A 57,671-nucleotide genomic window follows, 5' to 3' on the forward strand; every position below is an offset into this window, starting at 1 on the left:
ATATATTTTCCCATTGTTTATCTCTCCCCGTGTAAATCCATCGTTTTTACGCTGTAAGTTTGTGATCCATTTTATGATTTTTATAAGTTCGACTCATACGGAAGGTAATCAAGAGTACAACCACGATGACCCCTAGCAAAATCCAAAAAGCCGGAGTCACACTCCCCTTAAAAACGGCCTGATAAAATGGCCCTGCGAAAGATCCCCCCAATAGCGGTCCTATAACGGGCACCCATGCATATTTCCAGTTGGACGCCCCCTTACCGGGAATCGGTAGTAAATAATGCATCAGACGCGGCCCAAAATCCCTCGCTGGATTGATGGCATAGCCCGTTGTGCCTCCAAGGGATAAACCGATACTGACAACTAAAAAACCAACAATCAGCGGTTTCAGACCATCTGTAAATGAATTGGCGCCAAACGACAGTAAAGCAAGAACAAAGATGAAAGTACCTATCATTTCACTAAGCACGTTGCCAAACGGATGATCAATAGCTGGTCCTGTCGCGAATACACTGAGTTTGGCTGCTGTGTCCTCCGTCTCTTTCCAGTGGGGCCAATAATGCAAAATAACGATCACTGCACCCGCCATGGCCCCAAGAAGCTGAGCAACAATATAGCCGGGAACATCTTGCCATGGAAAACTACCCTGAAATGCCAACGCCAGTGTAACTGCCGGATTCAAATGCGCTCCGCTGATTTGACCCACTGCATACACCGCAATAGCTACTGCGAGCCCCCAACCCATTCCGACCACAATCCAGCCGGAAGCGTGGGCAAATGACTTTTTCAGGGACACCCCTGCGCACACTCCGCCACCTAAGGCAATAAGAATCATTGTCCCTATGAATTCGGCTGCGTATGGCGACATACAACCTACCTCCTCAATAGATCATCCGATTTTGATCGCTTTCATCGCACAAAAAAAGAAAAGCCATCACAAACCAACCCTGTGCTGTACCATGGGATGTCTGCGTGGCTCTCTTGTCTCCGTCACGATTATTAACTTAAATTTGATACTATATAAGCATGTAAGCGATGTCAACTGCGGATTTACGTTTCTTCATAGCTTAAAATAATCGTTGACCATGTTAGATTCTCCGATTTATGATGTGAAAAAATGGTTTAATGTGAGGATTTCAGGATGAATACGACACTCCCAAACTCGATGAAGAAGGGAAGAATGTTATGCTGAAATTTCTGCAAAAAATCGGCAAGTCGTTAATGCTTCCAGTAGCCACTCTACCCGCTGCAGGGATCTTGCAAGGATTAGCTCTGATTAATTATGAAACGGATATACCACTTGGTCCCGGAGTTGGCGGATTTCTGAATCATTATATCACTCCTTTTCTGAACGAGGGGGCGGGGGCCATCTTCGGTAACCTTGCGCTCATTTTCTCCATTGGTGTTGCCATTGGTCTGGCAGGCGACGCAGTAGCCGCATTATCGGCAGTCATTGCCTATATGGTGCTGACCCGTATTTTGGCGGCAGTGCCGGGTATATTTGCATATATTCCAGACGACGTCAAGCTGGACATGGGCGTATTGGGGGGTATTTTTATCGGTGGATGGTCTGCTTTTCTGTTTAAAAAATATCACAATATTCAGCTCCCGGATTGGCTTGGCTTCTTCTCAGGCAAACGTTTTGTCCCCATGATCACCGCCTTCACGACCATGATTCTGGCCATTCTGCTCGGTATGATCTGGAGTCCGGTACAAGATGGGATTGCAGCCTTCGGCAACTGGATTGTTGGGTTTGGCGGAATCGGATCAATGGTATTCATGATTGCCAATCGGCTGCTGATCTTAGTCGGTTTGCATCATGTGTTGAACTCCATCGCATGGTTTCAAATTGGTGACTACACCAATGCTGCCGGTGAGGTCGTTCATGGTGACCTGACGCGTTTTTTTGCAGGCGATACATCGGCGGGGATATTCATGTCCGGCTTCTTCCCCATTATGATGTTCGCGCTGCCAGCAGCAGCCCTCGCATTCATCCATACCGCCAAACCGGAAAAACGTAAAGCCGTCGCTTCCATCTTCATCGGTTCCGCGCTGGCATCATTCCTGACCGGAATTACCGAGCCCCTCGAATTTTCGTTTATGTTCATTGCACCATTACTTTACGGCGTTCATGCTCTGCTGACAGGCCTAAGTGGCTTGGTCGTATACCTACTGGATGTCAAACTTGGCTTTTCTTTTTCAGCAGGACTCATTGACTATCTGGTCAATATGAAACTCTCCACCCACCCATTGCGAATGATCCCGGTCGGGCTTGTCTTCGCCCTCATCTATTACTTTCTGTTCCGATTTATCATTCTCAAATTCAACCTAAAAACTCCTGGGCGTGAAGATGATGTAGAAGACAGTCTCCTGTCTGACGTTAACGAAACTATATCCGATGGAAAGGCAAGCACCACATCCAACACTCAGTCCAGTCAGGCAGGCAGAATACTAACCTATCTCGGCGGTTCAGACAATATCCAAAGCATTGATGCCTGCATCACGCGGCTGCGTCTTGTCGTCAAAGACGACAAAGCGGTTAACGATCAAGCTCTCAAGCAGCTCGGAGCGTCGGGAATCATTAGGCTTGGTAACGGTACTCTACAGGTTATTTTCGGAACTCGGTCCGAAATTCTGAAAGATGAAATACAGCGGCTGATGTCATAGGCTGAATCCCTAACTTAAACACGTGCGTTCTTCATATAACAGACGCGCGTGCTTTTTTTTAGTAATAAACGTTTCAAATTTTTTGTTTTTGGTTAAGGCAATGCACATAAATGGGTAACAGCTTCATATGATGGAGCTAAACCATTTACAACTTGTTAGGCAGGTAGATTATCTCAGACAGCAAGGAGGGAAATGATGTGAAGACAGTACAATGGCTGGTATTATGTCTTGCTTTTCTCACGATGTTCAGTGCTTGTAGTGAACCCTCGTCCTCTGAAAGTCAATCATCTGAAACTAATTTGTCAAACAGAAAAAAGATAACGCTTACATTGTGGTACTGGAACCGTTCCATTGACGATGAACTACTCGCTCAGGCGGAAAAACAATTTCCCAACATTGAATTAAAAACTCAAAAAATAGGCGGTGACTTCAAAGCCAAACTGAAGACAACGCTCGCAGCTCGTTCCGGTGAACCAGACATCGTAGCTCTGAACGATTGGATGGTGGAGCTGTTCCCCAGTGCGGATCGTTTTTATGATTTAAGGGAACTCGGAGCAGACCGCTTGAAGGATCAATATTTGGAATGGAAATGGAATCAAGGGATCACTCCTGATGGTAAAATGATTGCATTTCCCATGGATACCGGGCCTACCGCCCTCTTCTACCGAAGTGATCTGTTTGAACAAGCAGGCTTGCCTAGTGATCCTGAAAAGGTTAGTGCCTCCATCCGCACATGGGATGATTACATGGCAGCCGGAGAACAACTTCAGCAGAAATTCGGAAGCCGTTCATTTTTGGCTGATAATATTGTAAACGTTTACAATCAGGTACTCGCTCAGCACACAAACCTCTACTTCAAGCCGGATGGCAGCTATATCGGCAATCAATCTCCTGATATCCGTCTGGGCTGGAAAACCGCTGTCGATTTCCACAAGAAGCATCTGCTCGCCAATGCGGATGGCTGGACTCCCGAATGGAACGCTTCGGTCAATAACGGCAAAATTGCCTCTTTTGTAGGGGCTATCTGGATGAAGCAAGTTCTCACAGAGGCCGCGCCGGATACAGCGGGCAAATGGAGAGTCGCCCGTGCTCCTGGAGGAGACGGCAACCTGGGTGGTTCTTTCATTTCTATCCTCAAATCCAGCAAACATCCCAAAGAAGCCTTTGAAGTCCTGACCTGGCTGCAAAACCCGGAACACCAGCTGGAAGCCTACCACAAAATCGGACTGTTCCCGTCCACTCCCGGCGTCTATGACGATCCTATCATGGAGACACCCGAGCCTTTCTTTGGTGGTCAGGCCACCGGACTCATCTTTGCTACCTCCGCACGTCATGTGAAAAGCAGCTATTTCGGCGAGCGCTATCCTGTCATCCACGGCATTGTGACCCGTCGCCTTGCTAATGTCGCCAAGCAGGATGCCAATCCCGATATATTATGGACGGAAACCATGGATCGAATCGAACGGGAATTACAGCGGTAAAAAAACAAAATTCAAAAAAGGCGTGTGGACAATATGCTGAGAGAAATCTGGAAGCACCGTGCCGTTTATGCTGCGATCTCGCCGTTTTATCTGCTGTTTGGCATCTTTGGACTGTTTCCGATTGGCTTTTCATTATACCTGGCGTTTCACAAATGGGACGGGATCGGAGACATGACCTACAACGGCTGGGGCAACTTTCGCTACCTTGTAACAGACAATGAATTTTGGCAGGCTGTAGGCAACACCTTTGTGATCTGGGTGTATGCAACGATTCCGATGCTATTCTTCGCACTGATTATTGCCTTTCTGCTTTATGCCCCTTTTGTGAAAATGCGCACCTTATGGCGAGTTGGATTCTTCCTGCCCAATGTGACGTCTATTGTGGCTGTTGCCATCATATTTGGTGCCTTATTTGCCAACAATTTTGGATTTCTTAACTACATTCTGCAACTCTTGGGACTACCCATGGTTCAATGGTTGAATGTGCCATGGGGTATCCAAATTGCCATTTCTTCTATGGTCGTATGGAGATGGATGGGCTATAACGCAATCATCTATTTGGCCGGACTCCAGAGTATTCCGCATGTGCTGTATGAGGCCGCCAAAATAGACGGGGCAACCGGAGCGCAAGCTTTTTTCCGCATCACTATCCCCATGCTGCGCCCAGTCATTCTGTTTACTGTCATTACGTCCACCATCGGCGGTATGCAGCTCTTCACCGAGCCACAGGTCCTGGTCGGTAATGACGGCGGTTCCGGGGCAAGTGGCATGACCATCGTTTTATACCTGTACCGCGAGTCGTTCATTAACAACTATTTTGGATATGGTGCAGCCGTCGGATGGGGCATGTTCCTCATCATTGCTCTATTCTCCATCATAAACTGGAAACTCGTTCAAGGTAAAAAATAACGATGGGAAGGAGCTTCACAACATGATGCAGACACGCGCAAAATCCTTTGTTTTATATGCCGGATTGTTGGTGGGAATCATCCTGTCGATGTTTCCATTTTACTGGCTGATCGTCATGGCAACTCGTACCACTTCAGACATTTACCGTTTTCCACCGCAATTGTGGTTTGGCAGCCACTTCTTGGATAACATAACGAGAGTATTACAGCAGATTAATTTTGTCGGAGCCTTTTTTAATACCCTTTTTGTAGCCAGTTCTGTTACCCTATTGGTTCTGTTTTTCGATTCACTGGCAGGTTTTGCATTCGCCAAGTTTGATTTTCCGGGCAAAAAAGTGCTATTTATCGTTCTGCTAGCTACGATGATGGTCCCTTCACAACTTTCGCTTGTCCCCTCCTTTGTCATGATGGCCTCCTTTGGATGGGTAGGTACGTTCAAAGCGCTTATCATCCCGGGGATGGTAAATGCCTTCGGCATTTTCTGGATTCGTCAATATGCGGAAGAATCCATTCCAAAGGAGCTGCTGGATGCGGGCCGGATGGACGGATGCAGCTTTTTTCGACTGTACTTGAATGTAGCACTGCCTATTCTACGTCCTGCGTTCGCTTTTCTCGGCGCGTTTACCTTTATAGGAGCCTGGAATGATTATTTATGGCCGCTAATCGTCTTAACGGATGAGCGTAAATTCACGCTCCAGATTGCACTGTCACAATTGAACGGAATTTACAATACGGATTATGCGATGGTCATTGCGGGCACCCTGCTGGCTGTACTTCCACTTATTATTTTGTTTCTTTTCATTAGCCGCCAGTTTATTTCCGATCTTGCCGCCGGAGCGGTCAAAGATTAGATTTACCTGAATACCCTTATTCATTTCATGTTTAATAGTTAATCGTCATTTCAAATAGCTTACATGATGAAGTCAGCTATTCGACAGACAATCAGGTTAAGCAAGTTACGATTGGACCATGAACTATGAACTGAGGGGAACTTTCCAGATGAACAAATTCACATATTATAACCCCACCAAATTAATTTTGGAGACCATCAAATTGAAGAACTGCAGCAGGGGCTAAAGATGACGGCGATGTGTCGGATGTTATCAACAAAAAGCACATGCCGACCCAGGCTTCTGCCATTCAGCAACATCCACACACTCGCCCCCACCGGTTCAGAAATGAACCCGGATTCTGTTATCACCAACTGAGAAACGAACGAAAAATACGTATGGGGCAGCGCGGTGACGCATCCGAGTGCATTCTGGACAAGTCTCGGTGCCCCTTCCACCCTGGTCGATTACAATATTAATGATGAGCAATCAGAAAAAATCGTAAACATTGCAGCCGGTGAAATGGAATATGGAGGCTTTGGTAAAAGTTGAATCAGGCATATATTATGGCTATTTTACGCGCATCACTTTAAAAATCAAAAAGGGAGTGTCCTCAAGCCTGTGATGGCTGAGGGCACTCCCTTTTGGAATTTATGAATTAATCGTTTGTCCTTTTTCTTCTACTTGGATAGCAGCCCCTACATTGGCACCTGCAAGAATGCCCTTTTTCTTATTAGGATACAGAGAATCCATATAGGTTCGGGTTTCTGCAACTACAATTCCTGATAAGCCGAGCAGTGCAATCAGGTTCGGGAAAGCCATCATTGCGTTAAAGATATCTGCCAGCAACCAAATGGCTTCCAACTTGATGAACGCACCTCCTGCTACAAGTGCGATGAACAGATAACGGTATGGTTTAATCCATTTGACACCCAGTAAATATTCAACACAACGTTCTCCGTAGTAATTCCAGCCCAGTATCGTTGTAAATGCAAATAAAATAAGGCTAATCGTCACGAGCTCTGCACCAGCCGGAAAGGCACTGGAAAACGCATGCTGGGTCATCAGACCTCCATCGTCATTTCCACTCCATATTCCCGTAACCAGCAACGTAAATCCCGTCAGATTACAAATAATCATCGTATCAATAAATACGCCTGTCATGGATATCAGCCCTTGTTCTGCAGGCCATTTCGTCTTAGCAGCAGCTGCTGCAATTGGCGCACTTCCCAAACCGGCTTCATTAGCAAAAATACCTCTGGCAACTCCGCTTCGCATCGCCAACATAATCGTCGCTCCGGCAAATCCACCCGTTGCAGATGTGGTCGAGAAGGCCCCTTGTAATACTAAAGCAATCGCATGAGGAAGCTCTCCTGCAAACTTAATGAGTACAATTAAGCAAACTACGATATAGAGCCCCGACATGAATGGAACAATCTTTGTGGATACCTTGGCAATACTTTTGAGTCCTCCAATCGTAACAACAGCAGTTAACACGGAAATAATGATCGCTGTAACTACCGTTGGCACTCCAAAGCTACTTTCCGTCGAAGAAACGATAGCCTTTACTTGCGGAAAAGTACCGATTCCAAATAGGGCTACAAGAACACCAGAAAAGGCAAACAACATCGCCAGCGGCTTGAAACGGCGGCCAAGTCCGTTTTCAATATAATACATCGGACCACCCGAAAATTGTCCGTTCCGGTCTTTAACACGGTATTTAACAGATAATAATCCTTCCGCATATTTGGTTGCCATCCCGAAAAAAGCTGCAACCAGCATCCAGAATAATGAACCGGGCCCACCCAGTTTGATTGCTGTTGCCACGCCGACGATACTTCCTGTACCTACAGTAGCTGCCAGTGCCGTACTCAATGCTCCGAAGCTGCTTACATCTCCGCTACCTTCGTCCGGCGCTTTACCAATTAGCTTGAGCGCCAAAGGCAATCGAATAACCTGGAGCAGCTTCAAACGGATCGTTAGCCACAACCCAGTGCCCATTACGAGAATAAGAAGCGGCGCTCCCCATATCCAGCTGTCAATCGTTTCCAATACATGTACCAAATTCATTTCAACCCGCTCCTCCAGCATATTAGAAAACAAAAAAGAGTCAAATCAGCTGATTCGACTCCTGGAGAGGTTAAAGGCACGAAAAAATACAACCATCTTGTGCAGGTTACTACCTCTAATAGCTCATAAAAAAGCCTAGGGTATTCCCTGTCACAGGTTATTCGCGTCTCTGTCCTTTTGCCTGAGAGTTTAAGCAGATGTTATCTGCGGTGCACCTTCGGCGCCCAATTAAGGGTCTCTCCAGAGTTCTGTCCGTTTACGGTCCCCGCTTGTTGCTGTAATCAGCCTAAGCACCTGAGAGTTTTGCCCCTTCGGTCGGAACTTTCGTTCCATCTCCCGCAAACATCAACCAGACATATGAAATTTTTATTCATTATACAGAAAACTTTCAGCTTATTACAAGTGAAAAGTTTGTGAAGCCCTCTGAAATATTATTATGTCTATCAAAAAAGCGGATATAGCAAATTTCATCCTTAGGATGTCTTCTGCTATATCCGCCCGAGATGATATGGAATTACAATTCTTCACCATTGGTTGCTATCACATTTTTATACCAGTTAAATGAGTCCTTTTTGGAGCGTTTGAGCGTTCCGTTACCGTCATCATCCAGATCAACGTAAATAAATCCGTAGCGCTTGGACATTTCGGATGTAGACATGCTCACAAGGTCGATAGGACCCCAGCTGGTGTAACCAATCAGATCAACACCGTCGGCAATCGCTTCCTTCATTGGGCAATATGCTGACGCAAGTAATCAATGCGATACGTGTCATACACAGAGGTCAATAACCACACCGCCACCGGTGAACGGGCTCATGGTCATTACATTGATTTCATTAAAGGTCATCCAGTATTTCACTTTATCCTTATAGCGTGTAAACACTGTTTCGGCATAATTTACGTAATGCTATGACTTCACGACCCAGCCAGCCATTATACTTCTGAGTCAGACCTAGCGGTGTCTCATAATGTGACAATAATACTTTAAAGCCCATTTCAGCGAACAATGCAACCTAACGATAACCGTTCTCCTTTGAAATGCATTGACAGATACCTTAAAATAGACGTAATGCCTTCATAAGCATCCTAATCGTTGTAACGCGTTTCATGTCAAGTATTTTTTCTTATGTGAGGAGAAGCACCATGTCGAATCTTGATCAAATTGCAAAACTGGCGGGCTTTTCCAAAGCTACGGTATCCAGAGTATTAAATCAGTCCCCCCATGTTAGTCACGAAACAAGAGCTAAAATTTTGAAAATCATGCAGGAATTAGATTATGTTCCTAATCGAAATGCCATTTCTCTATCCAAGGGTCAGACGCTTCAGATCGGTATCATTACTTCAACTATTAATGAAATTGTTCTCGCTTTTCTGGACAGCTTTGTGGAAGTAGCGGGCCAAAATGAATTTCAAACCATTATTTATACTTCGGGAGAAGACAAAAAGAAAGAGCTTCAAGCCTTTGAGGATTTAAAAAGAAAAAGAGTCGATGCGCTGGTCATCATTTCCTGCGTGAATGACACTGATTTTTTGAGCACCTATTGCAAATATGGCCCGATCGTGTCGTGGCAACGAATGGAGCATACCGATATTCGCTCCGTCGCTATGGATCAGTATGAAGGATATATGTTAGCGCTCAAACATTTGATACAAAAAGGCTATACTCGTATAGCCAATGCTTTTGGCCGTCCGAGCAGTATTAATACCCATAGTAGACAACGAGCCTACGAACAGATCATGAGTGAGCACAATCTGCCAGTGTTGCAACACTGGAATCACTCTTCTATTTATAATATCCGTGATGGCGAACAGGTCGTACGGGATTTGTTACAGCATCCGGACGAATTTCCAGAGGCTATTTTATGTGCTAACGATTATGTAGCAGTGGGCATTCTCTGCGAAGCACGCAGACAAAAACTGAACGTACCGGAAAATCTGGCAATTGTTGGATTCGATAACACGGATTTGGCGCATACGCTGGGGATTACAACGATTCAAAATCCTATCATGGCTCAAGCACAAAATGCCTTTTTCATGCTTTCCCCTCAGCTGATGGGACGCCAAATGAAGCTTCATTCGCTAGAGTACAGCCTCATTGAACGTACGACTACATAAGGTAACGATGTACTTGCAAATTAGGCAAAAGGGCCTTGATAAGAAATATTTTTTGTCGAAACAGAATAAAATATGTTGAAATCGCTTTTTTTTGTGCTACAATAGCACTATATCGAAGGATTGTGACCGGTGATGCGGGCAATGCCTGAGTTCAATTGAGTGCTATTGCTAACAATAGTATTGAATTGTGCTTAGGCATTTTTTATTGGTAAAGGATGGGAGGGGGAACTTCAATGATTATTGAGAAGGTGCTCAATAACAACGTCCTATTGACTAAAAACGATAAAGGCAAAGAGGTCATCGTGATGGGAAGAGGTATTTCCTTCAAAAAGGTGGCTGGCGATCAAGTCGATGATGATAAAATAGATAAGATTTTCATGTTAAATGAAAACGAGTTCACGGCCAAACTAACCGAGTTGCTGAACGATATTCCTGTATCTCATCTGGAGGTCGTGAATGAAATTGTAAAGCATGCAACGGAAGTATTGGATACGGAGTTAAGCGATAATATTTATTTAACGTTGACCGACCATATTCATTTTGCCATACAACGGCAAGAAAAAGGACTGGCACTCCAAAACGCGATGCTGTATGAAATTAAACGCTTTTACAAAAAAGAATTTGCAGTTGGGCTGGATGCTCTCCAAAAAATTGAAAATACGCTCGGAGTAAAATTAGGCGAAGATGAAGCGGGATTTATTGCATTGCATGTGGTGAATGCACGGATCGACGGTAACGAAATGAAATCCACACTAAAAATGACCGAGATTGTCCAACATATCTTGAACATTATTACGTATCATTACGGAATTGTGCTGGATGAGTCTTCTTTTAGCTATTCGAGATTTTTGACACATTTGCAATATTTTGCGATGCGAGTGATTCGCAAAGAAGTCATTCACAGTGGTGAAGAATTTTTGTACAACCAGGTGAAGCAGACGTATACCGAAGCTTTTGCTTGTGCTCAAAAGATCAATGAGTATCTGGAAAAAACATACGATCAATATTTAAGCAAGGATGAATACGTATATCTAACTATCCATATTCATCGCGTAACTGAACGTAATAACATATAAGACTAACAACTTCATACCTTCATCGTTCATGGATTGTGACTGGTAAGGCAGGCAAAACCTAAACTGATGGTGAAATCGACGTTCCTCTATAGGAGAGAGTGCGTAGTTTTCACCACGAGTTTAGGTTTTTCTTGTTTACAAGTTTTAAAAAAAGATGCACGCCGGCGTATCTTAGCAACAGCTGTAAACAGTAAATCCTATCAGTAGCAAGAATAACCCATAAGGAGTTCTGAACATGAGTGATAAAGAACTATCTAAAAAAATAGTGACCCTCGTTGGTGGCGAAGAGAATGTCAATTCGGTATTCCATTGCGCTACACGCTTGAGATTTAAATTAAATGATCGTACAAAAGCAGACAAAGCCGCACTGGAAGCAACCCCTGGTGTCATTACCGTAGTGGAAAGCAGCGGCCAGTTTCAAGTGGTTATCGGCAACAATGTAGGTCAAGTGTTTGAGCATATGATGGCAGAAACAAATTTACAGGATGCTGACAATCCAAATGCGAAAAAGGAAGAGTCTTCCGAAAAAACGAATTTCCTTGGAAAAGCGGTCGATATCATTTCCAGCATTTTTTCTCCTCTTTTGGGAGCTCTTGCAGGGGCGGGTTTGCTCAAAGGGATTCTGGCCTTAATTTTGTCGCTCCAATGGATTGATAATACAAGCGGTACGTATCTGATTCTGAACGCCGCTTCAGACAGTGTATTTTATTTCTTGCCTCTATTTCTGGCTATTACATCATCCCGTAAATTTAAGACAAATGCCTTTGTATCTGTCGCAGTTGCTGGAGCCCTTGTCTACCCGGATGTTATTGCAGCGGTGGACAATCCGGCAAAACTGGCTTTTCTCGGGATTCCAATCATTTTAATTAAATACAGTTCCAGCGTAATCCCAATTATTCTCGCGGTATGGGTACAGTCCTATGTGGAGCGCTGGTTCAATTCCTTTATCCATCAATCGGTTAAAAACATTATCGTACCTATGCTATCACTACTGGTCGTTGTTCCGTTGACGTTTTTGGCCTTTGGTCCAGTCGGTAACCTGATCAGTCAGGGCTTGGCGAACGGTTTTACATGGGTATACAATTTAAGCCCATTGATCGCCGGAGCTGTTGCCGGAGCATTCTGGCAAGTATTTGTTATTTTCGGCGTACACTGGGGCTTTGTTCCTATCATGCTGTCCAATATTCAAACATTGGGTTATGACACGATGCTTCCGATGCTTACAGCAGCTGTACTTTCTCAAGCCGGTGCAACACTGGGGGTATTCCTGAAATCCCGGAACACCCAGATGAAGGCTTTGGCTGGTTCCTCTACACTGGCAGCTGTATTTGGGATTACTGAACCAACGATTTATGGTGTAACTTTGAAATTGAAAAAGCCTTTCATTTATGCTTGCATTTCCGGTGGTATTGGGGGCGCTATTATCGCTTCTGGCGGAGCGACTGCAAAATCCTTCTCCCTGCCTAGTTTACTGGCGTTGCCAACTTATTTTGGAACTGGATTCTTGTGGGTAGTCATCGGTTTGCTCGTTGCCTTTGTACTCGCAGTTGTGTTGGTTATGATTTTGGGCTTTGAAGATCCAAAAGAAGAAACTGCAAAAACAGAAGCTGCACCCGTAAAGAAAGAAGTGGCAATCGAGAAAGAAATTCTCGTAAGCCCACTGCAAGGTAAAGTATTGCCTTTGGAACAATCTTCTGATGTTGCTTTTGCTTCAGGTGCTATGGGAAAAGGAATCCTCATTGATCCTACAGAGGGTGTGCTGACATCCCCTGTCAATGGAACGATTACGACAGTATTCCCGACCGGACATGCAATCGGTATTACTTCCAATGACGGAGCAGAAATTCTGATTCACGTGGGTGTGAATACAGTGAAGCTGAAAGGACAATTCTTTGACAAGCACGTCAAGGAAGGCGATGTGGTTAAGCAAGGACAACTGTTGCTTGAATTTGATATAGAGCAAATTAAGGCGGCAGGCTATACTACAGCTACACCAATTATCGTAACAAATTCCGCTCAATACCTGGATGTGTTGAACACAATGGAAACTGAAGTGAAGCGTGAGGATTACTTGTTGACTGTTGTGGTCTAACGTTTTAACTATCAGACCAAAGAAGCTTTCCCAACAATGGAAAGCTTCTTTTTTTATACATATTGAGACAAGTGTTACAGCTAGAAATGGAAATATCATTTACTGTAAGTGTAAGATTGTAAAAAAAGGAGGATTTCTGTGAAAAAAGGATATATCGCCGGGTTAAGTGTCATTGTATTACTTATCATTGGTATCGCTATTTCAGCTGTAGCTAAATTTCAAGACCTAGAGCAGGTTGTTCAACAAAAAGACAAAGAAATCCAAGCGAGCAAAAGCAATTACCCGGAAATATATGACCACTTGAATGCGGTTACATTTGAAAGTTTTAAGAGTTTAATTCAACAGGATCGAAGTGTACTTGTCTATGTCGGCAGACCCAGTTGTGGCGACTGCAACCGGTTTGAGCCTAACTTTAACAAGATGATTGACCAGTATAATCTAGGCTCTAAAATTACTTTTTTGAACGTTCACAAAATCCATAAGGACAAGTCCCAATGGAATAAATTCAAAGAGGATTACAACATAAAATACACCCCCACCATTGCAGAATTCAGAAACGGCAAACTGGTTGATAAAATAGAATGGACACCTAAAAGAGACCTCAGTACGGAGGCCGTAAAAGAGTGGCTGACTTCCAAGAAAATTATTTTATAAGTCTCTTTTCTATTCCTTTTATTACAAACACAAAGAACTGTTTATGCAAAAAAGGTATTCATTCGCGTAGCGCATGAATACCTTTTTTAAGAATGCAAAGGTCTTCCAAGCTCTAATAAAAAATAGTTCCTCCTACTCTTCACTGCGTTCTGATAAACGCTCATTCATATCTATCAGTCCCTATATTGTAGACACTTCATAGAGTATGGTCGTCAATCGAATCAGGAAATTCATATCGGATAATATCTGTTTCGGATACGATATGTCCGATTTGTGACTCAATGAATTCTAAATCTCCCTCTACTGCCCCTATAAAATGCTTTGTACCGGGTTCTACGACGATAACCTCACCTGGGCTGACTGTCTGTGTCACGCCATTGATAGAGACACTTCCAGTTCCAGAAACTATGGTCCAAACTTCTTTACGGTACTGGTGCTCATGATAGCTGATAAATCTTCCGTTCGATATGACCACGCGTTTGGTCACTGTCTGCAATCCACTTGCCGCCTGTTGATGGGATAATACAGTTTGCTTTCCCCAGAAGCGCTCCTCAAAACGCGGGCCGATTTCAATTTCCGCCACCATATCCTTAATTCCTGTTGACGACTGTCGATCCGTAACCAGCACGCCATCTGGACCGGCAACGACAATAATGTCCGGGACATTCCAGATGCTAACCGGAATCTCCAGTTCATTGATGATATGCGAGTCATGGGAAGCTTCTGAAATATATCCCGGGCCACTTAGCTTCGAACTTACTTCCCGCACCAACGAATCCCATGTACCCAAGTCTCTCCACTCTCCATGATATGGAAGCACGGAGAGCTTATGAGTATGCTCTACTACTGCAATATCGAAGCTAGTTTTAGGCAAGTCTGCATAATTTGTCGAAAGAGAATTGTAGTCGACTGGTAAACCCATTTGCTCCAGAATATCCAACAAAAAGCCCAGTCTAAAAGCAAACACCCCGCAATTCCATAAGGCCCCTTCGCGGATCAACGCTTCTGAACGGATCAGATCCGGCTTTTCTACAAATGAACTAACTCTGTAATATGGCTGGTCAAGTGAAGAAGAGGCTGAAGGCACAATATATCCGTATTTATCAGAAGGCTCCGTTGGAGCAGCCCCCATTAATGCGATATGGCTTCCTGATTGCTCTAATATTGAAGGAAGCCTGCGCAGATGTTCAAAAAATTCATCCCCCGCATACCCGTCCACAGGCATGACCCCTACGATCTCGTCGCGTGATGCACCTGCAACGTCATGCAAGTAGGCTGTAGCCAGGGAAATGGCCGGGAAGGTATCCCGCTGAGTAGGCTCCTCAATGACTACAGCACCTCCGCCAATTTGCCCCCGGATCAGCTCGGCCTGAGTTCCACTCGTCGAAAAATAGGCCTCATCTGCCAAATTCGCCTCATCTAATTGCCTCCATATTCGTTGCAGCATACTTTCGGGCCGTTCGTCGTGACGTAGTATGGAAAGAAACTGCTTGGGACGGTTCACATTGGATAAGGGCCATAGACGTTTACCCGAACCTCCAGATAATAAAATCATTCGCAAAGATGCAACCTTCTTCCTGTAAATTAATACTTTCTTACATTATAGGACTGTTCAATTTTCGCATTTCTGCCGAATACATAAGTATGTATTATCGTGGCAAATACATGATTATGCAATGCTATTGTATCTTTGTCTGTACAGGAGATGTCAGTCATGCCCATAAAAATACTCGTCATTGAAGATCAAAAAAGTTTGGCAGATATGATTGCTCTTCATCTTCGGGAGGAAGGCTATCATACCGAGCTTATTCATGACTCTAAACTTGCAATTCCTACACTTATGCGTTTTAAGCCGGATATTATTGTGACCGCTCTGATGTTTTCCGGTAAAGTCGAATGTGCGCTGATCAGCCAAATCCGTCAATTTACCACAGTCCCTATGCTGGTCATCTCTAATAACACCGTGCTGAATATAAGAATAAAGGCTCTGGATGACGGAGCAGATGACTTCTTATGCAAGCCGTTCAGTCTGATAGAGTTAAATGCCCGCATCAAAGCCCTGCTGCGCCGCTGCGGCCGCAACATGCTCACTGAATCGCAAACGGTAACTCAAAAGATTAAAAAGGTAAGGGTTTGGGTGAATGATTACCGTCATTGTCTGTTAGTCGATGACCAAGAAATAGAAGTTACTCAAATCGAATTTTCTATTATAAAAGAGATGTCCTGCTATCCAGGTAAAGTCTTTACCCGCAGTGAGCTGATGGATCGGATCAAAGGCGGAGATGGCGCTTATCTGGATCGCACTATCGACGTACATATTTCAAGCCTCCGCAAAAAAATAGAACGTGACCCTAAAAATCCTCAGCACATCCGTACTGTATGGGGCAGAGGCTACAAATATGAGATGTAGCTGTATCATGGCTACCCATTTCCCCACAGAGCAGCTTGCTTTTTATGGAAGTTTTCGCTTCTTCCACCGCCGATAAGGAAGAAAACAAGCTGCCCCACCCAGTATCCCTATGAGGAACAGCACCCAGCCGAAACGGTAGGCGGAAGCCAGAATAACGACGACCTTCCCGTTTCCGTTACCATCGGTAATGAATCCGGTAGTCACTCCATTGACGGACAGACGGGCTCGCTGATTTTCGCTACCCAGCCTGAACTCCCACAGTGGATTGGGTGATTCGGTCTCCCGGATCAGCACCTGTTGATGCGTTGGATTATATAGCGTAAAACTGCGTTCCATGGAATTTTCACGAGTAGCCTGGATGCTTTCCGAAGCATGGGGAGCCATAAAAAAGGTATCCATATCCGTTCCCTCAAACAACGTAAATTGATCCACAGTGATCATCGCTTGATAAGGGATGATGGAATATTGCTTCATTTGAAATAAGCCTGACTGCTTCTTGTGCGCATGCGCTAAAATCTGAAACTGCATCATGGCGGTTCCTGCCGGAGCCTTCACAATTTGATCATAATGATTCCATTGTTCCTTATCTCTTTCCTCCACCTCATCAATATAGGAGGTTTGGAGAACCTGGGACGCTTTATTCAAAAAAATGACCTTCATATGCCGACTTCCAATTTGTTCTGATCGCGCATCCAACTGCACGGCATACTCTTGCAGCGGCTCTGCCTTCATTTTCTTGGACGCATAAATATTCCAGTCACAGGAATAGCTAGGTGCGTAACGAATAGACAGTTCTTTGTCCTTGATTGACATATTCGTCTGACCAGGTCGAATATCCGCCACACATCCGACATCCGTCGTGCTCAATGATTCCTTCGTATCCTCCCCAGGCATCACCGTCACTTCCTGCCCGCCCATTCGATGAATATCTCCAAAACTACTTAATGACGGTACTTGGCTGTCCAGCACAAGGGTTAAGTGATACTTTCCCTTGGTTAGGAACAGATTTTTGAATTCCACTCGACCATAGTCATTCAGCAGACCGGGAATTTGTATGATTTTCTTGGCAAAACCATCCTGATTGGGCACCGTTTCAATAACCTGTGTTTCGGATAAAGAGGTAGCGGGTAACCGCTTATACGACTCCCCCGTATGAATCGTTCTGGTCAACACCTCTCCAGTCTCTTCATTCGTCCACTTCATCGTTAATGACCCCTGGTACCCGGCGGGGAGATTAGCCAAAATAGCTGTGGCATAGGTTCCCGTTTTGGCGACTTCCACATCCCTGCTTAACGTTCCCTTCTGATAGCTGATTCCCCGCCCCATACTAACTCTCGGTAAAGCACGTTCTGTCTGCACATTCCCTTCGGCGTTAAAATCGTTCTCTGCCTCCAAGGTGAAAAAGAGCTTGCCCCGCTTTAATGCCTGCTCCACGGGAAAAGATAGCTGATCTAGCTGATCCACAGGCACAATCGCAAATTGATTGACCGCATTAAAGCCTTGCAGGTTATTAACCGTGACCGGGGTATCTCCTTTGGGAAAGGCATGCACTCCCAGATCGACCCATTGGAATTGGTTCAAGCCATCATCCTGAGTTTTGATATTAACCACTTTGTCGGGCAGTGTGACTTGCAATTTCCCGCCTGCCTTATTCATAAACACTCTAGCATATACATGCGAGGTTTGAGGCTGATCCAGTTTTTTGTGCATCGTAAACGTGTTAGGCTTGCTGTATTGCCCCAAATCACGCAGCTGGATATCATGAATCCACCAGTAATTTTTTTGCTGTGGACGCTGTAAGGTTAACAAATCCATTCGCATCCAATAGCTGCCTGGCGGCGAAACGTATTCCCCGTAAAATTTCACACTGTCAAAATTATATCCCTCCGAGGGCGCCACAACATAGCTAACCCCCAGCTCACGCATTTGCTTATCGTAAAATCTCATTTTTACATGCATTTTGTTCGTCCCGCGGCCAGAAACAGTAATTTGGAACTGATACGGATTATTTTCCTTGGCTTCCAGCAAACCCGATCTAGCGACCTGCCATATATTACTCGGGTCTCCCTTCATAATTTCGCCGTGCAGAGTGGGCACATCATTCAATTCCTCACGGGGATTAGCCTGCACACTGAACAACTGCGGATTATCCGGCTTGAAGAAGGTTTCGGTCCGCAACATGGAATCAAAGTCCACGACCGTCTTCCCATCGATGCTGCTCATCTGATACGGGGCCACATCCAGCTTCTTACTGGCAAAGGTAACCGCAATCCCTGCATCCATTTCCATATCGAACGGAAAGTTCCGTATATTTTGGGAGGATAAATACCATAACCAATCGTTGGTCGAGGCAAAGGTTTTGGACCATTTTAAAAAGGCATTACCATCCTCAATGGCATCAAAAGGCCGTAAGTAATCCTCTGCTGGAAGCTGTGACAACAGCAAGTCATTAAAGGACGCCGCTTCCACATAATCCCCTTTGTTAATCGTCTGGATGGTTTTTAGCTCAGGCCTTAACGCACTGAACAGCACTCCAAAGCGGTTAAAATCAAAACCAGGCAGATGACTGTAGCTCTCCAGTCGGCTAAAACCGTAAGGTGTTACAATTTTACTCGCAAGGATGTTCATATAGGGCGGTGTCTGATCGAGATTGAATATGGAAAATAGCCCGTTTTGGTACGTACGTTTCAACCCGGTCTGACCTTCCAGCTGAGACAGGTGGAAATCCTGCCGCTTCTCCTGGCCCACATATTCATCATGGTAGACCAACTGGTTGACCCCAAAGGTAGAGAACAGCCAGCCTAACCGGGAGCTTAATCCGTTGTCCATAACATACTGCAGAAAATTCATATAGTATGTAATGCCGGGATCATTCCCCTCATGATGAAAGATCGTATTTTTAGGAGAAGAGTATACCTGAAAATCTCCGGTTGCCTTCTCGTTTGCGGTCTTCCCTTTATTCCATTTGGGCGTGGCTACTCCGTTATAGCTCTGAATCATATTGTCAGCAATCGGAAAGTATAATGCCTTGCTATCGTAACGATCCGGGTCAGTCAGCTTTTCAGCCATTTGACTATAAGCCTCCGGCACTTGTACCGGCTTGTAGTACCCCTCAATGAACTGAGTACGCAAGGGAGCAAAATATACCCCGAGGCACAAGACAACGATAACTACTGCTAGCTTTTTATATACACGCTGCAACGGGGATGATCCGAACCATTCCATAAATTGAATGACACCAAAGGTCAGCAACACCCCGAAATTAAGGGCAATCAGTCCAATAAATTTGTTAGGATCACGGAAAACCGAACCAATCACAGGGGTTTTCGTAACCAAAATGACAAACCACTTGGCGATGGATGGCAACGTCGTCCCGGTAGCTGCAACCAGAAACAGCAGCGTAAGTAGCGAGAAGATCAGAATAATCGGATTTTTATGTGAACGTGTCACCATCGCATACCCGATCAATAGCAACAAAAATCCCCCTCCTATATAAAACATGCTAGGCAGTGAGGACAAGGAAAACATGGGCCACCAATAGCTCAGTAAATAACCTACGTTATATAAACTGCTGTTGCGGCTGAACAGAGACAACGTATCCACAACGTTGATATTATGCTGAGACGCTTGAGCGTCCATCAACATGCTACCGACATATAGAGACAACCAATAAAAACTGAGCAGACCAAAAAAGACGCCAAAAATGATCCCTTTACGCAAAAAATTGCCGTATAACGGCTGCAAATAGCTGCGACCAGCCTTTCGGTGGGTCCAGGTTAGTTTGATCAGTAGCAACAAGGTGAACAATCCCAAGTAAATCATGCCGAAGAAAAAATAGTGAATTGCCGCAGCACTAACGGTGAATACCGCAGCCAACAGAAACAGGTCGATCCAGTTCCGCTGATACAACTTGTGGGGATGATAGTTTTTTATTTGTTGAATTTGAAATTTGGGGTCCACCGCACTAAAAAAGAATCGCAGCATTAACGGAAACAAACTATATCCACAGAGCAAATAAATATGCTGAATGCGGAAAATAACCCACGGATTCAGCGCATAAAACAACGAGCCAACCATGATGGCAAAAATACGGGTCTTCGTAAAGCTTGGTGAATAATACACGCTAACCAGACGCTTGGCAAAGGCATACATCGAAAATGCCGAAACAAATAACAAGCCTGTAATAAACGACTTGAGCAAGACCGGGCCGCTTTCGTCAAATAAGAGTGACAGTCCATAGAAGGGCAAGATGTACAGGATACGTGGAGCATTGAACAAGGTCGAGGTAGACCATCGCTCGTTCCATACTCCGGTTATTTCCTCCAGATACCGATGAGAGGTGGCTCCAAAAGCAATGTCGCTAAACACAATTTGCCCTGGTCCATAGATGGGTGCAAGATATGCAACAATCGCAATCAGCATCAACATCATTGCCGCCATATCGTAGCGGTAGCGAAATATCCATTTTTTCATGCTTGTCCCCCTCTCTTGAACTTCTCGTATATCTGTCGTTATCTTCGGCCTATCTTCTCAAACGAACGATTGCCTGCAAGCCCTGATCGGTATTACGCAGCTTTAAACGACCGCCTATGGTCTTCAGGTATGCATCCATATGATACAGGCTGAACGCATGCTCCTGCGAGTTTTGGGAATAGTCTGGCTGGAAATAGCTCCAACGCATTTTATCATCAATCCCGCCGCCCGTGTCTTCAATGTTAATAATAATTTCTCCTTCTTCCAGCCGTGAACTAACCTTAAGCACTTGAGATTGCCGCTTGGACCGCAGACCTGTTCGGCCCTTTTCCTGATTCTCAGGCTGCTCCCCACCTTGGCCCATGGCCTGCACTGCATTTTCCAGCAGCCCCTGTATCGTTTTGTACAGCATGGGTGCTTGTGCTGCAATTGATGGAACAGGCTCTTGCCGCAAGATCACTTGAATGTTCTTCATGTTCAATGAACGGTTCGCCCATTTCAGCGACTCAGACAATACTTCATTCATATCTGTAAAGCTAATTCCACTATTATCATGCATCTTCTCTTCCAGCTCATCGCGCAAGCTACGAACTCCTGTCAGTAACTCTCCCAGTGAGGATTCCTGTCTGAGACGACCCTGGATGAAATTTTCATTCAACTCACGAAAATACTCCAGTTCCTCATGAGAGGCTCCTTTTCCCTGACTCGAAGCCGCTTCAAAGCGGTTTGCTAGATCATGATAAAATCCCAGTAGCTTCAAATCATCACCGCCTGTGAGACGGCTAGTCTGCTCTTGCAGCTCTTGTAGCTGCTGCTCAATCGTCTGCATTAACGGCAAATAATAGGTGTCCTGCTGCTGTCGCATATCTTCATCTCGCCGTTGGTCACGCACCTGATTGTTCACGATGGCATCCTTTACAATCCGTTTGCGGAACTGTACGAGCATGGCCCACAGAATGAACAATATCAAAACCATGACCATCCATAACTGTTTACGAAAGGAGCTGATTCGCTGAGCTGTATCCTCACTGGCATCCTTAACCGATATGTAAAGGGCCTCTTCCCCAAGGCGGCTGAATCCTATTCCGTGTTTCTCTCCGCCATCTTCGATGATACCTGTATTGCCTTCCAGCAGCCTACGGGTTACGCCCGTGATGTCCGTTCGGTTAATATCCGAAGTACTTCGGGAAGCTACGACCTTAAATTGACCGTTATAAAATAAAGTCTCATGCTGGTTAATCGGTTTACTTTTAATAATCCCGCTGAGCATATCAGCGTCAACCGTGCGCACCATAAAACCGCTCATCTGTGCCCCTTGAATCCTGCATGCTATATACTGGGCAGGCTGATGATCCTCTGTCACAAAAGAGCTTACTGCACAACCATTTTGCAGCCATTTAATCTGCTGGACTACACTTTTCATCTCACGATTGTCTCGTCCGACCATCACATGATACTGCTCATCCAGCACATAAAAGGCCCCGCTTTCACGCTTAAAACCCTCAGGATACTGGCGTGTTCCCTGATTCAGCATATCTCTGCCCAGACTGGACGACAGCTCCTTCAGTTCAGCCTGCCATGCGGCATAACGCTCGGTTATGCTGCTAGAAAGTTCCTGTACCTCATACTGGAGCTGTTCGTTCTGAATCTCCGCCAAGTGAACACTGAATTGTCGCACGACAAACCATTGAAGCACAGCGGCCAGAAACACTGTCACACCCAGGACGATCAGGTACAGGATCAGCTTTTGCCAACCTGGTTTCAACAAAGCCCATTGTTTCATGCTTCCCTGTCCCCTCCATTTTGTTCAAGACGGCTCAAAATAGCCTGCATCAGGCATTCCAGCTCGTAGCTGACCAGCGGTAGCCGTGCGCACAGCAACCGGGGAGTGCGACGCTGGAGGGCAGCAAACCTCGCAGCGGTTTCCGTTGCCCCGTCCGTCAGTAGGATCAACTCGCATGTTTTTGCGATATATAAGCGATCCAGCTCTTCCTCGCCGTATTCTCGCAGATCAACAACGTAAATATCATGACGATCGTCCATATGCTGAAGTGCGCTGGAGACAGCCAGGGTCACCCCTGTATGCCGTGCAGCATGATACTGATGAAGGAGACGCATACCTTTTTCCCAGAGGGCATGTTCAGCCGAATCAAATCGTTCACAAAAAAGACGCAACGCCCGTTCTGTATTGACATCTTTCAAAAATGCCAAAACGCTGATATTATACATGTAGTTCCTCATTTCTTACTTCCTGATTGGAGTTGCGCAGTTCTTATGACACCCCAAAACATTCTATTTGTTGACGACAGCCCTATGGTTCTGTCCCTGCTCGAACGGACCTTGACGCAAGAAGCATTTAACTTACATACCGCTCACACGCCCAAAGAAGCCTTACAAGTGCTGGAACAGCACCCGATTGATGTGGTCGTTTCCGATCTGCTCATGCCTGGTCTGGATGGGATTACCTTCCTTCGCATGATTAAGAAGGATTATCCACATATCGTACGAATCATTTTGTCTGGTCACCTGCATACGCAGTCCATTTTATCGGCAATTAATCAAGTCGGTGTGTTCCGTTTTTGTACGAAACCGCTGGAGTTGGATGATGATACGCTAAAGAAAATACTGTATGAGGCGCTTGATCAGGCCAAACTCAACCGAAATAGCCTGCATGCAGAACAGAACGTAGCTTCCGACCTGTCAGCATTTATAGACAGCATTTTGAACGCTCCGTACCGACCCTATGTGCTACTGAATGAACAAGATATCGTAACCGCTGTACACATCGCACTCGCTGAGCTGTATCCTGTCGGCTGCTCACTACGTCATCCTGACGGGGAAGGTATTCAGTTAACCACGCATTCATTATATATACCGTATGAGGAGTCGGAATCTTCCGATCCCGACCTGTACACGCTGGATACGCTGACCCTTGGCCATTCATCGTTACGCCTTATCCGCCTTAGCGAGATCGCCTGAGTGACGGGTGCCGCCCTTTAACACGGCGGCTACCCCAATCACAGTCAGGCATACATACATCCACAACATCCCCATCGTCAGCAAGGGGTGACGGATATAGTTTTTCAAATTCCCCCATGTATACAGCACCGGACGGAAGAAGTACCAACGTTCCAGCGCCTTTCGCAATCCGCCCTCTTCAGATGACATCGTACGATCCATCACCGAAAAGTAGTAAGCTTTTTTACGTAATACATCGTGCAGATACACCTGTTTTTCATCATGGTATACCCGTGTAAATACCGCCCGGCGAATAACTCCGCCAGACTCTATATAACGCAAGGTTGGCTGTATTTCTTCAAAAGCAATCTGCTCCGCATTAAATCCGCCCGTCGATTCATAAGCGCTCATTCGCCAGAAGCGTGCCGCTTCAATGGAGCGTTTTCCCAAGGTCTCACCCGCGTTATTAATCACATTTCGCTCAAAAACTTTCACTTTGGAAAAAAAATTGTCCGCTTCCGAATACGCCTCCTCCGGAATGACCAAGGCGCCAATATCCTGATGATCGTCAAAAAAGTCGATGCTCTGCTGAATCAGATGTTCGGCTAAAATCATATCGGAATCCAATACAAATATGTATTCGGCCCCCAAGTGTTTTGCTTCCTCAACCGCCCTGACCCTGGCGACTCCCCGCTCCCCATGGGGAAGCTCCAGTACCGTTACGGGTACTGAACTCCCTGCCGACAGCATACGAATCGTCTCGACGGTCCGGTCATTGGAGCCATCATCAGCAATTACAATATGCAGATCCTTGTAATTTTGCCCCATACAGCTTCGCAAACAAGGCTCTATCGTCCGCTCATTGTTGTACGTGGAGAAGAGTATGACCACTTTGTCCACTCTGTTCTGCCTCCTCTACCCAATCTTCCATCAACTGCTCAAACGTAGCAGCCGTATGATCAAAATGGAATCTTAACGCATATTGATACGCCCGCTCACGGATGGCCATGTAATCTTCGCCGCCCTTCGCTGCTCTTTCCATTTGTTCAGATAATCCCCGGATGTCGCCGTGAAAGCATAGATACCCGCTTTTTCCGAAATCCGTTGCATCCACCAGCCCCGGTGAATTGCTGACAATGCTGGGCGTTCCAACGGCTGCGGCTTCGGTAATCGTCAATCCCCAGCCTTCACGCAAGGAAGGAAACACCAGCGCGTGGGCACGACTCATCAGCTCCAGCTTATGCTCTGCTGAAACAAATCCGTAAAAGGTAATATCGGCTTGCGATTGCCCCTGTTCATCCGGTTCTCCGTATGTTAATCCATATCGTTTCATAATCGGCAACAATTGTTCTGCCACATAGGTTTTATCGGTTTTTCCGGCAATCCATAACATAGCCTGAGGGAACTTTTCCTTGAGCTGCCCAAAGGCCTCAACAACCAGATCAATGCCTTTATATTTGACGAAGCGCCCAGCATACATGAAGGTCGGATTAGGCTCCTTCGTTAAAAATTGTTCGCGCGGCCAATGATCAAACTCAATGCCTTCCGGTAAAAGATGGACACGATCCGGGTGAAAGCCCAGCTTAAGTAGATCGTATCGAGTAGACGGAGATACCGTAAGCGTCCGATCCTTACGAGCCAGCTTAAGCATCAAGGGCTCCATATGAAACCCAATAACATTTAGCGGGAATTTGGCGTTCTCAAACCATATCTCCCTTGTTAGCTGATGTATGAAAAAAATCCGCTTGGATGCCTCCACCCAAAATCGGGTAAAGAATTGATGCGTATTCGCCTGGTTAATCACATAGTCGATCTTCCTTCGATGACGACGGTAATAGCGCATCGCATAATAAATAACACTGTATATGTTCCCTTTTCGAATATACGTAATACCGTCAATAACTTCATGCTCAGGCATCCCCTCAAATTGAGGTGAAAAATGAATGAACTGGAAGCGGCCTTGCTGTGAACGTTTAAGCATTTCGTGGGTGAAAATTTCTGCTCCCCCGCTTTTAGGTGAACGAATGTCACGCCAGGAAAGCAATAGAACTACGGTTTTACCGTCCTGTTCATGTATGGTATTCATGGGGTAAATCCCCCTTTATCTTTATTTTGAACAAATGCACATAGGCGTCTATTACAAAGTAGAGAGCCATAGCTCCGTAAACAATGAACTCAGATAGCAAAAAATCTACCGGGTCTGTGTGGGCTATATGAAAGGCTACTAATAAGGCCGCGGCTCCTGCCATCAGACTGAACATAAATTTGCGTCTGCCCACCAATACGTGCACATGTACAAAAAACAGCACGATGGAAAATAGCCAGTACACCCAGCCCCCCCATGGAATATAGGCCTCGGCCGATTGGTAAGAGGCTCCGAATAATATGGGAATAGAGGATGGGAACACAAAGGTCGTGCCCACATATACACAGATTGCAGCTACAGCCATTAATCCGGCATAGACGGCAATCAACTTGCCCAAAGCTTGGCGGTCATGCCCCTGTGCACCGATCTTTGGAATAAAGGCAGCAATGAGGCTATACGAAACGTAATAGACCAATTGGCTGTACTTCAGTGCAATGGCATAGCTGCTGGCCTGCTCGGGAAAGTAATGCTGTACATACAACATGTCGATGGAGATACAAAACAAAATAAATAAATTCGTCATAAGGCTATCGGTGAAATCCTGACTCAATGATTTCCATAGCCCAGAAGGGATATGTTCTCTACCGTATGTGAATAAGGACAAGCCACGAGCAGAAACGATCCAGCCGTGGAGCAGCGACAGTAACATTCCCCCACAGCTCGCTAACAGTAGGGCTTCCAGCTTTAACCCCAGTGCAGCCAGGACAAAAAACAGGCTCAGCTTCCCTAGTACCTCAATGTAATAGTTCACATTGAGCGCCAACATGCGTTCCCTGCCCTGTAAATCTCCGCGGCACGAACTCACAAGAATATGCAGTCCGATCAAGCCATACAGCATGAACAGCGGGTCGGATTCGACGCCTAATAACGAACGCAGTAACGGATGAAAGATGAGTAAAATGATCATGGCAAGCACGGTTAGCACCAAAGGTGCTTTGAGTAATAGAGAACCGAGCGGTAAGCTTCGTAGCGCAAGCTTTTGGTCTCCCTTAGAGACCAGTTTGGCAGTTAATAGCTGGATGGATAAACCCAAAACGGATAAAAGCGCAAAAAGCGCCAGCAGCGCATTCGCCTGGCCATAAGCTTGTCCGGTAAGATACCAACTCGCTGCAATGTGGAAGAAAAAATTAAATCCGTTAAGCAGCACATTAAAGAGAGGAAACATCAACGATCGCAATCGGTTGTTCACGTTGTTATCTCACCCGCCGATCCAGTCGCCAAATATCAATGATGGAGCGCAAAAAACGAATAGAATCCTTCCAGACATGGATGTGCGAGCCATCCCGGTCAATACATTTGACGGGTAATTGCAGCACACGAAGCTGGAGTCGCTTGGCAATAAACATCATTTCCAAATCCAACGCCAGTCCGAGCTGTTCCTTTAAATGCGGAAACATTCGCTTCACTGCAACCGAACTCATCACTTTAAGCCCAGTCTGGGAATCCACCACACCTGTGGGTAAAAAAGGACGGGAAATGACTCGCTTACCAAAGCTGACGACAGATCGCAATAAAGATCGATTCTCAGCGGTCATATCCTTGGTTCCGATCACGACATCATAATAGCCCTGCTGAACAACATTAATCATTCTGGCAATATCCTCAATAAAAAAGGAGTCATCTGCGTCCACAAATACGTAGTAATCCGCACCAATGGTCCGCATCCCTTCCAGATACGTCCCTGCCTTACGTGTATTGCGTCCCAATTCCCTTGTTTGAAGCAGCGGGCTAAGATTCTGATTAATCCGGTTTACGGACAAGTCCGTGGCTGCCTCCAGCGCTTTAATCAAGGCATTCGTACCATCGTAGCTGCCATCATCAATGAGATAAATCGAACCTTCAATAATATGGCTGCGGATAAAGACCTGCAATCGTTCAGCAAAGGTTTTGACATGAACAAAACGTTGCTCTTCGTTATATACAGACAAGATAAATGCAATATGTTGGCTTTTGGTCGAATACTCGGGATAGAGCAAGCTTTGTATTTCCGAAAGCATTTCTTCGTTGTCATTGGCTTGCCAAAATAGTAGCCGCAAACGACCTACTCCGATGATTTGCACCATATGCTGATCACTGAACGGAAATGTTACATCCGTCACCAGTAACAGTGGCATTTGCGGAAATTGGCTACGGATCTGATTGGCTTTCCGCACTGCCTGCCCCGGCTCCCTATAATCAATCAGGCAACAACATGCGTTCTCGTAGACTGAAGCTGCCTCCGTGTCCTCGCACTGTATATATTGGTAAAAACAAATCACATTGGGATAATCAATAGCCCTGTCGTTATCGCTAAAAATGGCTATAGGTCCCTGCACACAAACCTCTCCTTTTCCTCCGAATAGTTCTATTTTGTTGAAAAAGAATTAAGAATGTTTGCTTATAGGAGTTAAATTAATGTCCAAATACTTCATATTTCCTTAACAAAATAACTGACACTCCATGATATATATGGAGATAAGAGAAGAAAAACTAATTTTCATATTTGATAAAAACAGAGCATTTAGACCTGATTCATTAGAACCAAAATCATCAGGAATGGTTAGGGAATCTATATAGAAAGTTAGTTCTTTTATATCATTAGAAAGAAACAAATATGGTTATTTTGTCATAGATAAATGCAAGAATAAAACATATTTGCACGTCCATACTATGGACAACATGTCATCTTTCGTTATGAATAGTTATGAAAATGAAGAGAAGGAAGGTCTTTCTATGGAAGCATTTTATGTCAATCGCGATGGGTCATTATCTACTCCATTACGGGGAAAGGATGTGTTGGCAAATCCCCTTTTGAACAAAGGTGTCGCTTTTACAGAAGAAGAACGCAAGGAGCTGGGTTTGGAAGGAATCCTTCCTCCAACCGTCCTTTCATTGGAGAAACAGAGCGTACGGGCATATCAGCAGTTTCTAGCACAACCCACCATGCTGCGAAAAAATGCTTCTCTCAACGACCTTCACAACCGAAATGTCGTACTCTACTACCGGCTGCTAACCGATCATTTGAGTGAAATGCTGCCCGTAGTCTACACGCCGACTGTAGGAACCGCGATTCAAGAATATAGTCACGAGTACAACCGCCCTGGAGGCATATATTTGTCGATAGATAACCCGAACGGTATTGGACAAGCATTCCATAATTCTGGTTTGAGCGGCCATGATGTGGATCTGATCGTCGTGACAGATTCCGAAAGTATTTTAGGGATTGGTGACTGGGGCGTTGGGGGGATTAACATTGCTATCGGCAAGCTTGCAGTGTATACGGCTGCGGCAGGTATTCATCCCGGGCGGGTGCTGCCAATTGTACTGGATGTAGGTACAAATAATGAAAAGCTGCTGAATGATCCACTGTACATCGGAAACCGCCATAAACGGGTTCGCGGAGAAGCCTATAACCAGTTTATTGATACTTTTATCAGCAAAACGTTAGCGCAATTCCCAAAGGCGCTTTTACATTGGGAAGACGTGGGTAGCGTAAATGCACGCCATATTATAGGAAAATACGGTCAAAGTATACTCACCTTCAACGATGATATACAAGGTACAGGAGCGGTGACCTTGGCTGCGATTCTTTCGGCGGTGGGTGTCACCAAGACTCCGCTGCTTGAACAAAAAATACTTGTTTTCGGCCCAGGGGCAGCAGGAATCGGTAATGCTGATCAAATTCGGGGTGCTATGATCGAGGACGGCCTTTCCGCAGAACATTCCTTCAAGTCCTTTTGGGCCTTTGATTATCGCGGGCTGTTAATGGAAGATATGGAAGACGTATTGGAGTATCAGAAACCGTATGTGCGCAATAAGGATGAAGTCAGTTCATGGACCCGGTCGGGTGACGGCAAAATACCACTGCTGGAGGTCATCCGTCAGGTGAAGCCTACGATATTGATTGGAACTTCCGGTGTAGCAGGTGCCTTTTCTGAAGAGATCATCAAGGAGATGGCGAAACATGTAGAACGCCCGATCATTATGCCCATGTCCAATCCTACAAACCTTGCAGAAGCAGTACCCGAGGATTTGATCCGGTGGACCGATGGCAAAGCACTGATTGCAACCGGAAGTCCTTTTGAGCCCGTCACCTATAACGGTACGAAATTTGAGATTGGACAGGCGAACAATGCCTTTGTTTTTCCGGGACTGGGTCTGGGTGCGATTGTGGTTAAAGCCAAAAGGATTACCCCTGCGATGTTTACAGCGGCAGCAGTTGCTGTTGCCAATGGTGTAGATTCGAATACGCCTGGCGGTGCACTACTCCCTCATATCCGAAAATTACGCGAAGTTTCGTACGCTGTTGCGATTGCGGTTGCAAAAGCCGCGATACAGGATCAGGTAGCTCAGGCGCACATTTCAGATGTGGAACAAGCTGTACGAGATGCAATGTGGAAACCGGAATATGCCAAGGTCAAAGCTGTGGAAAATGTAATTCATCACCCTCACTAAGCCCAAAACACCTAACTAGAGGAAATTTCATATTTTGCACACTATGTTTGACATAGCGTATGAACGTATGTACAGTAATAGTCAAAAGAATAGAAGTCCACTAGGGGAGCCGCTATGGCTGAGACAAGAACGTATCTTGGACCCTTTGAACCTGATCTAGTTCGTACTAGCGTAGGAAAGTGGAGCCTTCGTATATAAGGTTTCAAACGTTTTTTTGCGTATTGGGCCTATTGTTGAAGCCGCTCCCATTTTTCCGGGGCGGCTTTTTAGCGTTGTTCCGGAATTATATTCTTACAGGACTTCTTGCTCTTCAATTTGATGGAGGTGGGGAAATTGAGTTTTACACAAGAACTCCGTCGGCAGGCGGACGGCATTTTTCAAGCGATTTTTGAGCACCCCTTTGTGAGAGGTATTGCTGAAGGAAGTTTGACAAGGGGACAGCTGATTCACTATGTAAAACAGGACTTTGAATATTTGAACGCCTACATGCGGATATACGGCATCGCAATCTCCAAATGCACCAATCGGGAGGATATGGCTGTATTTAATGAACAAATCTCTTTTATTCTCCACAGCGAGGTTCATCCGCATCAAAATTTCTGTGCTGTCGCAGGGGTGACCTATGAAGAGTTGCAGGGATATCCGCTCGCTCCGTCGGCTCATCACTATATCCGTCACATGCTGACGGTTGCGCATGAGGGTAGCCTGGGCGAGATCTTGGCTGTGCTGCTGCCATGTATGTGGACGTATGCTGAGATTGGTCGCAGGCTGCTGGATGAAGTAAAGCCGGATGAGTCTCATCCGTTCTATGAATGGATTGGCTTCTATGGAGACCAGCTTGATGATACAACACTCAAGTTCCGAGAACGTGTAGATGCTTGGGCGGAAGACGCAACGGCTGCTGAGCGGGAGCGGATGATTGAGCATTTTATACTGAGCTGCCAGCTGGAATATAAGTTCTGGGATATGGCTTATAAACAGGAAGAATGGCCGGTCCAAATGCAGGCAGCGATCTTGGAATAGTCAGCCTGGCGATTCGATGCGTGAAGTACGGTTAATGCCCTGTTGAACCACCAACTATAGAGAGGATAATCATTATGAGTACATGGGAAAAAAGTTATTCGGATCTCCTGACGAAGGTACAAAACAGCAAACCCCTCGTTCACAATATGACCAATGTGGTAGTCACCAACTTTACAGCCAACGGCCTGTATGCATTGGGCGCCTCCCCGGTGATGGCCTATGCACCTGAGGAAGTAGCAGATATGGCAAAAATAGCAGGCGCCGTCGTGTTAAACATCGGTACACTGAACCGCGAACTGGTGGATGCCATGATCATTGCTGGACAATCGGCGAATGCACACGGTGTTCCGGTGCTGCTAGATCCGGTCGGTGCGGGAGCAACGAGCTTTAGAACTGAATCGGCACTGCGAATCCTGAGTGAAGTCGAAATCTCATTGGTGCGGGGCAATGCAGCCGAAGTCGCACATCTTGTTGGAGAAGCGCGTGAGATTAAAGGCGTAGATGCCGGTGACAGTGCTGACAGCGACTATGTCGATCTGGCAATTCGGGCTGCTCGAACGCTCAATACAATGGTTGTCATTACTGGAAAAGAGGACGTCATCACCGATGGGGCCGAAGCACGAATGATTAGCGGCGGAGACGCGCTCCTCACGAAGGTAACCGGAGCAGGCTGTCTGCTGACCTCTGTGTTAGGTGCCTTTGCAGCTGTTGAACCCAACCTGCTGCTCGCAGGTACAGCAGGTTTGGCATTTTACGGTGCAGCAGCTTCTCGAGCCGCAACACGTACCGCAGAGCTGGGGCCCGGCAGCTTCCAGATTGCCTTTCTCGACGAGCTGGCCAAACTGCACACAGGTTCACTAGAAGGGCATGTCTCGATCCATGAAGCCGGAACAACAGCAGCAGGTGGTGCGCGATGACAGACGTTCGTGTACCCAGAGCGCTGACGATTGCTGGTTCGGACAGTGGCGGCGGGGCCGGAATTCAAGCTGATCTCAAAACCTTTCAAGAACTTGGCGTGTACGGCATGTCGGCTATTACGGCCATTACCGTACAGAATACCTTAGGGGTCCACGGCGTATATCCGCTACCAGAGGAAGCAACAGCGGAACAGATCGAAGCCGTAGGATTAGACCTTGGAGTGGATGCCCTGAAGACTGGCATGCTGTTTAATGCCGGCATCATCCGTCTTGTGAGCGAGCAGATCCGAAAGTTCGGCTGGAAAAAGGTCGTCGTCGATCCCGTGATGATTGCCAAGGGAGGCGCTGAACTGCTGCAGCTGGAAGCGGTGCAGGCTTTGAAGGACGACCTGCTCCCCTTGGCCCTGGTCGTTACACCGAATATCCCGGAGGCGGAAGCCCTGACAGGGATCAGTATCCATACGATGGAGGATCGCCGCGAGGCTGCGAGACATATTAGCAGTATGGGACCAAAATTCGTTGTGATTAAGGGTGGCCACGCTGACGAGAGCGAGATCAGCGGACAGATTGTTGACCTGCTTTTTGACGGAACCGCCTTTATAGAGCTGAGCGGCAAGCGAGTACGGACTGTCCATACACACGGAACAGGGTGCACTTTCTCGGCAGCGATTACCGCGGAATTAGGGAAAGGGATGTCTGTACCGGAGGCTATCTCGAATGGTAAAGCCTTCATCCAGGCGGCGATTGAGGATACGTTGTCTCTGGGACAGGGACACGGCCCAACCAATCATTGGGCCTACCGACGTCGTCAGGAGATGCTTTTATGAGCGGTAGAATATTGTCAGAGGTGGTGCGCCGCCATCTACAGATATACCTAGTGCTTGGAAGCGTGAATTGCCTCGCGGAACCAGGCTGGGTCGTGCAGGAGGCTCTGGCTGGCGGGGCAACTATGGTTCAGTTCCGGGAAAAGGGTCTCGGCGCGTTAACGGGCGTTCCTATGTTCGAACTTGCGCGCCAGCTACAGGAACTGTGCCGTCACGCTGGTGTCCCCTTCATCATCAATGACGATGTGGAGTTGGCTCTTGAACTCGACGCCGACGGTGTTCACATCGGTCAGGACGATGAATCCGCCGATTCCGTCCGCGAGCGTATCGGAAATCGAATTTTAGGCGTCTCCGCCCATACCATTGAGGAAGCACGTCGAGCCATCCTGCAAGGTGCTGATTATCTCGGCGTTGGGCCCATCTATCCCACCATCTCGAAAGATGATGCCCATGCCGTACAGGGACCGGCAATTTTATATGAGATGCGTAAAGCGGGAATTGATGTGCCGATTGTTGGGATCGGAGGTATTACAGTGGACCGTGTTGAGGAAGTCGCACGTGCAGGTGCAGATGGTGTAGCGGTGATTTCAGCCGTGACACAGACAGAGCAGGTTAGAGGTGCGGTCAAGGAATTAAAGAAAAATATGCTCTCATTTCTCAATGATCCGATCTACACGTTTGATATTGATTCAACAGATCATCCAGCTTTTTAGATTGTTCTATTACTTTGGGATGTGTTAAAAATCCATACTTTTTCTGGACCTGGTACAGTTTCTTCCTAGCTCTTTCGACACAAAGTAAAGTCACACTTTGATTCATCAGCATGATCCCTCCTATATGTCATATTTTATAACAAAAAGACGTTTTTTGGATTTTCAAATGATGCGCCTAACAAAAAAAGAACATTCCAAAAGTTTGCATAAACAGCGAAGCCTCAAAATCCACGTAAAAAAGCCTCCGTCTCCACTAATAAAGTGGGACCGAGGCTCTTTCCATAAAAAGATTCAATGAATATTAGAACATACAACCTAACCGTTTTAAGCACCTCCAATTTGTACTTGAGGCGTTATTCTTTGATTTTGGTTATGTGACTGAACAGGCATTGCTAAAATAAACAAGAAGCTAGCTGCGATGACCAGCAGAATCATTTTTTTCAACATTGTCTAACCACACCTTTTCTAATAGTTTGAAATACTCTTCCCTTGTTTCGGGAAGCGCATGTGCTTGGAAATGTGCAAAAAGTCCCGTACAGTTTATAAAATAAGTCTCATTATTTAGTATGTGGGCTTTTACCAATGCATATATTAAGTGTTTAAAGCCATCATTGAACATTCCCCGTCTTAAATAGTAATAAGCCAGTTCGTAACCAAACCATGCAAAATAATCCGGCATCACTTGTTGAGTGTACATATCAGTGGATTGTGATAGCAGAGCAAAAGAATTAATCTCCACTTCAAAACGTGAAAGGACATCATTGATATCTATTGCATATCGGTTAGCAGCTATCATAACGTTCAGCAACTTGGATAGCTTTTCATTCTCGGTAGTGATTGATGTGGATGCAATATATTCAACATAATGAGGAAGCACATTCGTATCTCCAGATAGGAGTTTATTTACATAAGTATTACCTTCTGCCCAATGCTTGAACAAGTTGACCCAGTGTTGAGTTTTCTGGTCTGTCTCGATCACCCAATCTAAATCTGCGTATGCATTTGTAAATTGTAATGCTTGCTGATAATCGCCTTGGGCTTCACAGACACTCGCACACAGTAAATCAGCATAGGTAATGTACACAAACATCGGGCGACTCAGCCTCTTTTCAGACTCCTCCCACTCTCGATTTTTCTGTTGATGCTTCAAAGAATATTGGATCTCCGCTTTGGCTCTCATTTTTCGAGCAGTTGCATCGAGCTTGTCCCATTCACGTAGAGAACGATACACATTCGCCAAATCTTTTAACGCATCAAGTTGATCTATTTCATTCAGACGTTCGACAAAGGGTTCAAATCGTGTAGCCGCCTTGAGATTTCGGATCTGATTGTTACCCACCTGAATGGTAAACAGACGATACTGACAGATAGCCAAACGTTCAGAATGCTGGTACTTCTCGCCTTCTGCAATCCCTTCGTAGAGCAACAATGCAGCATTGTGCTGACCTTGTGCGAATAATTTTTCTGCTGCATCAAATAACTTTGGGGAATATAGAAGGTTGTCCATAATATGTCCCACTACAAGCTGGATAGCATCCAACTTATCCAGTTCCGCACAGCGAAACAACAACGGCTCAATTCGCCTCCAATCCGGGGAACGCTCAATGATGTAGTTATCTATGTATAGTTCGTAAAAAAAACCTTCTGGTAGTCCCATAGCCCAAGTGATTCGATCAAGCTGATGTATAGCAACAGGACGATGCTTGGCAATCCAATTATTAAGTGTTCTTTGATGAACACCTGAATGTTCGGCAAATTGTGCCAGCGTCAAATGGTTTTCCCCTAAATAATCCTCTAACTTCGTCAAAATCGTAGGTGTATGTCCCAAGTCATAACCACCCTTCATACAAAAAATCCAAATTTTATACTTTCACCTCAAATTATTCACCAAGTTTTAACATGTGTCAACATTTTTCTTCCATTATTCCTACTATATAAACTTTAATATGGAAATTAATAACCACTAAGATGAGGTCCCTTTTGGAATCAGGTGGTCGCTCGCTCTACTAATTTGAATTCCAGATGATGTATCATTTCATCCAGCCCTTCGAGGGCATTTCGAATCATAATGAACGCGTTCTCAGCTTGCTTGTCTATCGGGTAATGAATCGTAGTTAAATCAAGCAAATGCGAGATTTCGGTGTTGTCAAAGCCTACTACTGCAAAATCACTCGGTACAGAAACACCTAGCCTACGCGCTTCAGTCAAAAGACCTGCTGCCAAATAATCGGTAGAACAGGCAAAGGCGTCCGGCCTGTCAGTTTGTGCTCGTTCTGCCCACCAATGAGCTATTTGTTCACCAGCTGCTATTGAATTTAAATCATAAAAATGCGGGAAGGCCTCAGCGTCCAAATCATATTTTTCGCAAAAGTCATGATAAGCTCGAATGCGTTCTTTTGTATTCAACCCCCGCATGCTGCCGTACACATTCACAATTTTCCGATATCCTCGGGCGTACAAATGTTCCAATGCCAGCGTATAGCCCTGATACTGATCCATAAATACAGACGGGATTGCCTCAATGTTTACACGCTGCCAGGTCACAATCGGGCCATATTTTGTATAATGCTCAATCACACTCCACTCATTGACGCGAATCATACAGACCAAAGCGTCCAGTTGCTTTCTCCGCAACATTTCCAGCGCTTCAAGTTCTCGCCCCTTCTCCCCATTCGTAATAAATAGCGCTATATTAAAGCCATGCTCCTGGGCATACATTGTAAATCCACGCACAAATAAACCCAATGAATCATTAAAAGAAAGTGAAATAATCCCTATGAGCTTGGTCATGCCCTTTTTTAAAGATACCGCATTTAAATTAGGAACATAATCCAGCCGATCTATGACCTCCTGCACACGCTGCCTTGTGGGTTCACTCACGTACGGATGGTTGTTAATGACACGGGACACCGTAGCCGAGGATACCCCCGCCAGCTTTGCAATTTCATGAATATTCGCCATTTTTCTCACCTCGTTCTTTCTATTTTAGCATGTTCGTGTTTAGCATGTTCGTAGTGTCCGCCCTATAATTGTCACCTTCCCAAAATAAGTTTTTTAAAAGCGCTTGACCTGTAATGCATTACAGGGATTACAGTGAATTTGTGCTTAAGAAAGCGGTTTACAAAACATACTTAGGAGGCACTAACTATGAAAAAAGGCATAAAGATTGCAACCATTGGCGGAGGCTCCAGCTATACACCAGAACTAGTAGAAGGCTTCATCAAACGTTATGCAGAGCTTCCCATTCGGGAATTGTGGCTGGTAGATATTGAGGCAGGACGTGAAAAACTGGAGATCGTAGGTGCTATGGCCAAACGGATGGTGAAGGCCGCAGGCATTGATTGTGAGGTACATTTGACGCTGGATCGTCGGGAAGCGTTGAAGGACGCCGATTTTGTAACGACCCAATTTCGGGTAGGCTTGCTGGAAGCCCGGATTAAGGATGAAAGTATTCCGTTAAAACATGGCATGATCGGTCAGGAGACCAATGGTGCCGGAGGAATGTTCAAGGCGTTTCGCACCATACCCGTTATCCTCAGTATCGTCGAAGATATGAAAGAACTGTGTCCGAATGCATGGTTAATTAATTTTACCAACCCTGCAGGTATGGTCACCGAAGCCGTGCTTCGTTATGGTCAGTGGGATAAAGTCATCGGATTATGTAATGTTCCAATCGGCGCGATCAAGAGTGCATCGGCTGTGCTGGACAAACCGGAAGAAGAGCTGTTCTTTAAATTTGCAGGGATTAACCACCTTCATTGGCACAAGATTTATGACAAAACAGGGGCCGAATTAACAGAGCAAGTTATTGAAGGACTATACGCTCCGGGTGCAAAGCCAGAGAAAGTCGTTGAAAATATTAAGAACATGCGCTTCCTGTATGATCAAGTTCGTCAATTGAAAATGCTGCCTTGTCCTTACCATCGGTATTACTATATGACGGATAACATGCTCAAGGAAGAATTAGAGGAAGCCAAAAACGAAGGAACTCGGGGCCAAGTGGTCAAACGTCTGGAAGAAAGTCTGTTCGAACTGTATAAAGATCCGAATCTGGATTACAAACCAGAGGAATTATCCAAACGCGGTGGTGCGCATTACAGCGATGCAGCCTGTGAGATCATTAATTCCATTTATAACAACAAAGGCACATTGATGGTGGTTAGTACACGTAACAATGGTGCGATTGATGATGTTCCTTATGACAGCGCCATCGAGGTGACCAGTGTTATTCGCGCCCATGGTGCCGAACCTGTCAACTTTGGCAAATTCCCACCTGCACAGCGGGGCTTGCTGCAAGTAATGAAGGCAATGGAAGAGCTGACGATTGAAGCGGCGGTCACTGGTGACTATGCAACAGCACTGCAAGCCTTCACCCTGAATCCGCTCGTACCAAGCGGGGACATTGCTCAAACCGTACTGGATGAATTGCTGGAAGCACACAAAGAGCATCTGCCGCAGTTCTTTGCTCATAAAGAGAAGGCGACGGTATAAAAAGGTAGGTCGCTATCATCCTGCTGGAACACAAAAAAGCTTCCTACATGTAGGAAGCTTTTTGCTATACGTCCCAGGAGTACTTGCTGGGACATTGGTGTTATTGGTTTGTACTTGGCTTGACAATCCGTCATTAAGCTTATTGATAAATTTGTTAGACTTTTTTAAAGTATGATCTCCGTTGAAAAAGCAATAACCGCTTTCCCCGTAATTTGAACTAATACGGGTTTTCCCTGTTCCTTTTTCACATGAACATGCATTGTTCCCTCTCTTTTGATTGCCTCACCTTGTAAAATATCAAAATCAAAAGACTGCTCATTCTCATTTTGCAAAATGTTATAGTGTACCAAATAGGCTCCAAGCGGTCCGTTTGCATTTCCTGTCACCGGGTCTTCAGCTATTCCAATTGCAGGAGCAAACATTCTTCCGTGAACCGATATATCCTCTTGTGGATTTAATGTAAAAACATAATATCCATTACATCCAATATGCTTGCTGATTTCTGTAAGCTTCTGCAAATCAGGTTTTAAACTATGTAGTATTTCATTGGAGTAAATCGGAATCATTACCTTAGAATGACCTGTTGAAGATATTGCAACTGGATATTCCATGCAAATATCTTTACAAGAAATACCTAACGCATTTGCAATCTGACTTCTTATTTCATCATTTAAAGGCTCTGATACAGAAGGTTCTCCCTGTGTCATTACAATAGAATAGTCATCTTCATACTTTATAACATCAACAGGCAATATACCTGCTTTTGTTTTTTGAATAATTCTTCCAGTTTCAGATTTTCTCTCAATTGCATAAATATAATGCGCTGCTACTGTTGCATGACCACAAATTGGAACCTCTGTTGTTGGAGTAAAAAATCTTACTTCAACATCATAATTTGAAGAATCTGTTTCAAAAATAAATGCAGTTTCCGAATTATTTAATTCTCTTGCAATTCTCTGCATCTGCTCATCTGTAAGTCCATTTGCATTTGGAACAACCCCAGCAGGGTTACCATGAAATCTATTTTTTGTAAATGAGTCTACTTGATATATTCTATATTTTTTCATAATTTCGCCTCTATAAATACTAGTTTGTCTGTCTGTTAAATCTGATATTAACATACTTTTTAGGCAGTTTCACTTAAATTACAAGATATAATATGGCACTTTAATGAAAGCGAACTGATCCTTATTATAGAATCGCGCTCTTTTATGGAAGATTGTTATTAAACTAAAGCCGCAGTTAGCTGAAATGGTCTTCTCAATCCTTATCTAAAAATGGCAAAAATATTTTATGATTATAGATACTTTTAGATTCTGCCACGCCTGTTGAGTAACTCAATTCATAAAACAAGAGGTGTCTGCCATCAAGCCTTATTGATCTATTTCGACCCCCTGAAGGGGTTGCCCATTTTCTGCTCGTAAAGCGACATGAAGTTTAATAGCTGCACGCTCTCCGTGATATGGAACCCAATGGATCGATAGCTACCCCATTGTTCCAACGCAGCCATGCACCAGTATTGGAGTAAATGGTACACCGTAAACTTGCGGGCTTTGTCTTCATAACCTATTAACTTCACACCCCTTTGAACTTCTTCAGGAGTCAGCATGGATTGAAGATAGATGTAATCGTGATAGAATTTCTCATAAGATCGTCCTCTTTCGGATTCGTTTGGATGGTAATAACGATTCTGAAGAAAAGACGATCCTTTTTCTTCCATTTCGTGGTTATTCAACAGGCGTGCTACAATATAGGGGTATTAGTTTATATAGCGTGTAAAAATCGTGTGTATAATTTGTGTAAACAGGTGTATTAATCACACCTTTTTCTAACGTTTTCTATCGTAAACCCCCATAAAATAAAAAACGCCCCAAACCCTTATATATCAAGGATTTGAAGCATTTTAAATTTCGTCCAAACTTTACATATCTGAACTCTTCGACGTCCCAGGAGGGATTCGAACCCCCGACCGACGGCTTAGCTTACCACTATAGTTTTCACTACTTATACTAGGCATACCAAGCGTTTGAGACGTATTCAATTCGTACTAGGGGTTCGGTCAAATTACGTTCTAAGACCGAAAGTATCTTTAATCAATACAATAACTCTATTTGATATTTTAATCAATACTTATCATTTCGTTTTCAAAATCCACTTTCCATACGTGTATCAGGTTCAATCATTCTTAATACCCAAAACACCAATATATCGAAAAATACCACCTGTGTATCCGTTATATAAACAACAACTATAACTTTTCTTGAAGAATAGATTTTAATAATTCAATTGCTGGTTCATCTGTTGGATCGTTTGTACCTAGTTCACCTTTGAAGGCTTTTGAGAGAACAGCAGACTTGATTTCATCGACATTTATATTCAATAATTCTTTAACTTGAATTTCCTTATTAAAGAATTCATCTAATAATTCTACAATTTTCAATTGTTCTTTTAAAGGAGGTAACGGTAATAGAAATTCACTAATCATAGTAGCACTTAAATTCTCTTGATTTCCACCCTTAGCAATACTCCTAAATCTATTATACCCCTCCATAAAATAGTAATATAAGTATTCAGGTGTTATATAAGGAGAAGGTAATAATGCACAAACAGCTTGATTACATGTTGCTTCAATATCTAAAATAGCTGCTCGACCTCTGGTTAAACCTTGTCCATACATCGCCACTAATACCGATTTTTTGGGCAACCATTTAGCTGAACTTTTTTCTACACCTAATTGAGTGATATGTTCTTCTGCTTCTGAAATTCTATTCCATTTAATTTCACCTGTTTTTATCCATGGTACTTTACCATCTACATAATATTCTTTAAATGCCTTTTTTGGTGTACCACCAGAAGTTATTTTTAAAACATCACCTAACTTAACCCATTTCCATGTAGAAGGTATAGAATGTCTAATATCAGACTCAAGAATGTCAGGATTAATTTTCGCTTTAAAAGTAGCTTCTGATTTCAATTTTTTATATAGAATATGTGCATCTTCTACAACTTCATTTTTTCTAAATGAAGTTGTCAATTCACCTTTTAATGCTGCTTCTAAAACCCCTGCACGTCTAAGTCCAAAAGTTTCTTTCGCTTCATCAATCAGTTGTTTAGCTTCATCAATTTTATCAAATAAAATTGAAATTTTATTTGCTATTTTTTCTTGCTCATTTTTACTTGGTAGCGGAACTTTTAATGCACCTAATATTTTGGAATTTGCACCTGGCTGTGCAATACCTTTTTTAGAAAGCATAATCTGATTCCAATACACGTGGGTTTTCATATAATTTTCTATAAAAGATGCATTAGCCAATTTATTCAACCTAATCCGAATTAAATATGAAGCAAAAACAGCATTTTCCACTTCTTCTATCCTATAACTTTTCCCTGTCGTTGCTCCTGTCCTAGCTACTAAAATGTCATTTTTATCCAACCTATATTTTGCAAATTCATTTTCTTTAATAGCACAATAGGGAACTTTGCTCCAATCAACTTGATTATCTTGAATGTCTGTAATCCTTACAAATTTTGGTCCTATTTTTTCTAATGATGCACTTTCGGTATAACCATATTGAATAGATTCTGCCAAAGTATTTAGCTCTACCCAAACCCAGCCCTCAGGAAGAGCATAAGGTTGTTCATCCTCTGTTACTAAAGTTTCTTCCAATAATTCATCTAAAGTCTTTTTCTTCTTACTCACGACCTTTCACCTCTATCGCTTTCAGTTCAGTTACGACTTCATTTAATAAATTCATCGCTTGTTGCAACTTATCAATAGCTTCTTCTGCTGATTCAATTGGGTCTGGTAAGTTGTCATAAGCTGATAACGATTCATCTGCAATTAAACCAATATCTAAGTTATCACCTTTAGCTGCAATCGCTTCACGTGTAAATAGATTCCATCTTTCATCTTGCACTTTTGTACGTTCTTCAGACATATAAGCTTCGATGAAACCATCAAAATGCTTTTCTGTTAAAGGTGTACGTTTACCGAATGTTGGCATATTTGTACGTAAATCATATACCCAAACTTCTTTTGTATTGCCTTCATCTTTTGTTCCACGTTCGAAGAATAGGACATTTGTTTTTACACCTTGCGCATAAAAAATCCCTGTTGGTAATCGAAGAATTGTGTGAAGATTACATTTGTTCATCAAGTCTTGACGAATTTTAGCACCTACACCATCTTCAAATAATACGTTATCAGGTAATACAACAGCTGCACGTCCTGTACCATCTGTTACAAGCGAATTATAAATAAGCTGTAAGAAGTTTAACTGCTTATTAGATGTTTCAAATGTTAAGTCATCACGTGTAGCACGTTCTCCACCTTTTTTTGTACCGAATGGTGGATTTGTTAATACGACGTTAAAGTTCTTCATCCATTTACCATTTGTAGATAAAGTATCTCCTTGCTCTAAACGCCCTTCCATATCATGAAGTAATGCGTTCATTAAGGCTAAACGGTGGGTATCTTTTACAAGTTCCATTCCTGTGAAAGCCTCTTTCTTTTGGAACTCAGCCTCTTCTGGTGAAAGATCAAAATAATCATCAGTTTTTTCTTTTAAGTAACGGTCTGCTGCGATCATGAAACCAAATGTACCAGCTGCTGGGTCATTGCATCGCTCACCTACTTTAGGATCAATCAGTTTTACCATTACATCAATTAATACACGTGGTGTGAAGTATTGTCCTGCACCTGATTTTTTCTCACTCGCATTTTTTTCAAGTAAGCCCTCGTATAAATCGCCTAAACCTTCTTCTTTTGCGTTGTACCAATCTAACTCATTAATTGATTTCAGCAATTTCTCGAGGTTTTTTGGCTCATCAATACTTGTTGATGCACCGCTGTAAATTTGACGTAAACGTTCATTTTTAACTTCACTTTTTCCAAGCTCTAATAGTAACTCTTGATAAAACTCTTTTAATTCAATTCCTTCTTTCGAAAGTAAATCATCCCAACGGTAACCTTCTGGGATAACCTCTTCCATTTCTTGCTCTTTCATCATTTTTAAAAATAAGATATATGTTAGTTCAGTTACATATTGCTGATATGTAATCCCATCATCACGTAATACATTTGCTAAGCCCCAAAGTTTTGAGACGATTTCTGTGTTATTCATGTTCTTCCTCCATGTTTCCTTTAATCTTTGTACATTATAACCTTTTTAGGTTAATCGCTCTATTAGAACTATCAAAAAAGGAGTTCCAACGTAAGAACTCCTTCACATATTATTCAATAATTGTCTTTTCTGTAAAAATAATCTATAATTTGCCACAGCTTTTTAACTAGCATATAAACTCTCATTAATTAACTTCACAATTTGATCGACTTCTTCACCTAGTTCTTTCTTCAAACGATTATATCCGCCCTGACTTTTAAATGGCTCTTCTGAAAAAGCATCTTGTGGATTCGGTGAAAGAACAGGCATTTCAATGAGTTGCTTCTCAATTCGTTCTAGCCATTTACGCTGTCTCGGTGTCCAATCATGCATAGAATATACTTTTTTCATTGCATTTTTCACACGTGATTCAGTAGACACTAAAGCTTCACCTAATGCTGCTTGACGAATGAAACTAATAATATCAGCTGCAATTTCTTCATTCTTCGCTTGTTTCCATGCTGTTTGTAAATGATCTTGCTTAAAGTGCTTTGTTGCTAAAATAACTTCAATTTCACGTAAGTCTTTACGAGTTAAGTCTTTCGGTCGTGTACACACAATTTGAAGTGCAGGGATTTCATTCATATTTTCTCGAATGAACTGTACAAAACCATCTAAATAATCGGTTGGTCGCTCGTTACCTTCCCCGTACCCACGTTTTACATCCGTCACTTCATCTTCATGATTTGCAATGACTTGTAGCTCTTTCTTCGTTTTATATGTCGCTACATAATCAAACAATACGCTATGATTCTGTGCTTGCTCAGGTGTGTAGGTTTGTAATTCTTTCGCCCATTCATCTACTGTTACACCTTTTGAAAGTTGCTCAAATTGTCGTTTTGCCTCATTATTGAATGTTTGTTTCTTACGTTGCACCTTTGCCACTAATTGATCTAAAAAGTGCTGTGCCTCATCTTGCGTCTCTGCTTGTATAAAGGATTCATGCAGCTCTGCTATTGTTACCTTTTGCTGCTTCACAACAGGCTTCATATCTGTATATTGCTGTAACTGATTATAGATTCCCACCGCATCAAAAATACGGAAATGAGATTTCTCAATCTCTGGACATAAACGAGTAGCACGCCCTAACATTTGATCGTATAGAATACGTGACTTTATACGGCGTAAGAAAACAATGTTTGTAATCTTCGGTACATCAATACCTGTCGTTAGTAAATCGACTGTTACGACAATATTTGGTAAGCGTTCATTTTTGAAACGTTTAATCATTTCATTGGGATGATAAATAGAACCTGTAATTTTCACAATTGCATCATCTGATACATCATCACCGTTTTCCGCAAATGCTTCTTTAAGTAAACGAACGATTAAATCAGCGTGTTGATCTGTTGCTGCAAAAATTAATGTTTTTTCTTCGCTTTCTGGATCAATATAATCAATTAATTTCGTTAAAACTGCTCGGTTAAAGCCTTCTGTAATCACTCGTTTATTAAAATGCTCTACTTCAAATTTCAGTTCATCTTCTAGCCGCTCTAAAATGATTTCGCCTTCTTCTGGATCATAAACCTCTACTTCTTCGCCTTTCTCAAACGAAATACCATGCTGTTGTAATTCCGTTTCAAATAAATAAGGTGGCTCATGGTCGACTAAATAGCCATCTAAAACCGCTTCTGTATAAGAATATTTATAAATAGGTGAACCAAAAATTTCTGTCGTATGAAGTGCTGGCGTAGCTGTCAGACCAAGCACTGCCGCATCGAAATAATCAATAACTCTGCGGTATTGGCTTACATAATCATTTTGATCTCGGAATAGTAGCTCATCATCTGTCATTTCTCGGTCACTTGTATAACCTCGGTGTGCTTCATCGACAATAATAAAATCATATTGCCCAACAGAAGGTAATTGCTCTTGATCGCTATAGAATAAGCGTCTTACTATGCCTTGAACTGTTGCAATTTGCACCTTTGTTTCCACATCTGGTGTCATATCTTCAAGTGATTTCACATCATAAATCGATGAAAACGGTAAACCATTTTCCATCTTAGAATCTTTTAAAGCATCTGCCGTTTGTTGACCTAGTGAATTACGATCGACTAAAAATAATATTCGACGACATTTCTTCGCTTTAATTAAACGATACATAAGAGCGATTGCTGTACGTGTTTTCCCTGTACCTGTTGCCATTGCAACAAGCATTTTTCTAGCTCCTTGCATTAATGCTTCTTCTGCTGCTAATACCGCTTTTTGTTGGTAGTCACGTAAACCAAACTTCGTAACATCCTCGTTTTTTAAGCTTTCATTTGCTTGTCTATCATCCACGTCTAATAGCATCTTTAAATCTGATGGTGAGTGCCAACCTTCTAAAGCATGAGATCGCTTCGTTTGATTACGTGCATCCCAAAACCAAATACCCGATTGATCTTCAAGCTGTCTTAAATACGGTCTACCATTAGAAGCAAAAATAAACGGCACTTTATATTCTCCATTTTGTGGCAATAATTCAATACCTTCTATTGCTTGTACTTCACGTGCATATACTTTTGCTTGGCTTTCAAGTGCTGATGGAATATCACGATGCTTTGCTTTTGCTTCGACAATACCGACCAATTGCAGCCCAATGAATAAAGCATAATCCGCATATTTCGAACCAACTTTCCATTCTGCTATCGCCATATTTTTATTTTTTTCGGGCATCGTTTTATGTTTCTTTTGATTATATTTTTCTGTATCAACAAGCCAGCCAGCTGCACGTAATTTATCATCAATTAAAATACGTGTTTGAGCTTCTGATAAACGATGCTTTTGAATATGTAGCTTTGATTTTTCTTTACGTCTTACACGTACATCTTTTGTAATTTCATCCTTTGTAATTGTATCAAGCTGCGTTAGAAGTTCTTTTTCCTTTTTAGCAATTTCTTCTTCTAAAGCTTGCACCTTCAATTGAAGCTCCTTAGAACTCTCTTCTCTCTCTGGCTCTCTATATGTAGGTGCGACAAACTCCCAATCAATATATACTTCCATAAACCAAATCGAGATTTGATACGCTAATGCTAGTAACTGTTTTGCTTCTTCTGTCGTACCATAGGATGCTTCATGAGAAGCGGTATTCCCTTTTCTGCGTAACGTGTGGAATATATCTAACATTTCTGGCTCTGCTAATCCTTCTTTTTTCATTGTATTTAAACGGTCTACTTGCCTTGTATCATACGCTTCACGAATGTTATCAGATGCTAAAACAGCTTTTGCAATTGATTCACCTAATAAACGTAATTTCATAATGGAAGTATGCGGATCATTATATAAATTATGCTCGGCACTTTCTCCAAGCTTCGCTAATACTTCCCATTCTCCTTTAAAAAAAGAAAAGTTACTCATTATCATCATCCACCACTTTTCTAAGTATTTGATCTAATTGTACTATAATAGGAATTATTGGACTAGGAGAACAAACATTTCAATAAAGCTTATCGTTTCGAAATTTTAGTCGTGGTATGTGTTCAGAGCGAGTCTGTAAAATATATTGTGAAAACTCTCAAACCCATTAAAATGGAAGTAAGGGAAGGTTAGAGAAACACATAGGACTTTGGTCAAAGGAGCAACTTCGGAAATTTATTAAGGTGAACAAACTTAATCACTACACAAGATATCGAACGTAACTGGCATCGAAGAGCAAATCATTGCTCTGTATGCCAAAGGCATCAGTACCAAAGAAATTCAGGATCATTTAGGACAGATGTATGGTATTGAAGTGTCTCCTACGCTTATTTCCAATGTTACAAATAAGATTGTCGCTTTCATTAAAGAATGGCAGAATCGGCCTCTTCAAGGTGTTTATGCAGTCGTCTATCTGGATGCCACCCACTTCAAGGTCAAACAAGACGGGGCCATGATCAACAAGGCCGCCTACATGGTCATTGGCATCGATTTGGACGGAAACAAGGATGTGCTAGGCATGTGAATTGGTGAGAATGAGTCCTCAGTTCTGGCTGAGTGTGCTGAATGAACTCAAGAATCGTGGAGTTCAAGACATTCTCATTATCTGCGTGGATAACTTGTTCGGGTTCTCTCAGGCAATTGCAGTCTGCTATCCCCAAACTGAAATCCAAAAGTGTGTCATTCACCAAATCCGTAGCTCCACTCGGTAGTTTCGTACAAGGATATTAAGAAAGTAACTGCCGACTTAAAGCCCATTTACAAGGCAGCTACCGAAGAAGGCGCCTTACTTGAACTCGACCGTTTTGAGCAGGTCTGTGGAGCCAAATATCCCCTTATTATCCGTTCTTGGCGAACCCATTGGGATGAGCTCGCTACCTTTTTTAAAAACCCGCTAGAGATTCGCAGACTCATCTACACCACCAATAGGATTGAAAGTTACCATCGCCAACTTCTTAAGGTGACGAAAGGAAGAAGCATCCTTCCTACCGATGAAGCCTTACTTAAGATGCTCTATCTGGCTACCATCGACGTCACTCGAAAATGGACAGGTCGTGTCCAAAACTGAGGCCAAATGTTGCTCCAGATGTCGGTCTTTTTTCTCGATCGGGTCGGTCAACACTTGCGAAAAATCGCTACTTCCCCCTCGGGGGAATCTGTGCCTAAAAGAGTTTTCACAAAATTTTTGACAGACCCTCCTTTTCAGAGAATCTGTCCCACTTAGCTTGACAATCCGTAATATAAAAAAAAGGGATTCTGCATCAGTGACCGAAGCCCTGACCGAAGCCCTAATTTCTCACAAATCCATTTATATCAACGGTTTGTGACTGATTTAATTACGTCCCAGGAGGGATTCGAACCCCCGACCGACGGCTTAGAAGGCCGTTGCTCTATCCAGCTGAGCTACTGGGACAAGATGCTGATCAATAAAACCTTATGTATTCAGCGCATTGATTATTATATCACATTTCGGGCAACTGTCAAAAGCATTTTTTTATGATATTGGGAAGCTGGCTGCAAAAGGAATCATTTGGACGCTAACGGGGTATTATGTACAAAGAACCATGCATAAAGGAGGGGTTAATCTGTGAGAGGTCTTTTGTCGTCACTTTGTTATTTCAGCATTTTCTTCGCACCTTTTCTAGTGCCTGTCATTGTGTGGATTGCAGTACGGGACGAATATGTTCAGGGACATGCAAAAAAAGCTATTTTATCGCATATTTTCCCCATTATTGCGGCAATTCCGCTCGTGTATTTTATTATTACGGCGAATCATGCAGGTTCAGTGATCGGTTTTGTACTGCTATTCGTAGTGATCTATCTCGGGGTTTTTGTTTATAACATCTACAAAGGGATTATGACGCTGCGTGAAGCGGCTTAGTTCAAAAAGAAGCCTCCTACATACCGCTAATTTGGCGGGATACGGAGGCTTCTTTAGGGTCATTTTTGATGAGTTGCTGTTGCTATATGGTTCAATGGCTGCTTATTTATTACCAAAGCGTTTAGGACTTCTTCGTACTTCATGTCTTACGTTTTTCTCCAGCACTTCTTCCGCGAACTCATTGTTATGAATATAACTGCTGCCTCTGTTTTTCTTATAATTCGCTTTGCCGTCTATGATTTTCCCCTCCTTTCACGCTGATCCGGCGATGGCGCCGGGGCCCAAATCAACAAAAGCCGAGGCATAGCACACCATATCCTCATGCCCCGAACTCCTTGGCGAACTCTGTGCTGAGCTGCCCATAGGAGAGCAATTCTTTTTTAAACTTCTCTCGCTCCTCACCAGCAGTAATGTGTGTAGAGTCGGTAAAAGCCTTGTCTGTCACTTCCTCAAATGCCGAATGCAGATTATTGTCGTACCAATCCAGCTCCAGATCGGCGTCATTGCGGATGATCCGTACCATGTCATAGTCATGCTGACCATCCGTCTGATCCTTGGCCGTAATATAGACCAGCAGTTCCGGGTCATCTGCAGCACCGGGCCGCACCTCTACCTCAGCACAGCGCACTCCGTCAAGTTCAGTGAACCGGCGTATTTTGGCATCCTTGATGTAGTACATGGTCTCCCTCCTTCCTTGCGAGTAGACGGGTTGCCCCATCTGTAGTTTTCGGAACGGACAGACATTTTATGCTTCATTTCGGCATATATACTGATGAACTGGGGATTTAGTTTTTGATTCATTCCAACACTGGATGAACACGACAAAGAGAGGATGAACAGACATGTGCGGAATTACAGGTTTCATACAGTGGAACGGAGACTTAATGCATCAATCTGAGCTGCTGCTGAATATGACACAGACGCTCTCTGATCGCGGACCGGATGCTGCGGGTACCTGGATATCCAACCCGTGTGCCTTCGGACACCGAAGATTGAGCGTTATGGACCCGGAAAATGGCGCTCAGCCCATGATCCGGCAGCTAGAGGATATCACTTATACAATTGTATATAACGGGGAAATATATAACGCGCCTGAGCTGAAAAAAGAGCTGCAACAGCGCGGGCATTTTTTCCGTACACAATGCGACACGGAGGTGCTGCTCGAATCCTATATCGAATGGGGCCCTGAATGTGTGGATCGGTTAAACGGCATTTTTGCGTTTGCGGTCTGGGATAGCGAGCGGGAGCAGGTATTTCTGGCACGGGATCGGCTGGGCGTGAAGCCGTTATTTTATAGCCAGACCGAAGAAGTATTCGTATTTGGCTCAGAACCCAAAGCACTGCTCCAGCATCCAGCGGTAGAGGCAGCAGTGGACGCCGAGGGATTAGCCGAAATTTTTATCGTCGGGCCTGCACGTACCCCCGGACACGGCGTCTATTCGTCCATGAAGGAGCTACGCCCCGGGCATACGCTAACCTACAGCCGCGACGGCGTGCGCATTCAAGCCTACTGGACACTGGAAAGCATTGCGCATGAGGATAACACCGAAGAAACGGCACTTAAGGTACGAGAACTGTTGCTGGATACGGTGGAGCGGCAGCTCATTTCGGATGTTCCAGTCTGCACCTTATTGTCTGGCGGGCTGGATTCAAGCGCTCTATCCGCATTAGCTGTCGATTATTACAAACGTACCGGGCAGGGACAAGTTCATACGTATTCGGTCGATTATGTGGATAACGACAAGCATTTTAAAGCCCATGCGTTTCAACCCGGAGCCGATGCCCCCTGGATTCAGCGGATGGTGGATGAATTAGGGACAAATCATCACTGGATTGAATTCGATACGCCAGAAGTCGTAGCAGCTCTGAACAACTCCACACTAACGCGTGATTTACCCGGAATGGCGGACGTGGATTCGTCGCTTTATCTCTTTTGCCGGGAGATTAAAAAAGGAGCTACGGTCGCTATTTCCGGCGAGGCTGCGGATGAAGTTTTTGGCGGATATCCTTGGTTCCACCGGGAGGATATGCTGAATTCGGGTACATTCCCGTGGGCAGTTGCACCCGATATGAGAGCCAGTCTGTTGTCTCCTGAGGTACGGGACTGGATCAAGCCGCTGGAGTATTTGAACGATCGCTACTCAGAAGCGGTAGGAGAAGTGCCGAAGCTACCGGGGGAAACAGGAAAAGCTGCGCAAATGCGCGTCATGTCCTATTTGAACATCACCCGCTTTATGCCTACTCTACTGGATCGCAAGGATCGGATGAGTATGGGAGCCGGACTGGAGGTGCGGGTGCCGTATTGCGATCATCGATTGGTACAATATGTATGGAACATTCCGTGGAGTATCAAGATGACAGGCGGACGTGAAAAAGGTATTTTGCGCAAGGCGCTGGAGGGCGTACTGCCGGATGATGTGCTGTATCGCAAAAAAAGCCCATATCCCAAAACGCATAACCCTTCCTATCTTGAGGCTGTGAAAAAGCAGGCGCTGCAGCTACTGGATGATTCCTCTTCCCCACTGCTCAAGCTGATCGATGCGCAAAAGGTACGTGATATTGCCGCCTCACCGGAGGCATCCACCAATCTGCCTTGGTTTGGTCAGCTGATGTCGGGTCCCCAGTTGTTCGCCTACTTGGCTCAAGTGGATAACTGGTTGCGCACTTACAAGGTTGCTATTCGATAAGCTACGCTGAATGCTGAAGCAATAGAGCTTCTAAGCGGCAGCGCAATTTTTCGCTGTGTACTATATGGGGAACAGAAAGTACCAAAAAGGCTATCCGCAGCTTATGACTGACGGATAGCCTTTTTTCGTTATGTGAATGGGGGATGATTTCGCCCCTGTTACCAATGCTATGCCTGTGGATTACCCAACTTTGTTGCCAAATCACGCAGAGCTATCCCTCGGTGACTGATAGCCTGCTTTTGTTCCAACGTCAGCTCGGCCATTGTCTTTTCAAACTCTGGCAAATAAAACAGCGGATCATACCCAAACCCGCCGCTGCCGGCGGTTTCAGTAGTAATCCAGCCCTCCACAGAGCCTGTCGATTCCAACGTCTCGCCAGTCTGCGGATTATATAGAATCAAGGTACAGACGAATTGAGCCGGGCTTAGCAAAGGCTGTCCCGTATCATCACCCAGCTGCTTCGATTCTAGAACGTCGAGCAGCTTAATATTGTTTTCGTGATCGCTGGCACCTTCTCCAGCATAACGGGCAGAGTATACCCCCGGTGCACCGTCCAGCAAGTCCACGCAGAGGCCGGAATCATCGGCCAGTACGGGCAAACCGAGCACATCTCCAACCGCTTTAGCCTTTTTCAGTGCATTTTCGGCAAAGGTTTTGCCATCTTCAACGACATCAGGAATGTCGGGATAATCGTACATGCTTCTGACTTCCTTGCCAAACGGCGCAAAAGCATGCGCAAATTCCCGCACCTTTCCTTTATTTTTCGTAGCGACAATGACGACCGGGCCATCCAGCCGCATTAGGCGCCAGCTCCTGTACGTCCAGCACCGATCTTATCAGCAATCGGTCCAAGCACTTCTTTTTGGCGCTCAATCATTTGCAGAATCCCTTGTTCGCCTAAGCTAAGCAGTTGATCCAATTCGTTACGGTCAAATGGGCTTTCTTCACCTGTACCTTGCAGCTCAACATATTTTCCACTGCCAGTCATGACAAGATTCATGTCTACTTTGGCCTTGGAATCCTCTTCATAGTTCAGATCCAGCAACGCTTTTTCACCAACAACCCCTACGCTGACGGAAGCCAGAAAATCGGTAATTGGAAAAACAGGCAGCTTGTGCTGGGTGGCAATTTTATTGACCGCAATCGCCAACGCTACGAAAGAACCGGTAATTGAGGTTGTGCGTGTTCCACCGTCCGCTTGAATGACGTCACAGTCCAACGTAATCGTCCGTTCACCAAGCGCCTGCAAATTGACCACCGAACGCAACGCTCTTCCAATCAGACGCTGAATTTCCATGGTGCGGCCTGTCAGCTTGCCACGAGCAGCTTCACGCTGATTACGGCTATGAGTCGCACGCGGAAGCATGGAATACTCTGCGGTCACCCAGCCCTTTCCTTGTCCCTTCATAAAGGGGGGTACGCGTTCTTCTACAGTAGCCGTGCAAATGACTTTCGTCTCGCCAACCTCTATAAAAACAGAGCCCTCCGCGTATTTATTTACTCCTGCTGTCAATTTCATCGGGCGCAGCTCATCACCGTTTCGTCCGTTAGATCTACTCATGCTTTTTCCTCCTACGTCGTATGCAACCTGTTCTTATATGTTTATTTTACCAAAGTGTGCAGGCAAAAGCACCCCAAGGACGATTCCCGCCCTTAAAGAGGGATTTCGTTAATATGTTGCGGCTTGGCTACAGGCTCTCCATAATTTTGATTATTTTGTCCAATTACGCTTTTTTCACCATTCAGTTCAATCCGAATTTTTGTTTTGACCGCATCATCTGAATTGTCTGCCGCTGTCAGCACAACCGATTCCAAAAATTCAGCAGGCACAGCTTCTCCTTTAGCAAACATATCATCTGAGAGAGATACCGTAATTACGTTGTCTTTGGAACGTTCTACCGATTTCAGCGCCGTCTCCCCTGTCATCACTTCTTGTAACCCATCTTTGGTCTGCGGCCCTTGAATCAATTGATGCAGTGCTGACTGGACACGATCTTTCTCAGGGCTAACCAACCGTGTTACAGGTACATAGTATTGAACTCCAGCAGGAGAAGAAGAAGAGAAATACACAGTGACTGGACTGGAATCCAGGGGTGTCACGCCATGACCAATTTCCAAATTAATACCTACTGCACGCGTCAATGGATGATCCAGCGGTGTGCCGCCAACAGGCATTTCGTTCAGCTTTTTGCCCTCCACCCAGATCTGTACGCTCTCAATATCAGGACGGTCGGTTAGGGTCCAAGTCAAGCTCTCCATTAATTTTCGTTCTTCCTGTGGCTTATAGTTGGCGAAAGATTTGTTGAATTCGACAACAGCCAGCTTGTTGTTCTTGTCCACTGTCACACTTTTTACTTCTGTACCCTGGGGTATTACCCCTTTAAATCCCTCTGGTAATAATCCAGCATACGGCCCGCCCTCGACCAATGTTTCCAGCGCTGACTTGGCATCTGCCTGCACATCGCCTGTAGCAATCGGTAAAGATACCGGGGCCAGCAAACCGTTATGATCTTGCAAAAAAACAGCCCTCAGTTGACCTGTACTGGCAGGTGCTTTTCCGGTTACAGCCTTAATCATGGACTGCTCTGTCGTGGACGGCGGGGGGTCAATAGATGCTGATTCGTCGCCGAAAAGGCTGCAGCCTGACAACAACAGGGGTAGGGATAGCAGTCCAGCTACAGAGGTCATACGCCATGGGTGTTTTATATTCATAAGTGAAGTTCCTCCCTAACAATTTTGTACAGATTGTACTAATATGTATACGAGCCTCGCGTAAAAAATAACTACTTTTTCAGCAGACTGGACACACTGGTCATAATTGCAGTAGAAATCAGGATCTATACGAGGAGGGAATTTCAACTTTATGGACAAGAAAAAAGCACCATACAGCCTGAATAGTAAAAAGGTAGCCGATGCCACCCGCGAGTTGCTGCACAAGCGTGGTGTACACCTGACTGAAATCGCAGAACTGGTCATGCTTTTACAAAAAAAATATTACCCGACCCTAACGATGGAAGAATGTATTGAGAATGTGGACAAGGTGCTGATGAAGCGCGAGGTTCAAAATGCAGTGCTCACGGGCATCCAACTGGATATCCTTGCCGAACAGGGCGCTCTTCTTCCCCCATTGCAGGACATGATTGAGAATGATGAGGGATTATACGGAGTGGACGAGATTCTGGCCTTCTCCATCGTAAATGTGTACGGCAGCATTGGATTTACCAATTACGGTTATGTTGATAAACTCAAACCCGGTGTGCTGGAACGCCTGAATGATAAAAGCCTTGGGCCGATCCATACGTTCCTGGACGACATCGTGGGCGCTATCGCAGCTTCGGCCAGCAGCCGTATCGCCCATCGCAAACAGGCAGAACGCGAGCAGGAGCTTGGGGAAGAAAGTGCACCGAATACAACCCGTTAAAAAAACAATAACACCCTAAATTATAAACAACACGTTAGAATATAACAGATATAGACAAGCTTAGAGGAGAACTAGACATGGCAAACGTAACTGAAGGATATACATTCCGTACGATGCAGGCTGACGATTATGATCAGGCCATTGAGCTTTGGAATGGCTTAGACGGATTAGGATTAAGCGAGGCTGACTCACCGGAGCGGATTGCACGCTTTTTACAACGGAACGAAGGACTTAGCTTTGTCTGTGAGTACAATGGAAACATTATAGGCACGATTTTAGCGGGTCACGATTCTCGCAGGGGGTTTTTGTATCATCTGGGTGTAGCCACAGCACATCGTGGTCAAGGGATCGCGCCCAGACTGGTGGATAAGGCGTTATCTGCTTTGCTGAGAGAAGGCATTGATAAATGTCATCTGTTTGTAATGGAGCATAACGCAGGGGGTCAACGCTTCTGGTCAGCTAACGGCTGGGAGAAACGGGATGGAATTTTACTATATTCCCGAGGGCTTGAATAGGGTCTAAGTGCTTGATCTATACAAATAGGAACGCCGGGTCTGATTCAAGTCGAGTTAGAAACGATCAGACCCGGTGCATAAAACTCACAACATATTGATTAGCAATCCTGACATTTCAAGCCCAGATTACCTTCATTCATAAATTACAATCCATTTTTTGGACGCAGTGCACGTTCTACAATTCCCAGCGTGGATTGACGAGAGAATAACCGGGATACCTGAGCTACCCAATAGTTCTGGCGACCGGAAATGATGTGACTACGCCCCTTTTCAAATGCTCTCAACGCGTTCTTCACAACGGTTTGGGGAGTTTCCCTAATTCCAACTGACGCTTCACTTGCGCCAACAATATCAAAAAAAGGCGTTTCTGTTGAGCCTGGACAAAGGGCCAGAACTTTAAGCCCCCGTTTCCGATTTTCGGCCCATAGCGCTTCAGTAAAAGAAAGCACAAATGCTTTGGTTGCTCCATACACCGCCATATAAGGATCGGGCTGAAATGCAGCTGTGGAAGAAACATTGATTAATCCACCATCCCGCTTACGCAATAAATCAGGCATAAATGCATGTGTGATGTCGACTAAAGCAGCCACATTGAGCATCACTTCCTCATGCTGTCGTTCTCCTGAAACCTGCTCAAAGTATCCATAGGTGGCAAAACCGGCGTTGTTAATCAAGAGATCTACCTTCAGCTGTTGCTTTTGAACCTCCTGATGCAATGCTTGTGGTGCTCCTGGTGTGGAAAGATCCATCGCAATCACCGTTGCTTTTACGTTAAATTTAGCTGAGAGTTCTTTAGCCAGCGTCTCTAATTTGGTTTCATTGCGTGCTACCAAAATGAGATTACATTTCTTAGCTGCGAGCGAATAGGCAAAGGCCTCGCCAATCCCGGATGAAGCCCCTGTGATCAGAGCTGTTTTGTTTGCGTACATAAACATGATGATAACCTCCATAGTATCATAGTTTTATTTCAGAAACATTGTTACCACTACTCTATAATGAACTGAAGTCATCTACTATGACGACCTCAGTACACTTCATATTTACGATGGGGATGAGGATGTTTTAAATGCTACGAGCATATTCTTCAGTGTAAATGTATACACTCCTTGAGCCATATCTACATCTGAAAAATGACCTGCAAACTGAAGATGTATGACTCCATGTAAAGCAGACCACAGCATTCGGACAACCAACAGCGGATCTTCCTCTTTCAGTGCCCCTATCTCCATAGCATGTGTGACGGTGTGCAGAATTCGTGACAATGCCGTTGTGGTACCCTCCAAGCTCTGTTCATCCGGCTTGAAATCAGATAATGCACCGCCAAACATCATTTTGTAATAAGCTGAATGAAGCTGCGCAAATTCCCAGTACGCCCAGCATAGAGCTTCAAGATCAGCGAGTACGCTTTCGGTAACAGGTACTTGCTGGAAGGATTCAGCCAATAGCCGACATCCATCCAGGTACATCTCATTGGCAAGACCGTCCTTACTGCCAAAAATACTGTAAATGATCTTGGTGGAACAGCTTAATTTCTGCGCAACTCGCCGCACGGTCACGGCCTCTGGCCCTTCTTCCGCAAGAAGGATGCATGCCGCATCGATGACATTTTTACGTAGCAATTGCTGCTGCTGTAGCTTCACTTCCGAATAGGTTTTATAGGGATGCGATGGCTCGGACATGATTCAATACACTTCCTTTTGCTTATTAAGAACTGTCGCTTGATGCTACTATAATAAATTAAAGATCTACACAAGATTTTAGGAAACAGTGTTTCCGTTAAGAATCATAGTATTCTAAGCTTGAGTATTTGTCAAATGAAAAAAAGAACGCAATGAGTAGGTACACTTACCGCGCTCTGGTTGAATACTTAAAAATGAAGCTATTTTTGCGTTCTATGATTAGTAGGCAATGCCTACCCGTGTACGGATAAATTCGTAACTCTTGCATTGACGATAGGTAAAATCAGCCGTATCCGCGGTGGTAATTTGTGAGCCACCTTCAGGCAAAAAATCTTTTTCCACACGATAAATCCCTGTATGCTCTCCATCTGGCAGATAGGTTGGACATACGATTGTCCAGTCTAGTGCTGATTCACGCAGCAATTCGTACACTCGCCGATGTTCCTCGGCCGCACGAGTGCTGCGTCGCCGGGTCTCGGAGGACTCGTACCGATACAGGTCCGGTTCGGTCCGGCTTTGTAAAATCCCTGCCGTTCCTACCGTAATGAGCCGGGAAATGGACTGCTCCTGCATGAGCCGGATCAGCAGGGCTATATTAGCGGATAAGGTAGTCGTTCCATCCGTATTCAGCGCACTGATCACAG

General features: G+C 44.4%; 48 protein-coding genes, 1 tRNA gene, 3 pseudogenes and 3 riboswitches (2 of these 55 cut by a window edge). Of the genes and pseudogenes, 23 read left to right on the forward strand and 29 right to left on the reverse strand.

All coding sequences use genetic code 11. From position 1 onward, the window contains the following. On the reverse strand, positions 1–14 hold the start of the coding sequence (gene glpK / locus NLX74_RS14510; RefSeq protein WP_061828827.1) for a glycerol kinase GlpK. Its footprint begins 1,480 nt before the window's first position; 14 of the gene's 1,494 nt are visible here — the first part of the coding sequence; the start codon lies at positions 12–14; the stop codon falls past the left edge of the window. A 32-nt stretch (positions 15–46) separates the two neighbouring features. Then, positions 47–871, reverse strand: a complete 825-nt coding sequence (locus tag NLX74_RS14515; protein WP_250260568.1) for an MIP/aquaporin family protein — start codon at positions 869–871, stop codon at positions 47–49. 317 nt (positions 872–1,188) lie between these two features. On the opposite strand from NLX74_RS14515, the gene NLX74_RS14520 reads away from it, so the two are divergent. From NLX74_RS14520 to NLX74_RS26005, 6 genes and pseudogenes are all read left to right on the forward strand, one after another. Next, positions 1,189–2,670, forward strand: a complete 1,482-nt coding sequence (locus NLX74_RS14520; RefSeq protein WP_254329138.1) for a PTS transporter subunit EIIC — start codon at positions 1,189–1,191, stop codon at positions 2,668–2,670. Between the two features lie 197 nt (positions 2,671–2,867). Further along, on the forward strand, positions 2,868–4,151 hold the full coding sequence (locus tag NLX74_RS14525; protein WP_254329139.1) for an ABC transporter substrate-binding protein: 1,284 nt from the start codon (positions 2,868–2,870) through the stop codon (positions 4,149–4,151). 33 nt (positions 4,152–4,184) lie between these two features. Next, positions 4,185–5,060: a carbohydrate ABC transporter permease gene (locus NLX74_RS14530; protein ID WP_235308586.1), complete on the forward strand. Its 876-nt coding sequence runs from the start codon at positions 4,185–4,187 to the stop codon at positions 5,058–5,060. 22 nt (positions 5,061–5,082) lie between these two features. Then, a complete protein-coding gene (locus tag NLX74_RS14535) occupies positions 5,083–5,910 on the forward strand; it encodes a carbohydrate ABC transporter permease (protein ID WP_250260565.1) in 828 nt (275 codons plus the stop codon). A gap of 212 nt (positions 5,911–6,122) precedes the next feature. Continuing rightward, positions 6,123–6,264 (forward strand): annotated as a pseudogene (locus NLX74_RS26000) (NADH-dependent alcohol dehydrogenase); the annotation flags it as partial. 36 nt (positions 6,265–6,300) lie between these two features. Continuing rightward, entirely contained in the window at positions 6,301–6,441 is a 141-nt protein-coding gene (locus NLX74_RS26005) for a hypothetical protein (RefSeq protein ID WP_483311652.1), read from the forward strand. A gap of 99 nt (positions 6,442–6,540) precedes the next feature. Here the strand turns inward: NLX74_RS26005 and NLX74_RS14545 are convergent, their stop codons facing one another. The 3 genes and pseudogenes from NLX74_RS14545 to NLX74_RS26015 all read right to left on the reverse strand — a co-directional run bounded on the left by NLX74_RS14545 (position 6,541) and on the right by NLX74_RS26015 (position 8,842). Beyond that, positions 6,541–7,959 carry an alanine/glycine:cation symporter family protein gene (locus tag NLX74_RS14545; RefSeq protein WP_254329140.1) on the reverse strand — a complete coding sequence of 473 codons (1,419 nt, stop codon included), beginning with the start codon at positions 7,957–7,959 and terminating at the stop codon, positions 6,541–6,543. A 159-nt stretch (positions 7,960–8,118) separates the two neighbouring features. Next, positions 8,119–8,213, reverse strand: a riboswitch (glycine riboswitch). Positions 8,214–8,231: 18 nt separating this feature from the next. Then, positions 8,232–8,308, reverse strand: a riboswitch (glycine riboswitch). Positions 8,309–8,473: 165 nt separating this feature from the next. After that, a pseudogene (locus NLX74_RS26010) lies at positions 8,474–8,739 on the reverse strand (family 1 glycosylhydrolase); the annotation flags it as partial. Next, entirely contained in the window at positions 8,729–8,842 is a 114-nt protein-coding gene (locus tag NLX74_RS26015) for a family 1 glycosylhydrolase (protein ID WP_235308581.1), read from the reverse strand. The gene NLX74_RS26015 and the pseudogene NLX74_RS26010, both read right to left, overlap by 11 nt. 260 nt (positions 8,843–9,102) lie before the next feature. Here NLX74_RS26015 and NLX74_RS14560 point away from each other — a divergent pair, with 260 nt between their 5' ends. The 4 genes from NLX74_RS14560 to NLX74_RS14575 all read left to right on the forward strand — a co-directional run bounded on the left by NLX74_RS14560 (position 9,103) and on the right by NLX74_RS14575 (position 13,896). Then, entirely contained in the window at positions 9,103–10,074 is a 972-nt protein-coding gene (locus tag NLX74_RS14560; protein ID WP_254329141.1) for a LacI family DNA-binding transcriptional regulator, read from the forward strand. A gap of 233 nt (positions 10,075–10,307) precedes the next feature. Continuing rightward, a complete protein-coding gene (licT, locus tag NLX74_RS14565; RefSeq protein ID WP_235308579.1) occupies positions 10,308–11,150 on the forward strand; it encodes a BglG family transcription antiterminator LicT in 843 nt (280 codons plus the stop codon). Positions 11,151–11,385: 235 nt separating this feature from the next. Next, positions 11,386–13,242, forward strand: a complete 1,857-nt coding sequence (locus NLX74_RS14570; protein ID WP_254329142.1) for a beta-glucoside-specific PTS transporter subunit IIABC — start codon at positions 11,386–11,388, stop codon at positions 13,240–13,242. 138 nt (positions 13,243–13,380) lie between these two features. Beyond that, positions 13,381–13,896: a thioredoxin family protein gene (locus NLX74_RS14575; protein WP_254329143.1), complete on the forward strand. Its 516-nt coding sequence runs from the start codon at positions 13,381–13,383 to the stop codon at positions 13,894–13,896. A 196-nt stretch (positions 13,897–14,092) separates the two neighbouring features. Here NLX74_RS14575 and NLX74_RS14580 read toward each other — a convergent pair whose 3' ends face one another. Next, positions 14,093–15,451 carry a sugar phosphate nucleotidyltransferase gene (locus NLX74_RS14580; RefSeq protein WP_254329278.1) on the reverse strand — a complete coding sequence of 453 codons (1,359 nt, stop codon included), beginning with the start codon at positions 15,449–15,451 and terminating at the stop codon, positions 14,093–14,095. Positions 15,452–15,610: 159 nt separating this feature from the next. On the opposite strand from NLX74_RS14580, the gene NLX74_RS14585 reads away from it, so the two are divergent. Beyond that, positions 15,611–16,306 carry a response regulator transcription factor gene (locus tag NLX74_RS14585; protein WP_254329144.1) on the forward strand — a complete coding sequence of 232 codons (696 nt, stop codon included), beginning with the start codon at positions 15,611–15,613 and terminating at the stop codon, positions 16,304–16,306. 42 nt (positions 16,307–16,348) lie between these two features. On the opposite strand, the gene NLX74_RS14590 is transcribed toward NLX74_RS14585, so the two are convergent. Genes NLX74_RS14590 through NLX74_RS14600 form a run of 3 tightly spaced genes read right to left on the reverse strand, consistent with a single transcriptional unit; the run spans position 16,349 to position 23,008 of the window. After that, positions 16,349–20,779 carry a nucleoporin NDC1 gene (locus NLX74_RS14590; RefSeq protein ID WP_254329145.1) on the reverse strand — a complete coding sequence of 1,477 codons (4,431 nt, stop codon included), beginning with the start codon at positions 20,777–20,779 and terminating at the stop codon, positions 16,349–16,351. 49 nt (positions 20,780–20,828) lie between these two features. Continuing rightward, a complete protein-coding gene (locus NLX74_RS14595; RefSeq protein WP_254329146.1) occupies positions 20,829–22,562 on the reverse strand; it encodes an ATP-binding protein in 1,734 nt (577 codons plus the stop codon). Next, positions 22,559–23,008 (reverse strand): hypothetical protein, encoded by a 450-nt coding sequence (locus NLX74_RS14600; RefSeq protein ID WP_023990008.1) that lies wholly within the window; start codon positions 23,006–23,008, stop codon positions 22,559–22,561. The genes NLX74_RS14595 and NLX74_RS14600 overlap by 4 nt, the downstream gene beginning before the upstream one ends. 45 nt (positions 23,009–23,053) lie before the next feature. Here NLX74_RS14600 and NLX74_RS14605 point away from each other — a divergent pair, with 45 nt between their 5' ends. Further along, entirely contained in the window at positions 23,054–23,758 is a 705-nt protein-coding gene (locus NLX74_RS14605) for a response regulator (protein WP_254329147.1), read from the forward strand. Here the strand turns inward: NLX74_RS14605 and NLX74_RS14610 are convergent. Genes NLX74_RS14610 through NLX74_RS14625 form a run of 4 tightly spaced genes read right to left on the reverse strand, consistent with a single transcriptional unit; the run spans position 23,726 to position 28,198 of the window. Beyond that, the gene (locus NLX74_RS14610) at positions 23,726–24,637 is read right to left on the reverse strand and encodes a glycosyltransferase family 2 protein (protein WP_069290231.1); all 912 of its coding nucleotides are present in this window, start codon (positions 24,635–24,637) and stop codon (positions 23,726–23,728) included. The genes NLX74_RS14605 and NLX74_RS14610 overlap by 33 nt on opposite strands. Continuing rightward, positions 24,597–25,823: a glycosyltransferase family 4 protein gene (locus NLX74_RS14615; RefSeq protein ID WP_069290232.1), complete on the reverse strand. Its 1,227-nt coding sequence runs from the start codon at positions 25,821–25,823 to the stop codon at positions 24,597–24,599. The genes NLX74_RS14610 and NLX74_RS14615 overlap by 41 nt, the downstream gene beginning before the upstream one ends. Continuing rightward, on the reverse strand, positions 25,807–27,072 hold the full coding sequence (locus NLX74_RS14620) for a polysaccharide biosynthesis protein (RefSeq protein ID WP_069290233.1): 1,266 nt from the start codon (positions 27,070–27,072) through the stop codon (positions 25,807–25,809). Before NLX74_RS14620 ends, NLX74_RS14615 begins: the two co-directional genes overlap by 17 nt. Before the next feature lie 4 nt (positions 27,073–27,076). Then, on the reverse strand, positions 27,077–28,198 hold the full coding sequence (locus NLX74_RS14625) for a glycosyltransferase (protein ID WP_061828845.1): 1,122 nt from the start codon (positions 28,196–28,198) through the stop codon (positions 27,077–27,079). A gap of 397 nt (positions 28,199–28,595) precedes the next feature. Between NLX74_RS14625 and NLX74_RS14630 the strand changes: the two genes are divergently transcribed. The 5 genes from NLX74_RS14630 (at position 28,596) to thiE (ending at position 33,794) form a co-directional block, all read left to right on the forward strand. Next, entirely contained in the window at positions 28,596–30,317 is a 1,722-nt protein-coding gene (locus NLX74_RS14630; RefSeq protein ID WP_254329148.1) for an NAD-dependent malic enzyme, read from the forward strand. 92 nt (positions 30,318–30,409) lie between these two features. Then, a riboswitch (TPP riboswitch) is annotated at positions 30,410–30,512 on the forward strand. Positions 30,513–30,650: 138 nt separating this feature from the next. Continuing rightward, complete coding sequence (gene tenA, locus NLX74_RS14635) at positions 30,651–31,340, forward strand: thiaminase II (RefSeq protein ID WP_254329149.1); 690 nt, start codon at positions 30,651–30,653, stop codon at positions 31,338–31,340. 74 nt (positions 31,341–31,414) lie between these two features. Continuing rightward, the gene (gene thiM, locus NLX74_RS14640) at positions 31,415–32,257 is read left to right on the forward strand and encodes a hydroxyethylthiazole kinase (protein WP_254329150.1); all 843 of its coding nucleotides are present in this window, start codon (positions 31,415–31,417) and stop codon (positions 32,255–32,257) included. Continuing rightward, positions 32,254–33,084, forward strand: coding sequence for a bifunctional hydroxymethylpyrimidine kinase/phosphomethylpyrimidine kinase (gene thiD, locus NLX74_RS14645; RefSeq protein ID WP_061828849.1), 831 nt, complete (start codon positions 32,254–32,256; stop codon positions 33,082–33,084). Before thiM ends, thiD begins: the two co-directional genes overlap by 4 nt. Further along, positions 33,081–33,794 carry a thiamine phosphate synthase gene (gene thiE / locus NLX74_RS14650; RefSeq protein WP_254329151.1) on the forward strand — a complete coding sequence of 238 codons (714 nt, stop codon included), beginning with the start codon at positions 33,081–33,083 and terminating at the stop codon, positions 33,792–33,794. Before thiD ends, thiE begins: the two co-directional genes overlap by 4 nt. Here the strand turns inward: thiE and NLX74_RS14655 are convergent. From NLX74_RS14655 to NLX74_RS14665, 3 genes are all read right to left on the reverse strand, one after another. Then, on the reverse strand, positions 33,739–33,906 hold the full coding sequence (locus tag NLX74_RS14655; protein WP_080682975.1) for an aspartyl-phosphate phosphatase Spo0E family protein: 168 nt from the start codon (positions 33,904–33,906) through the stop codon (positions 33,739–33,741). The two genes, thiE and NLX74_RS14655, sit on opposite strands and share 56 nt — an antisense overlap. Before the next feature lie 297 nt (positions 33,907–34,203). Then, on the reverse strand, positions 34,204–35,640 hold the full coding sequence (locus tag NLX74_RS14660; protein ID WP_483311653.1) for a transcriptional regulator: 1,437 nt from the start codon (positions 35,638–35,640) through the stop codon (positions 34,204–34,206). A gap of 140 nt (positions 35,641–35,780) precedes the next feature. After that, a complete protein-coding gene (locus NLX74_RS14665; protein WP_254329153.1) occupies positions 35,781–36,755 on the reverse strand; it encodes a LacI family DNA-binding transcriptional regulator in 975 nt (324 codons plus the stop codon). A gap of 186 nt (positions 36,756–36,941) precedes the next feature. On the opposite strand from NLX74_RS14665, the gene NLX74_RS14670 reads away from it, so the two are divergent. Then, positions 36,942–38,285, forward strand: a complete 1,344-nt coding sequence (locus tag NLX74_RS14670) for a 6-phospho-beta-glucosidase (protein ID WP_254329154.1) — start codon at positions 36,942–36,944, stop codon at positions 38,283–38,285. 164 nt (positions 38,286–38,449) lie between these two features. Here the strand turns inward: NLX74_RS14670 and NLX74_RS14675 are convergent, their stop codons facing one another. The 5 genes from NLX74_RS14675 to hsdR all read right to left on the reverse strand — a co-directional run bounded on the left by NLX74_RS14675 (position 38,450) and on the right by hsdR (position 46,792). Beyond that, the gene (locus NLX74_RS14675) at positions 38,450–39,352 is read right to left on the reverse strand and encodes a PhzF family isomerase (RefSeq protein ID WP_254329155.1); all 903 of its coding nucleotides are present in this window, start codon (positions 39,350–39,352) and stop codon (positions 38,450–38,452) included. Between the two features lie 314 nt (positions 39,353–39,666). Next, complete coding sequence (locus NLX74_RS14680; RefSeq protein WP_254329156.1) at positions 39,667–40,005, reverse strand: hypothetical protein; 339 nt, start codon at positions 40,003–40,005, stop codon at positions 39,667–39,669. Positions 40,006–40,533: 528 nt separating this feature from the next. After that, on the reverse strand, positions 40,534–41,985 hold the full coding sequence (locus NLX74_RS14685) for a restriction endonuclease subunit S (RefSeq protein WP_254329157.1): 1,452 nt from the start codon (positions 41,983–41,985) through the stop codon (positions 40,534–40,536). Next, entirely contained in the window at positions 41,978–43,408 is a 1,431-nt protein-coding gene (locus NLX74_RS14690) for a class I SAM-dependent DNA methyltransferase (protein ID WP_254329158.1), read from the reverse strand. The genes NLX74_RS14685 and NLX74_RS14690 overlap by 8 nt, the downstream gene beginning before the upstream one ends. Positions 43,409–43,570: 162 nt before the next feature. Beyond that, the gene (gene hsdR, locus NLX74_RS14695; protein WP_254329159.1) at positions 43,571–46,792 is read right to left on the reverse strand and encodes a type I restriction-modification system endonuclease; all 3,222 of its coding nucleotides are present in this window, start codon (positions 46,790–46,792) and stop codon (positions 43,571–43,573) included. A gap of 265 nt (positions 46,793–47,057) precedes the next feature. Here hsdR and NLX74_RS14700 point away from each other — a divergent pair. Then, positions 47,058–47,972: pseudogene (locus NLX74_RS14700) on the forward strand (IS256 family transposase); the annotation flags it as partial. 211 nt (positions 47,973–48,183) lie between these two features. Here NLX74_RS14700 and NLX74_RS14705 read toward each other — a convergent pair. Further along, a tRNA-Arg gene (locus NLX74_RS14705) sits at positions 48,184–48,257 on the reverse strand. A 174-nt stretch (positions 48,258–48,431) separates the two neighbouring features. On the opposite strand from NLX74_RS14705, the gene NLX74_RS14710 reads away from it, so the two are divergent. After that, positions 48,432–48,725 carry a magnetosome magnetite crystal formation protein family gene (locus tag NLX74_RS14710; RefSeq protein ID WP_254329160.1) on the forward strand — a complete coding sequence of 98 codons (294 nt, stop codon included), beginning with the start codon at positions 48,432–48,434 and terminating at the stop codon, positions 48,723–48,725. Positions 48,726–49,044: 319 nt separating this feature from the next. Here the strand turns inward: NLX74_RS14710 and NLX74_RS14715 are convergent, their stop codons facing one another. After that, complete coding sequence (locus NLX74_RS14715) at positions 49,045–49,404, reverse strand: hypothetical protein (protein ID WP_013311672.1); 360 nt, start codon at positions 49,402–49,404, stop codon at positions 49,045–49,047. Between the two features lie 163 nt (positions 49,405–49,567). Here NLX74_RS14715 and asnB point away from each other — a divergent pair, with 163 nt between their 5' ends. Next, on the forward strand, positions 49,568–51,412 hold the full coding sequence (gene asnB, locus NLX74_RS14720; protein WP_254329161.1) for an asparagine synthase (glutamine-hydrolyzing): 1,845 nt from the start codon (positions 49,568–49,570) through the stop codon (positions 51,410–51,412). A 167-nt stretch (positions 51,413–51,579) separates the two neighbouring features. Here asnB and NLX74_RS14725 read toward each other — a convergent pair whose 3' ends face one another. From NLX74_RS14725 to NLX74_RS14735, 3 genes are all read right to left on the reverse strand, one after another. Beyond that, positions 51,580–52,212, reverse strand: coding sequence for an XTP/dITP diphosphatase (locus NLX74_RS14725; RefSeq protein ID WP_013311674.1), 633 nt, complete (start codon positions 52,210–52,212; stop codon positions 51,580–51,582). Next, positions 52,212–52,973, reverse strand: coding sequence for a ribonuclease PH (rph, locus tag NLX74_RS14730; protein ID WP_013311675.1), 762 nt, complete (start codon positions 52,971–52,973; stop codon positions 52,212–52,214). Before rph ends, NLX74_RS14725 begins: the two co-directional genes overlap by 1 nt. A 92-nt stretch (positions 52,974–53,065) precedes the next feature. Continuing rightward, positions 53,066–54,124 carry a GerMN domain-containing protein gene (locus tag NLX74_RS14735; protein WP_069290244.1) on the reverse strand — a complete coding sequence of 353 codons (1,059 nt, stop codon included), beginning with the start codon at positions 54,122–54,124 and terminating at the stop codon, positions 53,066–53,068. Positions 54,125–54,275: 151 nt separating this feature from the next. Between NLX74_RS14735 and NLX74_RS14740 the strand changes: the two genes are divergently transcribed. Together NLX74_RS14740 and NLX74_RS14745 are read left to right on the forward strand one after the other, a co-directional pair. Beyond that, on the forward strand, positions 54,276–54,833 hold the full coding sequence (locus tag NLX74_RS14740; protein WP_039272599.1) for a phosphatidylglycerophosphatase A family protein: 558 nt from the start codon (positions 54,276–54,278) through the stop codon (positions 54,831–54,833). A 77-nt stretch (positions 54,834–54,910) separates the two neighbouring features. Beyond that, positions 54,911–55,348: a GNAT family N-acetyltransferase gene (locus tag NLX74_RS14745; RefSeq protein ID WP_250260547.1), complete on the forward strand. Its 438-nt coding sequence runs from the start codon at positions 54,911–54,913 to the stop codon at positions 55,346–55,348. Between the two features lie 143 nt (positions 55,349–55,491). Here the strand turns inward: NLX74_RS14745 and NLX74_RS14750 are convergent, their stop codons facing one another. The 3 genes from NLX74_RS14750 to NLX74_RS14760 all read right to left on the reverse strand — a co-directional run. Further along, positions 55,492–56,283 carry an SDR family NAD(P)-dependent oxidoreductase gene (locus tag NLX74_RS14750; protein ID WP_254329162.1) on the reverse strand — a complete coding sequence of 264 codons (792 nt, stop codon included), beginning with the start codon at positions 56,281–56,283 and terminating at the stop codon, positions 55,492–55,494. Positions 56,284–56,388: 105 nt separating this feature from the next. Further along, a complete protein-coding gene (locus NLX74_RS14755) occupies positions 56,389–57,027 on the reverse strand; it encodes a TetR/AcrR family transcriptional regulator (RefSeq protein ID WP_235308541.1) in 639 nt (212 codons plus the stop codon). A 219-nt stretch (positions 57,028–57,246) separates the two neighbouring features. Beyond that, positions 57,247–57,671 carry the 3' portion of an NAD(P)-dependent oxidoreductase gene (locus NLX74_RS14760; protein ID WP_254329163.1) on the reverse strand. It continues 211 nt past the right edge of the window, so only the last 425 of its 636 coding nucleotides appear in the window; the start codon falls outside the window, past its right edge; the stop codon is at positions 57,247–57,249.

The sequence above is a fragment of the Paenibacillus sp. MZ03-122A genome (genome assembly GCF_024213325.1).
Classification (GTDB): domain Bacteria; phylum Bacillota; class Bacilli; order Paenibacillales; family Paenibacillaceae; genus Paenibacillus; species Paenibacillus polymyxa_B.

Coding starts and splice junctions, on each gene's coding strand:
- NLX74_RS14515 (WP_250260568.1), bottom strand. CDS start 871: ATGTCGCCATACGCAGCCGAATTCATAGGGACAATGATTCTTATTGCC.
- NLX74_RS14520 (WP_254329138.1), top strand. CDS start 1,189: ATGCTGAAATTTCTGCAAAAAATCGGCAAGTCGTTAATGCTTCCAGTA.
- NLX74_RS14530 (WP_235308586.1), top strand. CDS start 4,185: ATGCTGAGAGAAATCTGGAAGCACCGTGCCGTTTATGCTGCGATCTCG.
- NLX74_RS14535 (WP_250260565.1), top strand. CDS start 5,083: ATGATGCAGACACGCGCAAAATCCTTTGTTTTATATGCCGGATTGTTG.
- NLX74_RS14545 (WP_254329140.1), bottom strand. CDS start 7,959: ATGAATTTGGTACATGTATTGGAAACGATTGACAGCTGGATATGGGGA.
- NLX74_RS14560 (WP_254329141.1), top strand. CDS start 9,103: ATGTCGAATCTTGATCAAATTGCAAAACTGGCGGGCTTTTCCAAAGCT.
- licT (WP_235308579.1), top strand. CDS start 10,308: ATGATTATTGAGAAGGTGCTCAATAACAACGTCCTATTGACTAAAAAC.
- NLX74_RS14570 (WP_254329142.1), top strand. CDS start 11,386: ATGAGTGATAAAGAACTATCTAAAAAAATAGTGACCCTCGTTGGTGGC.
- NLX74_RS14580 (WP_254329278.1), bottom strand. CDS start 15,451: ATGATTTTATTATCTGGAGGTTCGGGTAAACGTCTATGGCCCTTATCC.
- NLX74_RS14585 (WP_254329144.1), top strand. CDS start 15,611: ATGCCCATAAAAATACTCGTCATTGAAGATCAAAAAAGTTTGGCAGAT.
- NLX74_RS14590 (WP_254329145.1), bottom strand. CDS start 20,779: ATGAAAAAATGGATATTTCGCTACCGCTACGATATGGCGGCAATGATG.
- NLX74_RS14595 (WP_254329146.1), bottom strand. CDS start 22,562: ATGAAACAATGGGCTTTGTTGAAACCAGGTTGGCAAAAGCTGATCCTG.
- NLX74_RS14600 (WP_023990008.1), bottom strand. CDS start 23,008: ATGTATAATATCAGCGTTTTGGCATTTTTGAAAGATGTCAATACAGAA.
- NLX74_RS14605 (WP_254329147.1), top strand. CDS start 23,054: ATGACACCCCAAAACATTCTATTTGTTGACGACAGCCCTATGGTTCTG.
- NLX74_RS14615 (WP_069290232.1), bottom strand. CDS start 25,823: ATGAATACCATACATGAACAGGACGGTAAAACCGTAGTTCTATTGCTT.
- NLX74_RS14630 (WP_254329148.1), top strand. CDS start 28,596: ATGGAAGCATTTTATGTCAATCGCGATGGGTCATTATCTACTCCATTA.
- thiM (WP_254329150.1), top strand. CDS start 31,415: ATGAGTACATGGGAAAAAAGTTATTCGGATCTCCTGACGAAGGTACAA.
- thiD (WP_061828849.1), top strand. CDS start 32,254: ATGACAGACGTTCGTGTACCCAGAGCGCTGACGATTGCTGGTTCGGAC.
- thiE (WP_254329151.1), top strand. CDS start 33,081: ATGAGCGGTAGAATATTGTCAGAGGTGGTGCGCCGCCATCTACAGATA.
- NLX74_RS14655 (WP_080682975.1), bottom strand. CDS start 33,906: ATGCTGATGAATCAAAGTGTGACTTTACTTTGTGTCGAAAGAGCTAGG.
- NLX74_RS14660 (WP_483311653.1), bottom strand. CDS start 35,640: ATGAAGGGTGGTTATGACTTGGGACATACACCTACGATTTTGACGAAG.
- NLX74_RS14665 (WP_254329153.1), bottom strand. CDS start 36,755: ATGGCGAATATTCATGAAATTGCAAAGCTGGCGGGGGTATCCTCGGCT.
- NLX74_RS14670 (WP_254329154.1), top strand. CDS start 36,942: ATGAAAAAAGGCATAAAGATTGCAACCATTGGCGGAGGCTCCAGCTAT.
- NLX74_RS14675 (WP_254329155.1), bottom strand. CDS start 39,352: ATGAAAAAATATAGAATATATCAAGTAGACTCATTTACAAAAAATAGA.
- NLX74_RS14680 (WP_254329156.1), bottom strand. CDS start 40,005: ATGGAAGAAAAAGGATCGTCTTTTCTTCAGAATCGTTATTACCATCCA.
- NLX74_RS14690 (WP_254329158.1), bottom strand. CDS start 43,408: ATGAATAACACAGAAATCGTCTCAAAACTTTGGGGCTTAGCAAATGTA.
- hsdR (WP_254329159.1), bottom strand. CDS start 46,792: ATGATAATGAGTAACTTTTCTTTTTTTAAAGGAGAATGGGAAGTATTA.
- NLX74_RS14715 (WP_013311672.1), bottom strand. CDS start 49,404: ATGTACTACATCAAGGATGCCAAAATACGCCGGTTCACTGAACTTGAC.
- asnB (WP_254329161.1), top strand. CDS start 49,568: ATGTGCGGAATTACAGGTTTCATACAGTGGAACGGAGACTTAATGCAT.
- NLX74_RS14725 (WP_013311674.1), bottom strand. CDS start 52,212: ATGCGGCTGGATGGCCCGGTCGTCATTGTCGCTACGAAAAATAAAGGA.
- rph (WP_013311675.1), bottom strand. CDS start 52,973: ATGAGTAGATCTAACGGACGAAACGGTGATGAGCTGCGCCCGATGAAA.
- NLX74_RS14735 (WP_069290244.1), bottom strand. CDS start 54,124: ATGAATATAAAACACCCATGGCGTATGACCTCTGTAGCTGGACTGCTA.
- NLX74_RS14740 (WP_039272599.1), top strand. CDS start 54,276: ATGGACAAGAAAAAAGCACCATACAGCCTGAATAGTAAAAAGGTAGCC.
- NLX74_RS14745 (WP_250260547.1), top strand. CDS start 54,911: ATGGCAAACGTAACTGAAGGATATACATTCCGTACGATGCAGGCTGAC.
- NLX74_RS14750 (WP_254329162.1), bottom strand. CDS start 56,283: ATGTTTATGTACGCAAACAAAACAGCTCTGATCACAGGGGCTTCATCC.
- NLX74_RS14755 (WP_235308541.1), bottom strand. CDS start 57,027: ATGTCCGAGCCATCGCATCCCTATAAAACCTATTCGGAAGTGAAGCTA.